Annotated in this window: 55 protein-coding genes (1 of these 55 running past the window's edge); 21 read left to right on the top strand and 34 right to left on the bottom strand. The window is 56.5% G+C overall.

What is annotated here, in order from left to right:
- The 3 genes from AKL27_RS06550 to AKL27_RS06540 all read left to right on the top strand — a co-directional run.
- Positions 1–204, top strand: the 3' portion of a protein-coding gene (locus AKL27_RS06550; RefSeq protein ID WP_050462122.1) for a hypothetical protein. The gene continues 318 nt to the left of window position 1, outside the view; 204 of the gene's 522 nt are visible here — the last part of the coding sequence; its start codon lies off the left edge, out of view; its stop codon occupies positions 202–204.
- A 119-nt stretch (positions 205–323) separates the two neighbouring features.
- Positions 324–3017, top strand: coding sequence for an aconitate hydratase AcnA (gene acnA / locus AKL27_RS06545; protein ID WP_050461996.1), 2694 nt, complete (start codon positions 324–326; stop codon positions 3015–3017).
- Between the two features lie 225 nt (positions 3018–3242).
- Positions 3243–4478 (top strand): DUF2863 family protein, encoded by a 1236-nt coding sequence (locus AKL27_RS06540; protein ID WP_050461995.1) that lies wholly within the window; start codon positions 3243–3245, stop codon positions 4476–4478.
- Between the two features lie 123 nt (positions 4479–4601).
- Here AKL27_RS06540 and AKL27_RS06535 read toward each other — a convergent pair whose 3' ends face one another.
- The 9 genes from AKL27_RS06535 to flhD all read right to left on the bottom strand — a co-directional run bounded on the left by AKL27_RS06535 (position 4602) and on the right by flhD (position 12335).
- A complete protein-coding gene (locus AKL27_RS06535) occupies positions 4602–5108 on the bottom strand; it encodes a chemotaxis protein CheW (protein ID WP_050461994.1) in 507 nt (168 codons plus the stop codon).
- A 21-nt stretch (positions 5109–5129) separates the two neighbouring features.
- Positions 5130–7259 (bottom strand): chemotaxis protein CheA, encoded by a 2130-nt coding sequence (gene cheA, locus AKL27_RS06530; protein WP_050461993.1) that lies wholly within the window; start codon positions 7257–7259, stop codon positions 5130–5132.
- 55 nt (positions 7260–7314) lie between these two features.
- Positions 7315–7680, bottom strand: coding sequence for a response regulator (locus AKL27_RS06525; protein WP_050461992.1), 366 nt, complete (start codon positions 7678–7680; stop codon positions 7315–7317).
- 156 nt (positions 7681–7836) lie between these two features.
- Positions 7837–8391, bottom strand: coding sequence for a hypothetical protein (locus AKL27_RS06520; protein WP_050461991.1), 555 nt, complete (start codon positions 8389–8391; stop codon positions 7837–7839).
- 96 nt (positions 8392–8487) lie between these two features.
- The gene (gene motB / locus AKL27_RS06515) at positions 8488–9414 is read right to left on the bottom strand and encodes a flagellar motor protein MotB (protein WP_050461990.1); all 927 of its coding nucleotides are present in this window, start codon (positions 9412–9414) and stop codon (positions 8488–8490) included.
- 34 nt (positions 9415–9448) lie between these two features.
- Entirely contained in the window at positions 9449–10309 is an 861-nt protein-coding gene (motA, locus tag AKL27_RS06510; protein WP_050461989.1) for a flagellar motor stator protein MotA, read from the bottom strand.
- Between the two features lie 163 nt (positions 10310–10472).
- Entirely contained in the window at positions 10473–11258 is a 786-nt protein-coding gene (locus AKL27_RS06505; RefSeq protein WP_050461988.1) for a class I SAM-dependent methyltransferase, read from the bottom strand.
- A gap of 52 nt (positions 11259–11310) precedes the next feature.
- Positions 11311–11889 (bottom strand): flagellar transcriptional regulator FlhC, encoded by a 579-nt coding sequence (flhC, locus tag AKL27_RS06500; protein WP_050461987.1) that lies wholly within the window; start codon positions 11887–11889, stop codon positions 11311–11313.
- A 128-nt stretch (positions 11890–12017) separates the two neighbouring features.
- Positions 12018–12335: a flagellar transcriptional regulator FlhD gene (gene flhD, locus AKL27_RS06495; protein ID WP_050461986.1), complete on the bottom strand. Its 318-nt coding sequence runs from the start codon at positions 12333–12335 to the stop codon at positions 12018–12020.
- An 810-nt stretch (positions 12336–13145) separates the two neighbouring features.
- On the opposite strand from flhD, the gene AKL27_RS06490 reads away from it, so the two are divergent.
- A complete protein-coding gene (locus AKL27_RS06490) occupies positions 13146–14645 on the top strand; it encodes an amidase (protein ID WP_232310920.1) in 1500 nt (499 codons plus the stop codon).
- 38 nt (positions 14646–14683) lie between these two features.
- Here the strand turns inward: AKL27_RS06490 and AKL27_RS06485 are convergent, their stop codons facing one another.
- The 6 genes from AKL27_RS06485 to phaC form a co-directional block, all read right to left on the bottom strand.
- Positions 14684–15856 (bottom strand): cystathionine beta-lyase, encoded by a 1173-nt coding sequence (locus AKL27_RS06485; RefSeq protein WP_050462121.1) that lies wholly within the window; start codon positions 15854–15856, stop codon positions 14684–14686.
- 47 nt (positions 15857–15903) lie between these two features.
- Positions 15904–16293 carry a hypothetical protein gene (locus tag AKL27_RS06480; RefSeq protein ID WP_157056822.1) on the bottom strand — a complete coding sequence of 130 codons (390 nt, stop codon included), beginning with the start codon at positions 16291–16293 and terminating at the stop codon, positions 15904–15906.
- A gap of 29 nt (positions 16294–16322) precedes the next feature.
- Positions 16323–17699, bottom strand: coding sequence for a 30S ribosomal protein S12 methylthiotransferase RimO (gene rimO, locus AKL27_RS06475; RefSeq protein WP_050461984.1), 1377 nt, complete (start codon positions 17697–17699; stop codon positions 16323–16325).
- Positions 17700–17795: 96 nt separating this feature from the next.
- Complete coding sequence (gene phaR, locus AKL27_RS06470) at positions 17796–18347, bottom strand: polyhydroxyalkanoate synthesis repressor PhaR (RefSeq protein ID WP_050461983.1); 552 nt, start codon at positions 18345–18347, stop codon at positions 17796–17798.
- Positions 18348–18515: 168 nt separating this feature from the next.
- Positions 18516–19256, bottom strand: a complete 741-nt coding sequence (locus AKL27_RS06465) for a 3-ketoacyl-ACP reductase (protein ID WP_050461982.1) — start codon at positions 19254–19256, stop codon at positions 18516–18518.
- Positions 19257–19417: 161 nt separating this feature from the next.
- Positions 19418–21139 carry a class I poly(R)-hydroxyalkanoic acid synthase gene (phaC, locus tag AKL27_RS06460; protein ID WP_050461981.1) on the bottom strand — a complete coding sequence of 574 codons (1722 nt, stop codon included), beginning with the start codon at positions 21137–21139 and terminating at the stop codon, positions 19418–19420.
- A gap of 55 nt (positions 21140–21194) precedes the next feature.
- Between phaC and AKL27_RS06455 the strand changes: the two genes are divergently transcribed.
- Positions 21195–21449, top strand: a complete 255-nt coding sequence (locus tag AKL27_RS06455) for a hypothetical protein (protein WP_050462120.1) — start codon at positions 21195–21197, stop codon at positions 21447–21449.
- Positions 21450–21605: 156 nt separating this feature from the next.
- Here the strand turns inward: AKL27_RS06455 and AKL27_RS06450 are convergent, their stop codons facing one another.
- Positions 21606–21851, bottom strand: coding sequence for a hypothetical protein (locus AKL27_RS06450; RefSeq protein WP_157056821.1), 246 nt, complete (start codon positions 21849–21851; stop codon positions 21606–21608).
- Between the two features lie 20 nt (positions 21852–21871).
- A complete protein-coding gene (locus AKL27_RS06445) occupies positions 21872–22639 on the bottom strand; it encodes a sulfite exporter TauE/SafE family protein (RefSeq protein WP_050461979.1) in 768 nt (255 codons plus the stop codon).
- A 157-nt stretch (positions 22640–22796) separates the two neighbouring features.
- On the opposite strand from AKL27_RS06445, the gene AKL27_RS06440 reads away from it, so the two are divergent.
- On the top strand, positions 22797–23693 hold the full coding sequence (locus AKL27_RS06440; RefSeq protein ID WP_050461978.1) for a LysR substrate-binding domain-containing protein: 897 nt from the start codon (positions 22797–22799) through the stop codon (positions 23691–23693).
- Positions 23694–23732: 39 nt separating this feature from the next.
- On the opposite strand, the gene pgeF is transcribed toward AKL27_RS06440, so the two are convergent.
- Positions 23733–24485 carry a peptidoglycan editing factor PgeF gene (gene pgeF / locus AKL27_RS06435; protein ID WP_050461977.1) on the bottom strand — a complete coding sequence of 251 codons (753 nt, stop codon included), beginning with the start codon at positions 24483–24485 and terminating at the stop codon, positions 23733–23735.
- A 27-nt stretch (positions 24486–24512) separates the two neighbouring features.
- Complete coding sequence (locus AKL27_RS06430; RefSeq protein WP_050461976.1) at positions 24513–25559, bottom strand: RluA family pseudouridine synthase; 1047 nt, start codon at positions 25557–25559, stop codon at positions 24513–24515.
- A 63-nt stretch (positions 25560–25622) separates the two neighbouring features.
- On the opposite strand from AKL27_RS06430, the gene AKL27_RS06425 reads away from it, so the two are divergent.
- A complete protein-coding gene (locus AKL27_RS06425) occupies positions 25623–26423 on the top strand; it encodes an outer membrane protein assembly factor BamD (protein WP_050461975.1) in 801 nt (266 codons plus the stop codon).
- A gap of 119 nt (positions 26424–26542) precedes the next feature.
- Here the strand turns inward: AKL27_RS06425 and yaaA are convergent, their stop codons facing one another.
- Positions 26543–27319 (bottom strand): peroxide stress protein YaaA, encoded by a 777-nt coding sequence (gene yaaA / locus AKL27_RS06420; protein ID WP_050461974.1) that lies wholly within the window; start codon positions 27317–27319, stop codon positions 26543–26545.
- A 307-nt stretch (positions 27320–27626) separates the two neighbouring features.
- Here yaaA and AKL27_RS06415 point away from each other — a divergent pair, with 307 nt between their 5' ends.
- The 8 genes from AKL27_RS06415 to AKL27_RS06385 all read left to right on the top strand — a co-directional run bounded on the left by AKL27_RS06415 (position 27627) and on the right by AKL27_RS06385 (position 34757).
- A complete protein-coding gene (locus AKL27_RS06415) occupies positions 27627–29360 on the top strand; it encodes a methyl-accepting chemotaxis protein (RefSeq protein WP_050461973.1) in 1734 nt (577 codons plus the stop codon).
- A gap of 210 nt (positions 29361–29570) precedes the next feature.
- The gene (locus AKL27_RS06410; protein WP_050461972.1) at positions 29571–29861 is read left to right on the top strand and encodes a hypothetical protein; all 291 of its coding nucleotides are present in this window, start codon (positions 29571–29573) and stop codon (positions 29859–29861) included.
- Entirely contained in the window at positions 29851–30396 is a 546-nt protein-coding gene (locus AKL27_RS06405; protein WP_408609759.1) for a PIN domain-containing protein, read from the top strand. Before AKL27_RS06410 ends, AKL27_RS06405 begins: the two co-directional genes overlap by 11 nt.
- Before the next feature lie 67 nt (positions 30397–30463).
- Entirely contained in the window at positions 30464–31624 is a 1161-nt protein-coding gene (locus AKL27_RS06400) for a pyridoxal phosphate-dependent aminotransferase (protein WP_050461970.1), read from the top strand.
- Positions 31625–31881: 257 nt separating this feature from the next.
- Positions 31882–32424 carry a dihydrofolate reductase family protein gene (locus tag AKL27_RS06395; protein ID WP_050461969.1) on the top strand — a complete coding sequence of 181 codons (543 nt, stop codon included), beginning with the start codon at positions 31882–31884 and terminating at the stop codon, positions 32422–32424.
- Between the two features lie 86 nt (positions 32425–32510).
- Complete coding sequence (locus AKL27_RS27610; RefSeq protein ID WP_157056820.1) at positions 32511–32660, top strand: hypothetical protein; 150 nt, start codon at positions 32511–32513, stop codon at positions 32658–32660.
- 123 nt (positions 32661–32783) lie between these two features.
- The gene (locus AKL27_RS06390) at positions 32784–33935 is read left to right on the top strand and encodes a GNAT family N-acetyltransferase (protein WP_083438903.1); all 1152 of its coding nucleotides are present in this window, start codon (positions 32784–32786) and stop codon (positions 33933–33935) included.
- Between the two features lie 129 nt (positions 33936–34064).
- Positions 34065–34757: a glutathione binding-like protein gene (locus tag AKL27_RS06385; RefSeq protein WP_050461967.1), complete on the top strand. Its 693-nt coding sequence runs from the start codon at positions 34065–34067 to the stop codon at positions 34755–34757.
- 55 nt (positions 34758–34812) lie between these two features.
- Here the strand turns inward: AKL27_RS06385 and AKL27_RS06380 are convergent, their stop codons facing one another.
- The 4 genes from AKL27_RS06380 to mfd form a co-directional block, all read right to left on the bottom strand.
- Complete coding sequence (locus AKL27_RS06380) at positions 34813–35265, bottom strand: MaoC family dehydratase (protein ID WP_050461966.1); 453 nt, start codon at positions 35263–35265, stop codon at positions 34813–34815.
- A gap of 105 nt (positions 35266–35370) precedes the next feature.
- On the bottom strand, positions 35371–35733 hold the full coding sequence (locus tag AKL27_RS06375) for a DUF4870 family protein (RefSeq protein ID WP_050461965.1): 363 nt from the start codon (positions 35731–35733) through the stop codon (positions 35371–35373).
- 24 nt (positions 35734–35757) lie between these two features.
- Positions 35758–36600, bottom strand: a complete 843-nt coding sequence (gene serB, locus AKL27_RS06370) for a phosphoserine phosphatase SerB (protein ID WP_050462119.1) — start codon at positions 36598–36600, stop codon at positions 35758–35760.
- 70 nt (positions 36601–36670) lie between these two features.
- Positions 36671–40111, bottom strand: coding sequence for a transcription-repair coupling factor (mfd, locus tag AKL27_RS06365; protein WP_050461964.1), 3441 nt, complete (start codon positions 40109–40111; stop codon positions 36671–36673).
- 192 nt (positions 40112–40303) lie between these two features.
- Here mfd and ispD point away from each other — a divergent pair, with 192 nt between their 5' ends.
- The 3 genes from ispD to AKL27_RS06350 all read left to right on the top strand — a co-directional run bounded on the left by ispD (position 40304) and on the right by AKL27_RS06350 (position 41880).
- Positions 40304–41014: a 2-C-methyl-D-erythritol 4-phosphate cytidylyltransferase gene (gene ispD / locus AKL27_RS06360; protein ID WP_198155898.1), complete on the top strand. Its 711-nt coding sequence runs from the start codon at positions 40304–40306 to the stop codon at positions 41012–41014.
- Positions 41011–41511: a 2-C-methyl-D-erythritol 2,4-cyclodiphosphate synthase gene (gene ispF, locus AKL27_RS06355; protein WP_050461962.1), complete on the top strand. Its 501-nt coding sequence runs from the start codon at positions 41011–41013 to the stop codon at positions 41509–41511. The genes ispD and ispF overlap by 4 nt, the downstream gene beginning before the upstream one ends.
- A gap of 162 nt (positions 41512–41673) precedes the next feature.
- The gene (locus AKL27_RS06350; protein ID WP_050461961.1) at positions 41674–41880 is read left to right on the top strand and encodes a cold-shock protein; all 207 of its coding nucleotides are present in this window, start codon (positions 41674–41676) and stop codon (positions 41878–41880) included.
- Between the two features lie 289 nt (positions 41881–42169).
- Here the strand turns inward: AKL27_RS06350 and aceB are convergent, their stop codons facing one another.
- Complete coding sequence (gene aceB / locus AKL27_RS06345) at positions 42170–43756, bottom strand: malate synthase A (RefSeq protein WP_050461960.1); 1587 nt, start codon at positions 43754–43756, stop codon at positions 42170–42172.
- Between the two features lie 160 nt (positions 43757–43916).
- Between aceB and AKL27_RS06340 the strand changes: the two genes are divergently transcribed.
- Positions 43917–44834 (top strand): LysR family transcriptional regulator, encoded by a 918-nt coding sequence (locus AKL27_RS06340; RefSeq protein WP_050461959.1) that lies wholly within the window; start codon positions 43917–43919, stop codon positions 44832–44834.
- Between the two features lie 11 nt (positions 44835–44845).
- Here AKL27_RS06340 and AKL27_RS06335 read toward each other — a convergent pair whose 3' ends face one another.
- Together AKL27_RS06335 and AKL27_RS06330 are read right to left on the bottom strand one after the other, a co-directional pair.
- Entirely contained in the window at positions 44846–46327 is a 1482-nt protein-coding gene (locus tag AKL27_RS06335; RefSeq protein WP_050461958.1) for a hypothetical protein, read from the bottom strand.
- Between the two features lie 176 nt (positions 46328–46503).
- The gene (locus AKL27_RS06330) at positions 46504–47919 is read right to left on the bottom strand and encodes an aminotransferase-like domain-containing protein (RefSeq protein ID WP_050461957.1); all 1416 of its coding nucleotides are present in this window, start codon (positions 47917–47919) and stop codon (positions 46504–46506) included.
- Between the two features lie 152 nt (positions 47920–48071).
- Here AKL27_RS06330 and AKL27_RS06325 point away from each other — a divergent pair, with 152 nt between their 5' ends.
- The gene (locus tag AKL27_RS06325) at positions 48072–49370 is read left to right on the top strand and encodes a hydroxymethylglutaryl-CoA reductase, degradative (protein WP_050461956.1); all 1299 of its coding nucleotides are present in this window, start codon (positions 48072–48074) and stop codon (positions 49368–49370) included.
- An 84-nt stretch (positions 49371–49454) separates the two neighbouring features.
- A complete protein-coding gene (locus AKL27_RS06320) occupies positions 49455–50687 on the top strand; it encodes an ABC transporter substrate-binding protein (protein WP_157056819.1) in 1233 nt (410 codons plus the stop codon).
- Between the two features lie 52 nt (positions 50688–50739).
- Here AKL27_RS06320 and AKL27_RS06315 read toward each other — a convergent pair whose 3' ends face one another.
- The 7 genes from AKL27_RS06315 to AKL27_RS06285 all read right to left on the bottom strand — a co-directional run bounded on the left by AKL27_RS06315 (position 50740) and on the right by AKL27_RS06285 (position 57490).
- The gene (locus tag AKL27_RS06315) at positions 50740–51435 is read right to left on the bottom strand and encodes a hypothetical protein (RefSeq protein WP_050461955.1); all 696 of its coding nucleotides are present in this window, start codon (positions 51433–51435) and stop codon (positions 50740–50742) included.
- The gene (locus AKL27_RS06310; RefSeq protein WP_050462117.1) at positions 51432–51794 is read right to left on the bottom strand and encodes a DUF1801 domain-containing protein; all 363 of its coding nucleotides are present in this window, start codon (positions 51792–51794) and stop codon (positions 51432–51434) included. The genes AKL27_RS06315 and AKL27_RS06310 overlap by 4 nt, the downstream gene beginning before the upstream one ends.
- A gap of 139 nt (positions 51795–51933) precedes the next feature.
- On the bottom strand, positions 51934–52662 hold the full coding sequence (locus AKL27_RS06305; RefSeq protein WP_050461954.1) for an ABC transporter ATP-binding protein: 729 nt from the start codon (positions 52660–52662) through the stop codon (positions 51934–51936).
- Between the two features lies 1 nt (position 52663).
- On the bottom strand, positions 52664–54646 hold the full coding sequence (locus AKL27_RS06300) for a branched-chain amino acid ABC transporter ATP-binding protein/permease (RefSeq protein WP_050461953.1): 1983 nt from the start codon (positions 54644–54646) through the stop codon (positions 52664–52666).
- A gap of 4 nt (positions 54647–54650) precedes the next feature.
- Positions 54651–55541, bottom strand: coding sequence for a branched-chain amino acid ABC transporter permease (locus tag AKL27_RS06295; protein WP_050461952.1), 891 nt, complete (start codon positions 55539–55541; stop codon positions 54651–54653).
- A gap of 224 nt (positions 55542–55765) precedes the next feature.
- Positions 55766–56917: an ABC transporter substrate-binding protein gene (locus tag AKL27_RS06290; RefSeq protein WP_050461951.1), complete on the bottom strand. Its 1152-nt coding sequence runs from the start codon at positions 56915–56917 to the stop codon at positions 55766–55768.
- A gap of 165 nt (positions 56918–57082) precedes the next feature.
- Positions 57083–57490 carry an acyl-CoA thioesterase gene (locus AKL27_RS06285; RefSeq protein ID WP_050461950.1) on the bottom strand — a complete coding sequence of 136 codons (408 nt, stop codon included), beginning with the start codon at positions 57488–57490 and terminating at the stop codon, positions 57083–57085.
- Positions 57491–57671: the final 181 nt, after the last annotated feature.

Below are 57671 nucleotides of genomic sequence, written 5' to 3'. Positions count from 1 at the left end.
CGCATCAACCGCCTGACTCGCGTATCCACCACCACCGGCGCCAACCGTTTTGAAAACCGCAAGGTCGGACTGGTCTGGATCGGCATTCCTGCCAAGGGCATTTTGCTGGACTCGAAAAAGGGACAGCAACTGGCCAACGAATGCAAAAATGTTGAACAAACCAATGCCGCCGGAGCTGCTGCAGCCGCTGCCCCAAAAAGCTGAAAACGTCGTCACCGCAATATAAAAAGCATTTGCATCACGCAGTCCCGTATTTGCGACGGATCTACGTTCGTCGCGCTAACAAACTATCAATATCATCTGCAATTTAAGGAGAAGAGGCCATGTCCCGCAATACATTGAACACCCTAAAGGAATTCAAGATTTCCGGATCCAGGAAAGGCAAGTTCTATTCACTGCCTGCACTGGAGAAGAAGCTTGGCATCAACATCTCCCGCCTGCCGGTGTCGATCCGTATCGTGCTGGAATCCGTATTGCGTAACTGCGACGGCCAAAAAGTAACGGAAGAACACGTCAAGCAACTCGCCAGCTGGAGCGCGACTGGCGCCCGCACTGACGAAATTCCTTTCGTCGTGGCACGCGTCGTGTTGCAAGACTTTACCGGTGTGCCACTGCTGGCCGATCTGGCCGCAATGCGCAACGTCGCCAGCAAACTGGGCAAGAACCCGAAGAACATCGAACCGCTGGTACCAGTTGATCTGGTGGTCGACCACTCGGTGCAGATTGATCACTTCCGCGAGAAAAAAGCGCTGGATCTGAACATGAAGCTGGAATTCCAGCGCAACAACGAGCGCTATCAGTTCATGAAATGGGGCATGCAGGCATTCGACACGTTCGGCGTGGTGCCACCAGGCTTCGGTATCGTCCACCAGGTCAATCTGGAATATCTGGCACGCGGCGTCCATAACAAGACCGGCGTGTACTACCCTGACACACTGGTCGGCACTGACTCCCACACCACGATGATCAACGGTATCGGCGTAGTCGGCTGGGGCGTCGGCGGTATCGAAGCCGAAGCCGGCATGCTGGGCCAACCGGTGTACTTCCTGACACCTGACGTGGTCGGTGTCAACCTGACCGGCCAGTTGCGCGAAGGCGTGACGGCAACCGATCTGGTGCTGACCATTACCGAGTTGCTGCGCAAGACCAAGGTCGTCGGCAAGTTTGTTGAATTCTTCGGTGAAGGTACCCGCTCGCTGTCGCTGACAGACCGTGCCACCATCGCCAACATGGCACCGGAATACGGCGCCACCATGGGTTTCTTCCCGGTCGACGAAGCTACCATCAGCTACTTCAAGGGCACCGGCCGCACCAAGGCAGAAATCGACGCGTTCGAATCCTACTTCAAGGCGCAGAACCTGTTCGGCATTCCAAAAGCTGGCGACATCGACTACACCAACGAAGTGTCGCTCGACCTCGGTACCGTGGCACCATCGCTGGCAGGTCCGAAGCGCCCGCAAGACCGTATCGAAATCGGTAACGTCAAGGCCAATTTTGCTGAACTGTTCGTCAAGCCAGTAGCTGAAAACGGCTTCAACAAGAAGATCGAAGATCTGGATGCGACTTACACCAACACCGACGGCGTCAAGGTCAAGAATGGTGACGTGCTGATTGCCGCCATCACTTCCTGCACCAATACATCGAACCCGAACGTATTGCTGGCAGCCGGTTTGCTGGCGAAGAAAGCGGTCGAAGCAGGCCTCAAGGTATCGCCGCACATCAAGACTTCGCTGGCGCCAGGATCGCGTGTCGTGACCAAGTATCTGGAAGCAGCCGGCCTGTTGCCATACCTGGAAAAACTGGGCTTTGGCGTGACCGCTTATGGTTGCACCACTTGCATCGGCAATGCGGGCGATCTGACACCGGCAATGAACGAAGCGATCACCAAGAACGACATCGTGGCGTCGGCCGTGTTGTCGGGTAACCGCAACTTCGAAGCGCGTATTCACCCGAACATCCGCTCCAACTTCCTGGCATCGCCACCGTTGGTTGTGGCTTACGCCATCGCTGGCAACGTCAATGTCGATCTGATGACACAACCGGTCGGCAAGGGCAAGGGCGGCAAGGAAATTTTCCTGGGCGACATCTGGCCTACTTCGCAGGAAATCGAGAAGCTGTTGAAGTTTGCGATGAATGCCAAGACCTTCAAGGAAAACTACGCCGACGTCAAGGGCGCACCAGGCAAGCTGTGGGAACAGATCAAGGGCGTCGCCGCCGGCGAAGTCTACGATTGGCCGAAGTCGACTTACATCGCAGAACCACCGTTCTTCGAAAACTTCACCGAGCAACCGACGGCAGCTGCCACCGGCATTACCGGTGCCCGTGCACTGGGCGTGTTCGGCGACTCGATCACTACCGACCATATCTCCCCGGCCGGTTCGATCAAGGACACCAGCCCGGCAGGCAAATGGCTGCTGGCCAACGGCGTACTCAAGGCTGATTTCAATTCCTACGGCTCGCGCCGCGGCAACCATGAAATCATGATGCGCGGTACCTTCGCCAACGTTCGCATCAAGAACCTGATGGTTCCTGGCGTCGAAGGCGGCGTGACCATTCATCAGCCAAGCGGCGAAGAAAAGTCGATTTACGATGCAGCGATGCAGTACATCGGCGACGGCGTACCAACCATGGTGTTCGGTGGTGAAGAATACGGTACCGGTTCGTCCCGTGACTGGGCCGCCAAAGGCACGCAACTGCTGGGCGTCAAGGCTGTGATTACCCGTTCGTTCGAACGCATTCACCGCTCCAACCTGGTCGGCATGGGCGTATTGCCACTGCAATTCCTTGGCAACGACAGCGTGCAGACGCTGGGCATTACAGGCGAAGAAACATTCGACCTGAAGGGCCTGGAAGGTGAAATCAAGCCACAACAGGAAGCGACGCTGGTGATCCATCGCAAAAATGGCGAAACGCAGGAAGTCAAACTGCTGTTGCGCATCGATACACCAATCGAAGTCGACTACTACAAGCACGGCGGCATTCTGCCATTTGTGTTGCGTCAGTTGTTGGCTGCTTAAGTTTCAGGCAGCAGCAACAACTCCTCTCGCCAGCAGCATGGCGAGAGATAAAAAAACGCCGGCCTCGTCCGGCGTTTTTTTATTGCCGTCCGGTATTGCAGGTGGCCGTCTGGGCCATTGCGCCAGCACTCTTGCAGATGGTCATGGATTCTTTAGCAGATTCTCATCGCACGCGAGTGAATCAACTACAATAGAGGCCTTCATTACCAGACTGTCAATATCATCATGCGCCGCCCTGCCAAACGCCTTTCCCCCAAGCTTTCTGCAGACAGTCAGCGACTGATCTCTTTTTCTCAGGCTATCGCGCAATCTTCCAGCAGGTTGGAAGAACGTGCCTGGGAAAAACCGTTGGACAACCTGCTTCACAAACAATTGAAAAGCAGTCATCAGGATCTCATCGATGCTGCGCTGGACAACTTGTTCAAGAACGATCTGGATGCCTACGATGTGCTGGTCGAAGCAGTCGAGGCCAATAGTGAATCCTGCTCGCTGGAGCATAACGGCGTGCACTACGACGTGCAATTGCTGGCCTTGCCGGTATTGGCATGGACCCGCTTTTCAATCGCCTCCGGCACCATGCCCGGCGACATCACCAACGCCCTGTTCGCGCACATGCACGCACATCTGCTGGCGCCCGGCGTGCAACTGGCAATCTCGCCAACCCTGCATGCGATCGAACAACTGCCGCGTCATCACGCAGAAGTGTTTGCCCTGACCCAGCGCATGGGCCTGGCCGCACTGAACAAAACCGCGCTGTCCGCTACCACCGAACAAACGCCGACGGCACCGTTTCTGGCCGATACGCGTTACCTGATCGCCGCCGTGGCCACACCCGCCGGGCACCCGATGTTTCGCTGGCAGAGCGTGGAGAATCCACAGCAATTCGCGACTGAAAAGAGTGCCGCCATGGAGGCGTGGAATACCCAGGTAACGCCGCTGCTGACACGTTTCCTGCCCGGTTGCAATGTCGAGTTGCTGCTGCCGCAAGCCTACTATTTTGCCTGCCGCGAAGCGGATAAACGGATTCGTCCGGCAGCGATTCGTGCCGCTGATCACTACCTGACGCAAACGCTGGATATCGCTTCCAGCGACCTGCACGCCAGCATCGGCGGATTCGGCGAAGATCTCGGTGGCCCGCTCGATGAGTACCGCATTGGCTTCACCTTGGGCGCAGATGACAATGTGGTCTACGGGATTGTCTGGCCGCTGTATGAACAGGAAGATGGCAATGACATGATGCCGCCGTCAGTGGCCGATGAAACGCTGCCGCGTACACCGATTGAAGAAATTCTTTCGGCTCTGCGTGAATGCGGCATCGTGCACGTCAAGCTGCATGCAGAACGGTTTGCCATGGAGTTTTGTGATGATTGCGGCACGCCGCTGTTCCCGAATCCTGACGGTGATCTGGTGCACGCCGAAATGCCGGAAGACATGCCGGCCAGTACCGAGCACTTTCACTAACGCCGGCACGCTCAGGGCTGCTCAGCCCTGATGCAAAAAAAATGGACACATGCCGCTGAGCCAGGCGGCATATGTCCAGATCATGGCAGAGTGCCGCATGCGGCGACTCTGTCAGCGGCAGTATCAGGCTGCCAGTTTTTCGATCAATCCCATGTCAGTGCTCGACATCAGTTTGTCGATATCCACCAGAATCAGCATGCGCTCATCCAGTGTTCCCAGACCGATCAGGTAATCGGAATCAAAGGTCGTTCCCATTTCAGGAGCCGGCTTGATTTGTTCCGGCGACAGGGTAATCACATCCGATACGCTGTCGACCACCATGCCGACCACGCGACCGGAAATGTTGAGGATGATCACGACCGTGAACTGATCATAGGTCGGTTCGCCCAGATTGAACTTGATGCGCATATCGACGATCGGCACGATGATGCCGCGCAGATTGACCACACCCTTGATGAAATCCGGCGAGTTGGCGATACGGGTAACGGCTTCGTAGCCGCGAATTTCCTGTACCTTCAGGATATCGATACCGTACTCTTCCTTCCCCAGGGTGAAGGCAAGAAATTCATTTCCTGCGCTGTCGGCCTTTTCACCAAAGCCGGAAATGTTTTTCGAGATATTGTCTGACATGATAATGGCCCTTATAAAAAATCAGGAAAATACGGATTCGTCACTCAATTGCCTGCTTGAACGCAGTAATGCGGCAACATCAATAATCAAGGCAACGCCGCCGTCACCCAGAATGGTCGCACCGGAAATGCCGGCAACCTTGCGGTAGTTCGACTCCAGATTCTTGACCACGATCTGTTGCTGCCCGACCAGATCATCCACGAACAATGCAGCTTTCTTGCCATCCGACTCGAGGATTACCACCAGCCCCTGCGACGGATCGGTGAAGGTCGGTTCGATATTGAAAATCTGATACAGCGGAATCAACGGCAGATACTCGCCGCGCACCTTGATCACCTGCCCTTGCCCGCTGATGTCCTTGATGTCCTGGGTCGCCGGTTGCAACGACTCGACCACATAACCGAGCGGCAGAATATAAATCTCGTGGCCGATACGGATCGACATGCCATCGAGAATCGCCAGCGTCAATGGCAGCGAAATCGAGATCGTGGTGCCAAAACCCTTGCTGGAACGAATATCGACCGCACCGCCCATGGCCAGAATATTGCGTTTGACCACATCCATGCCAACCCCGCGCCCGGACACATCGGTGACCTGTTCGGCAGTGGAAAAACCGGGCTCGAAAATCAGTTGCCAGACATCGCCGTCGCTGATGGTGTCGGACACCGGCATTCCCTGTTGCCGCGCCTTGGCCAGAATCTTGTCGCGATTGAGACCGCCACCGTCATCCGTGACTTCGATGATGATGTTGCCGCCCTGATGTTCGGCCGACAGCGACAAGGTACCGTAATCCGTCTTGCCTGCCGCCAGACGCGCTTCCGGCAACTCGATGCCGTGATCGATACTGTTGCGCACCAGATGCGTGAGCGGATCGACAATCCGTTCGATCAGCCCCTTGTCGAGTTCGGTCGCAGCGCCATGCGTGACAAACTCCACGCGCTTGCCGAGCTTGGTCGCGAGATCGCGCACCATGCGCGGGAAACGCGAAAATACATAATCCATCGGCATCATGCGAATCGACATGACCGATTCTTGCAGGTCACGCGTATTGCGGGTCAGCTGACTGACACTGTTGAGCAAATGCTCGTGCAGCATCGGATCCAGCGCACCGGTACGCTGTTCGATCATCGCTTGCGTGATGACCAGCTCGCCGACCAGATTGATCAGCTGATCGACCTTTTCCACGCCGACCCGGATCGATGAAGATTCATGTGCCGCCGGCTTGCCATCGGCCTTGGCGGCTTTTTTCTCGACGGCCTCGGTCAGTGGCAGCGTATGCTCTTCAGTTTCGCGCTCGACTTCGGCCGGCTTCGGCTTGTCGGTATCATGCAAGGGAACGAAGGGCTCGAAAAAGCCATATCCGCGCTCACGGTCAGTCGCATTGAGCGGCACGAACGGCGCGAAGAATCCGTAACCACGCTCTTCATCCGTGGCATCGAGCGGCACGAACGGTGCAAAAAATCCGTAACCTTGCTGCTCTTCCTTCGAGGGCGCAGCCACCGCCTGCGAAATCTTCAGATCATCGGCATTGACGATGAAGGAGCAGATGGCCACGATATCGTCGACGCTTTGTGCCGTATCGAGCACAAACACCCAATGGTCGTCCTCCGACTTGCTTTTCTCCAGCTTGCCCAGCAGCGTCATTTCCTGGGCCAGTGCCTCAGCGTCGCGCTCCGACACGGCCGGCAATTCGATCCGGTAGCGATGCACACCGCCAGGCCCCACCAGCGGCTGCGGCGCTGCACCTTTCGGCTGAACCGTGGCGCCCTTGGATAACGATTGCAACAGCATGCGCACGTCGGCGACGGCTTCCTGATCGACCACCGCGCCATGGCGATGACCGTCCAGCATCGATTTCAGAATATCCTTGGCGGCCAGAAAGGCGTCGACATGCTGCGCCGTCAACGCCATCTCTCCCTGCCGGATACGATCCAGCAGGGACTCCAGCACGTGCGTGATTTCTGCCAGATCGGACAAGCCAAACGTGGCGGCGCCGCCCTTGATCGAGTGGGCAGCGCGGAATACCGCGTTCAAATCTTCTGAATCTGGATCCGACACATTGACGGCCAGCAAAAGCTTTTCCATTTCGGCAAGGCCCTCCTCGGCCTCGTCGAAAAACACCTGGAAAAACTGGCTCATATCAATGGTCATGATTGGGCTCCGTCATAGATGCTTTACGTGTATTTTTATCGTTGATTATTTAACACTAGCCAATGACTTTCTTGACTACTTCCGTCAGCCGCTGCGGATCGAACGGCTTGACCAGCCAACCGTTAGCTCCTGCCGCCTTCCCCTTGGCTTTCATTTCATCGCTGAACTCGGTGGTCAGCATCAAAATCGGTATCCGTTGATAACTGGTCAACGCACGCAGCGAACGTATCAGCGTAAGACCATCCATGCGCGGCATGTTCTGATCGGTCAATACCAGATCGAATGTCTGCATCTTGGCTTTATCCAACGCATCCTGGCCGTCCACGGCTTCCGTCACCTGATAGCCTGCCGCCTTGAGGCTGAACACGACCATCTGGCGCAGCGACCCTGAATCGTCTACCGCAAGAATTGTTTTAGACATTGTTACTCCCTGTTCTTCATTTGCGGGTATAAATTACAGAATTCATTATGCCGCATCCTTCAGCAAAAACCACCAGCGGGCACAGTGTAAATTGGCTTATTCGGCAAATATACCTGAGCATTCGCGAGGAAACGGCAGATCGTGTTGCATCCCGATCTAAAACAGCTCGACATCGCCGCTTTCCATGCGGGTCTGACGCACCGTTTTCCAGATGCCGCTCTCCAGCTCCGCGAACCGCTGCTCCATCGCTTCTACGGTATTTTTCAAAAGATTTTCCAGATCTTCCGCAGGCTGCACGGCATCCGGCATGATCTCGAAACTGTTCGCACTGAGCACGCCCAGTGCATCGCGCAGGCCAATCACCCGTCGCACGATACGCTCAAGCAGCTGACTGGTCATATCCTGAAACTGCAACCCGGTCACCGCGGCATTCACGTGCGAATCGATCTTTACCTGAATCACTTTCAATTGCTCGATATCGTCATCGGTGATGCCCGTACCGGCCCCCATCACCAACTCCACTGCCTGCTGCTGAGTGACCACTGCCTGGTGCAAATCCACAAAACTGGCACCCAGCTTTTCAATCGCTTCGCCCAGCAGAATATTCGTTTGCACCAGATCAGACTCGACTTCAGTCAGTTGCCTGCTGCCGCCGCTTGCCGTATCAAGCAGCAAGCGTTTAAGCTCATGCAGCATTCTCTTTGTCGGCATACGAGCCCTCCTAGTAAACCGGGCCGGCGCAACATCCATGTCCGGTGATCCCGCGCCGCACTAACGGCACCTCCATTACAGCATCCTGTCTGCCACCTAACGTTTTTCCGACGTCGTCAAACCATCTTTGATGTCGGACTCGTTGGTCACTTCCAGCGACCCGCTGTCTTTTTCTACCAGTTCCTCGGCCTTCTTGTTCATCACGATGATGCTGATGCGGCGATTGATCGGGTTGAACGGATCTTCTTTATCCAGCAACACCGCCGATGACAACCCCACTACCCGCAACATCTTGGACTCATCCATGCCGCCGGAAATCAGCTCGCGCCGCGAAGCGTTGGCACGGTCAGCCGATAACTCCCAATTACTGTAGCCCTTTTCACCGCTGGCATAAGGGGTGGCATCAGTATGTCCGGATAAACTGATTTTATTCGGTACGTCATTCAACGTTTTACCAATTTCATGCAGAATATCTTTGGTGTACGGTTGCAAATCCGCCTTCGCCAACGCAAACATCGGCCGGTTCTTTTCATCCACGATCTGGATCCGCAACCCTTCCGTCGTGATATCCAGCAGCAGTTGATTCTTGAACTGTTTCAAGGTCGGGCTGGCTTCAATCGCCTGCTCGATCCGCTTCTTCAGATCATCCAGCCGTGCGCGCTCGGCCTTTTCCAGTTCGGCTTGTGCGGCCCGCAGACTGCGCTTGGTGACGGTGTCATTTTCGCCTTTGCGCAACTGTCCGTCCTGGCGCGTCAAGTCCTTGCCGCCGCCGGGAATCACGGTATTGGCATCACCGCTGCCGGAGCCGCCGGCCATCGCCACTTTGAGCGGTGTTTTGAAATATTCCGCAATCCCGTTCAGATCGCCCTTGGCCGTGGAGCCAAGCAACCACATCAGCAAAAAGAACGCCATCATCGCGGTTACGAAGTCGGCGTAGGCAATTTTCCATGCGCCGCCATGGTGGCCGCCGCCACCCTTTTTGATGCGTTTGACAATAATGGGACGTAGCCCTTCGTCGGCCATGTCTCTACTCCTGCTGGTTATCGGTCATGCTGGATTACTTGCCTTTGGACTGTTTCACGTGCTCTTCCAGCTCAAGGAAGGAAGGACGTTCAGTCGAGAACAATACCTTGCGGCCGAACTCGATCGACAGTGCCGGTGCATACCCGTTCAAACTGGCCAGCAACGTCACTTTGACGCACTGATAAATCTTGGTGGATTCGTGCAGCTTCTGTTCCAGCAAGCTCGACAGCGGACCAACGAAGCCGTATGCCAGCAAAATACCGAGGAAGGTACCGACCAGCGCATGCGCAATCAGCATACCCAGTTCAGATGGCGGAATACCCACCGATTCCATGGTGTGCACCACCCCCATCACCGCTGCCACGATACCGAATGCCGGCATACCGTCACCGAGCTTGGCAATGCAATGCACCGGGATTTCACCTTCGTGATGATGCGTTTCAATTTCGTTGTCCATCAGATTTTCAATCTGAAATGCATCCATGTTCCCCGACACCATCAGGCGCAGGTAATCGGTCATGAATTCAATCAGATGATGATCCGCGAGCACACCGGGATATTTGCTGAAGATGGGACTGGCTTCCGGCTCTTCGATATCGCCTTCGATCGACATCAGACCTTCTTTACGCGATTTGGTCAGAATCTCGAACAGCAACGCCATCAGCTCCATGTACAACGCTTTGGTGTAACGCGATCCTTTGAAAACGGTAGGCAAAGCCTTTAACGTCGCCTTGATGGCCTTCGTATTGTTCCCGACCAGAAAAGCACCGCCTGCGGCACCCCCGATCATCAGCAACTCGATAGGCTGAAACAATGCCCCGAGGTGTCCTCCGGCCATCGCAAATCCGCCGAAGACGGATGCCATGACGATGATATATCCAATTATGACTAGCAAGTGCCTGCTCCCGTCCCAGTGGCGTTCAGTTTTTACATTGATTCAGATTACATGCAATCGGGTGAAGCAAACGATTGAATACATGTCAGAAAGGTGTCTTTCATTTCCAATTACGGCAGAAAACATAAAAACTTGATAAAAGTGCGCGCGAAATGTAACACGACTAACGCTTGCCGCCCATATGCCATCCGAACAAAATCGGACCACGTTCCTGCGGCCGCACCTGAAAATCAGGCGGAACGCCGCGGATCGGGAATTCATAACTCAACAGCAAACTGCCAGGCCGCATTTCAGCCGCAGCTTTTTGCCACAAGGCGGTCATTGCCGCCGGCGACAGATACGCAAAAATCACGTCGTAATCGGCAAATGCCAGGCGCGTATAGTCGCCGCGAATAAAATTGCCGCGACTGTGCAACAAACGCGCGCGCAGACGACTCACCAGCCACGGCAACGGCGCCAGCTCGATACCGGTAAAAGTGCTGTCAGGTCGCTGCGCCGCCAGATGCAATACCGCGCCCCCCAAACCGCTGCCAATATCAATCACGCGCAATGGCCGGCCTGACGGCAGCAAGCCGGCGACGGCATCCCATACCGGACGTCCAGATGGATAAAACGGTACCTGACTGCGAAAGGTCGACCAGAACAACAACAACAAAAACAGAAAGCCGCCCAGAAACAGCGCCGGCGGCAAGTGCAAGGCATTGACCAGCAACACGGCGATCGGAAAAAGGAACAGCATGACCGGCCACCAGCTGGCCATGCGACGCCAGCGCGCAATCAGTGCCGCCAGCGCACCATGCAAGACGGAGAAGATCAAAGGGGAAAGTACGAAGCCGGCGACGCGACCGAAGATTTGACTGGCGACCAGCGCCAGCATGAAACTGATGCACAACACGAATAATGCCTGCACTGCGGGAGCCTGCAACAGCGGCCTGCGTTCCTGCTTCATGCGACTCTCCACGACTCAGATGCGCGCAGAGCCGCAATACATGAAAAAGAAATCAGGCAACGGCTTCCATTGCCATTGCTTCGCGCAACGACAACGCGACTGCATCCTTGGCTTTTTTTGTTTTCCCGGCCCGGGAAGGCATGTGACACAGACCGCACAGATAATCCTGATGAAGATCGAGGCGATGCACGACGAAGTGACCGCTGCATTTGCTGCATGGCGTCGTCGCCAGCATTTTGCTCTCAAAAAACCGTACCAGCGTCCACGCCCGGGTCAGCGACAATACGGCCTCATCGCCCTCTGCTACTTGCCCGGCCTGTTCGAGATAAAGTTTGTACGCTTTCATGACGGCTTCGATGCCGGAGATTTTTGCGTATTCGATGAGATATTTGTGAATATTGATGAACAGCGAGGAGTGAATGTTCGGTTGCCAGGTAATGAACCAGTCGGTTGAAAAAGGCAGCATGCCTTTCGGCGGTGAGACACCCTTCAATTCCTTGTACAGCTTCAGCAAACGCTCCCTTGACAGCGAAGTTTCCGACTCCAGCAATTGCAACCGTGCGCCCAGATTGATCAGCTCGATGGCCAACTGAATCTCTTGCGCCTCTGTTACCACGCTTTTCTTCGCCATGTTTCACCCCGATATTTTTCGTTGCAGCTTATGCTGTTCAAAGACTTGATTCAGAAACGGACAACGCCGCACACCCCCGGCTGGTTGACTGAAGCAGCCCCGACCGCCTGAAAACACAGATATTTAAGCTAGGAAATTTGCTCGACTGGCTGGCAAGCCATCAAAATGGCAGCATGCGATTGGGCGAGATTCTTGTCTTTATTGTAATTGGTGAGCATGCCGAGAATTGAACCGTCGTCAAACCGGAACCGGGTCAGCATCATATTGGTGCCTGCCAGTTTGAGAATTTGCGCATTGCTCAATCCCAGAATCATGTCAGCGATCTCGTCGCTGATGCCAAGGCGAAATATTGCAGTGGCCTTGTCGGATCGGATCATCTGCTGCGCGAGCATCAGATAGCTCAGATTGGCATCGCGGATTTCCGCCATCATGTCATTTGTATTCATTTAGCCCCCAAACTCAAAACTGCTTACTACCGGTTACATTTTCTTACCGGTAAGCCGATTCTGATGGCGCGGAGCATAGCAGGGAATTAGTGCCTGTCGGTATTTTATGTGGGACAACTACCGACAAAATTTGTAGGTGTTAGTCCTACAATAATTGGAAACTAATTTTTTTGAAGAAATTAATCCGGCTGCAAGCCTTGATATATACAACAATTCCACACAAAAACATTTCCCAAAGAAAATAAATTTCCATGTGGAATGACGATTAAAAGTTGCCATTTCACAAACTAAATCTGTTGTGAAAAAATGTAACAGTCAGACCGGATGTTGCCATGGCACGACTGTTTTACCTCTGTGACGGTAACTTTTACATCGAACCTGTTCAATGGAGATAAGGAAAACTCAAAAAATTCCCAACTCTTACAAATTATTACGAATTTTCTTGATGGCAAGTAAACTGCTGACGACAGCCTGACAACACGAGTATTTGCGATGTTGCCGACCGGGAATGCGCCGCGCCCCATGCTTCTGCCTTGAATTCTCTATTCCTGCCCGCCCCGGATAATGCGAAGACGCAAGACTGGCCACAGCCGGACATGGTGCCATTGATTGCGGACCAGGGCAACGCCCCGACAATCCCCGCCCCGTTCAGAATCAGTTCGCCACGCCGTCAAAACACCAGATGCATTCTGTTTTCCGACTGCCATCTCAAAATGTGATTTCCCTATTTGCGCACCCTAAGTTAACCTGCATTTGCGGACAGCTCAAACTGCCACGCACAAAAACTATAAATGCAAGGGGGGAATTTTCATGTCGCATTCTTCAATGCAGCGGGGATTACTCGCGACCGCCGCCGGCGGTTTATGCAGCCTCACCGCAAGCGCTGCCGTGGACTTGCTCAGAAAACGCGAGATATCGCCCGTCGATCTGGTCGAGGCGGCCATCAGTCGCATCGAAGCCATCGATCCGATCATCAATGCCCTGCCAATCCGCCGCTTTGAACAAGCCCGTGTCATTGCCCGCGCGCTCAAGCCGGCAACCGCCGCCGAATTGGAAAAACCGGGCTGGCTGGGAGGCTTGCCGATTGCCATCAAGGACTACAACGATGTCGCTGGCTCACCGACCACCTACGGCTCGCCGATTTATGCCGACAATATCGCCAAGCGCTCGGATCTGACCGTCGCCAATCTGGAACAAAACGGCGCGATTGCCATTGCCAAATCGAATGTGCCCGAGTTCGCCGGCACGAATACATTCAACACCCTGTTCGGTTCTACCTTGAACCCCTGGAATACCGAACTGACTGCCGGCGGCACTTCCGGCGGTTCGGCTGCCGCCCTCGCCTCCGGCATGATCTGGCTGGCAACCGGCAACGATATCGGCGGCAGTGTGCGGATTCCTGCCAGCTATTGCGGCATCGTCGGCATGCGCCCCAGCACCGGACGGGTGCCGCGACCAACCTCACTGGCGCCATTTGATACCTTGTGGGTCGAGGGCCCGATGGGCCGGTGCGTAGCAGACGTGGCCCTGATGCTGGACGCACAATCCTACTTCGACTCCCGCGATCCGCTGTCGTGGCCGCCCCCCGCCATCCCCTATGCGAATGCAGTACGAGCTCCGCGAGCGCCGCAACGGCTTGGCTACACCGGCAATCTGGGCCTCGGAGAAGTCGAACCGGAAGTCGACCGTTTATGCCGAAACGCCGCGCTTATCTTCGCTGATGCCGGGACCGCAGTAGATGACGCTCATCCTGATTTCACCGGTGGCTTCGAAGCCTTTCAAACCTTGAGCGCCAACCTGATCACCATCGTTCGCGGCTCGCTTTACCAGATCGGCCACCAGCGCGTGTGCCCGGAAATTATCGGCGACATCAGAAAAGGCCTGCAGCAAAACGGTGCCGATCTGGCGCATGCCGAACGCTTGCGCGGAGAGTTGTTCATACGTCTGACGCGATACTTCGAGACCCACGACATCCTGGCTTGCCCCACCGCATCGGTGGCCCCCTACCCGGTGACGCAGCGTTTTCCGGACAATCGTGAAGGTACCGCGCAGACTTCCTATCTGGACTGGATGTACCTCACCTTTGTACTTTCACTGACAGGCTGCCCCAGCATTTCGGTACCGATCGGCACCACTTGCGATGGGCGCCCGGTTGGTCTTCAGTTACTGGGAAAACCGCGGGGCGACTTCGAACTGCTCAGCGCAGCCCGAATCCTGGAACAATTGATTGGAGACATTGCGGTCCGCACACCGGCAAGTGCGGCGAACGACCCGATGGAATTGGCAGTGACATGCAGTACTGACATGTGACAACAGAGTCAGCCGTGCTGCCGCCAGCAGAAATTACGTCAAGGCTCCAGCCCGGCGAGCGCCTGCTCAATATCGGCGATCAGATCATCAGGATCTTCCAGTCCGATATTAAAGCGCACCAGATGGCCTGGATCAGACCATGCCGAGCGCATGGTCTGCATCCGGTACGGTACGCACAAACTATGCGCGCCACCCCAGCTGAAGCCGATTTTGAACAAGGCCAGGCTTTCCACAAAACGATCAATTTGCGCTTCGGTATAACGCCCGTCGAAGATCACCGAAAACAAGCCGCCGGCACCGGTGAAATCACGCTGCCAGATGGCATGTCCCGGGCAGTCCGGAAAGGCCGGATGCAAGACCTTGCCAATTTCCTTACGGGTCGTCAGCCATGCGGCCACTTTGCGAGCGGCCGCGTCATGCGCATCGAAACGCAGACGCATGGAAGGCAAACTGCGCAACACCAGATAGACATCATCCATGCCGACGCCCATGCCCAACCGCATATGCGCCAGCTCCAGCTTGTGATTGAGCGCATCGTCACGGGTGATGACCGCACCCATCAGGATATCTGAGCCGCCCGACTGATACTTGGTCAAGGCCTGCATCACGATGTCGATGCCAAGATCAAACGCACGCAGCGCCAGCCCCGCCGACCAGGTGTTATCGAGCGCCACCGTCACACCGGCCGCATGCGCGGCCTTGCAGATGGCCGGCAGATCGGCAACTTCCATCGACACCGAACCCGGTGCTTCAGTCCAGATCAGACGCGTGTCGGGTTGAATCAGATCGGCAATGCCGGCGCCGATCAGCGGATCATAAAATCGCGCTGTAATACCGAAATCACTTTGCAGCCAGCCGCTGAGTTCCTTGCTCGGACCGTAGACATTTTCCGGCAACAAAACGTCATCACCGGTTTTGAGCAAGGCGAAATTGACCAGTGAAATCGCCGCCAGACCGCTGGGCGTCAGGCGGCAATGGCGACCACCTTCAATTTCGGCCAGTCGCGCTTCCAGCGTGAATGTGGTGGGTGTGCCGTGCAAGCCGTAGGTGTAGCCGCTCTTCTCTTTCCAGTTGCGCGCGCGCATTGCCGCGATAGTGGGAAACAGTACCGTGGACGCATGATGAATGCTGGAGGGCAATGCAGAAAACCCCGCTGGCGGCGTGTAATCGCTGTGCACCAGAGAGGTTTGCGGAGAGATCTTTTTTTTCACGAGTGGCCCCGGAATAATGGAAGAAGATGACGACAGCAGATGCCTGCTCAAGGCGATGGCAACTGCAATACAAACGGTTTGCTGTCGCTGCCATCGGGTGCCGTCCAGGTACCGCTGATGACTGAACCTTGCAAGCTGCCTTCCCACTGCCCGGAAACATCCTGGCCATTGCGCGACTCTTCCATCACCAGATCATCATCCTGCACCTCACCGGCGAGCAGAATTTTCTGGGTCTGGCCGAATGCAAAGTAGGTTCCCTGCAAACCGTCTTCATCAGGCTTGGGTTGCAGATTGACTTGAATTTTCTGCGTTCCCAGGGTGCCACGCAACACTAAGGCTTTCGACAGCAACTGCCCCAGATGCCGGCCCGGCTGCACCGCTGCGGCGACCGCTGCATTTTGTGCAACGGCGGCCGATCCGACAGTCGATACAAGCAATACTGAACCCAATACGAAATACGCCAGCCTCATTGTGCAGCAGCCCATAAATCATGTGCATCGGCAGCCGTGATGACGGCATCGACAAACTCGCCGACGACCAGCTTTTTGTGCGGTTCAAAAGGCGGTTTGACATAGACCACGCCATCGATTTCCGGCGCATCGGCATACGAGCGTCCCACACCGCCGCTGCGATCGACTTCATCGATCAGAATGCGCATGGTCTTGCCGACCTTTTCCTGCAGGCGTTTCTTGGAAATTTCTTCCTGCAGTTGCATCACACGTCCACGCCGCTCTTCACGCACTTCTTCCGGTACCGGGTTATCGAGCGCATTGGCAGTCGCACCTTCGACCGGCGAGTAGGCAAAGCATCCCAGACGGTCGATTTGCGCTTCCTTGAGGAAATCCAGCAAATAGGAAAACTCGGCTTCCGTTTCACCGGGGAACCCGGCGATGAATGTCGAGCGGATCGTCAGGTCGGGACACATTGAGCGCCATGCCTGAATGCGCTCAATATTCTTTTCGCCGCTGGCCGGACGCTTCATGCGCTTGAGCACATCCGGATGGGCATGCTGCAACGGCACGTCCAGATACGGCAAAATCTTGCCTTCTGCCATCAATGGAATGATCTGATCAACGTGCGGATATGGATAGACGTAATGCAGGCGCACCCAGGCACCGTACTGCGCCGCCAGCTCGCCGAGCGCGGTCACCAGTTGCGTCATGTGGGTCTTGATTGGCTTGCCGTTCCAGAAACCGGTACGGAATTTGACATCCACGCCATAGGCGCTGGTGTCTTGCGAAATCACCAGCAATTCCTTGACGCCGGCCTTGAACAGGTTTTCCGCCTCCAGCATGATGTCGGCAATCTGACGCGACACCAGATCGCCACGCATCGACGGGATGATGCAAAAACTGCAACGATGGTTACAGCCTTCAGAAATTTTCAGGTAGGCGAAATGCTTGGGCGTCAGTTTGACACCTTGTGCCGGCACCAGATCGAGAAACGGCGCGTGCGGCTTCGGCAAGTGCCGGTGCACCGCCTGCATCACTTCACCGACGGCGTGCGGGCCGGTCACTTCGAGTACTTTGGGATGGATTTTCTGGATGATATCGTCGCCGTCGGCATCCTTTTTGGCACCGAGACAGCCGGTGACGATCACCTTGCCGTTTTCGCTCAGCGCCTCACCGATGGCGTCCAGTGACTCTTGCACTGCGGCATCAATGAAGCCGCAAGTGTTGACGATGACCAGATCCGCGCCAGCATAGGACTTGGCTGTGTCGTACCCTTCGGCACGCAATTGGGTCAAAATCTGTTCGGAATCGACCAGAGCCTTGGGACAGCCGAGTGAAACAAAGCCAACTTTCGGCGTTGCTGGGGGTGCGAGAGGAGAAACGATAGACATGATGGGGAGCCGCCAAAGCGAAGATCAAAACGAAGGCGCTATTGTACCCGTTGCAAGGCAGGCATACCGTAAAACGGTAAATGCCTGCCCGTCATCTTACTTTTGGTCCGGCGGAGCGAAGGGGAATGTGCCAAACATGTTCTTGGTCTGGCTCTGCATCTGCTCTTGCATCTGAATGAACAGGCTCTTGCTCTGCTCGATGTAGTTGCTCATCATGCCTTGCATCATCGGTCCCTGGACATTCATGAACTGGGTCCACATTTCAGGGCTGAACGGCTTGCCTTCGTAGAAACCCTTGGAGTTTTCCGCCAGCTTGTTCTGAATATCGATAAACGCCTGAATGTTCTTTTCCAGATAAGAACCCATCATGCCTTGCATCGCGTGGCCATAGTAGCGAATGATCTGCGACAGCGCGGCGCTGGAAAACATCGGTGCGCCATGCGACTCTTCTTCAAGAATGATCTGCAGCAGAATGCTGCGGGTCAGATCTTCACCACTCTTGGCATCGACGACGGCAAACACTTCGTCGTCGAGCACCAGTTGTTTGACATCCGTCAATGTGATGTAAGAACTGGTTTGCGTATCGTACAGGCGCCGGTTGGGATATTTTTTAATCAAGCGCTCTGCAGCGTTTTTTGCACTAGTCATCTGAAATTCCAGTTTATTTTCAGCTATTGAGCGGGCTGCCACTGTCAGTCTCGTTGCCAGTCGCCTGCCCACCCGCGTATTGCATTATAGAATCGAAACCGGGAATTTAGGCAAATTCCCGGTTTCTCGGTATCAAACCTGCCGGCAGGACATCTGCCTCGCCCGGTCTTATCCCATATGCAAGCCGCCGTTCAGCGAAAAGTCCGAACCGGTCGCATAGCCACCTTCATTCGAGGCAATCCAGGCAATGATCGACGCAATTTCTTCCGGCTCGGCCAGACGCTTGACCGGAATCCCGGCCACGATCTTTTCCAGTACTTCCGGACGGATCGCGCGCACCATGTCGGTACCGACATAGCCCGGCGACACGGTATTGACGGTCACTCCCTTGGTTGCCACTTCTTGCGCCAGCGCCATCGTAAAGCCGTGAATGCCGGCCTTGGCGGTCGAATAGTTGGTCTGGCCGAACTGACCTTTCTGACCATTCACCGACGAGATGTTGATGATGCGTCCCCAGCCACGATCAACCATGCCTTCGATAACCTGCTTGGTGACATTGAACAGCGAGTTCAGGTTGGTGTCGATCACCACGTCCCAGTCAGCCTTGCTCATCTTGCGGAACTGACCGTCGCGGGTAATGCCGGCATTATTGACCAGCACATCCACCTCGCCGATTTCAGCCCGTACCTTTTCAAACGCCGCCTTGGTTGAATCCCAGTCCGCGACATTGCCTTCCGAAGCATGGATATCGAAATCCTGGGCCCGCATGTCAGCCAGCCATTTATCCTTGCGCGCCGAATTCGGGCCGCAGCCGGCAACGACGGTATAACCATCCTTGCACAGTCGCACACAAATTGGGGTGCCGATTCCACCCATGCCACCGGTTACGTATGCGATGCGTTTTGCCATGTCTTGCCTCCTGTATTGTCTGTGGATAGTTACTGCAACCGGCTCACGCTCCAACTGCAAAATCCTGAACTGAGCATGAACCGGAAATGAGGATGGCGTTACTGCCTGATACGCCTGCGATCTTGTTGCGCATATCCTCGTATCTGATTGCTGTTGGCGCGTTAATCTGCTCTGACTTTGACATACCTCCCTGGGGCCGGTTCAATGGGTTGATGCGTCTTGTTGCCGAATACGCGTGGCGCCGCGACCTTCTTGCCGGCATGGCTGGCAAGAAATGCCGACCACTCGGTCCACCAGCTGCCCGGATGTTCGGTAGCGCCATCGAACCACGCCTGGGCATCCGGTCCGATATCGTCGTTGGTCCAGTAGCTGCGTTTGTTTTTCGCCGGCGGATTGATCACGCCGGCAATGTGGCCGGAAGCACCGAGCACGAAGCGGTTGCTGCCAGGCTTTTTCTGATTGAGGATGGCGGTCGAAACATATGCCGACTGCCACGGCACGATGTGATCTTCGCGCGAAGCGAAAATGAAAGTCGGCGCCGCGATTTTATGCAGATCGATTTTTTCGCCTGCCATGGTCAGCTTGCCCGGCGTCTTCAGCGCATTTTCCAGATACATGTTGCGCAGGTAGTAGCAAAACATCGGTCCCGGCAAATTGGTGCTGTCGGCATTCCAGTACAGCAGATCGAATGCAGCCGGCGCTTCACCCTTGAGATAATTCGATTCGACGTAATTCCAGATCAGATCATTGGGTCGAAGACTCGAAAACGCGCTGGAGAAATCGCGCCCGGCCATCAGGCCGTGTTCGCCGATTGCCTGTTCGCGCATCTTGATTTGCATCTCGTCAATATAGACATCGATGGCGCCGGTATCGACAAAATCGAGGAAGGCCGTCAACAATGTCAGACTCGACACCGGCTTCTCGCCACGCGCCGCCAGCAATGCCAGCGCACAAGACAACAAGGTGCCGCCAACGCAGAAGCCGAGGGCATTAATCTGGTCCTGACCGGAAATTTCCTGCACTACGTGAATCGCGCGCACCACTGCGTCATCGACGTATTGCTCCCAGGTCGCATGCTCCAGCGAAGCATCGGCATTGCGCCAGGAAATCAGGAACACGGTATTGCCCTGCTCGACCGCGTAGCGCACCAGCGAATTCTGCGGCTGCAGATCGAGAATATAGAATTTGTTGATGCAAGGCGGCACGATCAGCAGCGGCCGTGCATGCACAGTTTTGGTCAACGGCTTGTACTGGATCAACTGGAAAAATGCATTTTCAAACACCACCGCGCCTTCGCTGGTGGCGACATCCTTGCCGACCTCGAACGCACTTTCATCGGTTTGAGAAATTTTCCCGCGCTGCAAATCAGCAAGCAACTGGGTGATGCCGCGGGTCAGACTTTCGCCCTTGGTATCAATGATTTTTTGCTGCGCTTCGGGATTCGTGACGAGGAAGTTCGCCGGCGACAAGGCATCCACCATTTGCTGGACGGCAAAGCGCAGTTTCTGTTTGATTTTTTCGCTCGCCTTGACTGAGTCCGCGAGCGCCATCAGGAAGCGGCCGTTCAACTGATAGGCGGCGGCCTGGAAGGCATAAAACGGATTGGAGTGCCACGCTTCGGCGGCCATGCGACGGTCAGTGATGGCCGGCGGATTCGCGCTCAGCGCCGACTGCCAGAGCCCGGCGAACTGATCTGCATAATCCTGCTGCAAACGCATCACGTCGGCAGGATCAAGCGTAGCGCCAAGACCGCCAAGCTGCTGCTGAACCACATGCAAATCGAGCTTTCCGGCCGGTAGTGACTGCCAAATCTTGGGATCCGACAACTGCTCCAGCCAGGCTGAAAAAACGGGTGGTACGTTTTGCTTATTCTGCTTATTCATGCTCGCATCTACAATTTTCGCGTATCGTTACGATTTGTCTCAAGCCCAAACTGATATGTATATCGTAGCAATCGCCTGGTTATATGTCGTCTTCATGATGTCTGTCACCGAACAATCCGCCGTCGCAGGAATCGCCACGTTTTTCCTGTACGGTGTATTTCCTTTGACAATTGTTTTATACCTGATGGGCACGCCGCAACGCAAGCGGAATCGTCAAATCAGAGAAAAAGCCGCGCTTGAGGCCAAGCAAGCCCTCGCCACCGCCGATTCCGCCAGCAAACCGGATTCGTTGCCGGACGACAAATCCTGATCAATTCCGGGCATGAACAAAGGGTCATACACCCCGAATCATGCTTCACAGTATTTCACAGGCATGCAAGCATTCCCATCGTTATCGCCCGATTAAGCTTCGACGAATATTCGATGCGTGCCTGAACGGGCAGCAAGGCGGCGGCGACCACCACGACTACTCCGCCGCTGGTGCCAGCCACGCCGGTAAATGGCAACGCGGACAAGCGGACAGGATGGTGATGCCGGGATATTGCTGCTGCAGAAACTGCACCATGGTGGCAGCAATCCCGCGTTGACGCCAGGGCGGCGTCACAAAGACCATGAGCACCGACAGGTGCCCTGCCTCACACCGGTAGTCGAGTGCGCCGACCATGACAGCATCGATGCTGGCCCGCACCCGGTGATGAGGATGTGCGATCAACAGCTCGCATTCGACCCCGCTCACATCAGCACACGCGACGCCAGATGCAAACCCAGCAGCAGCAGACCGCTGAAAAAGCAGCGACGAAATAATTGCGCACTCAGCTTCATGCGTGCCCACTGGCCGATGAACATGCCGGCCAGCGCCGGCACCAACGCCAGAAGCGATACCCCGACCAGATCGCCACCGATGCCGCCGCCGCTGCCCAAGGCAATGGCCAGTGCCACGGTCGACACGGTAAAGGACAGGCCCAGCCCCTGAATCAATTCCTCCTTTTCCAGATTCAGTGCCTGCAGATACGGCACCGCCGGAATCACGAATACGCCAGTGGCAGCAGTGATCAATCCGGTGACCAGACCAATCGGAAACGATAGCCATTTCTCGTTGCGCGGCGCCACCGAAAAACGCACCGCAGTCAGCCCGATCAGCGCATAGATCACCAAGGCCACGCCAAGCCCGATCTCAGCCTTGCCACCAATAGCGGCGGCCAACATGCCGCCACCGCCGACCGTGCCAAGCGCAATGCCGGCCAGCATCGGCCATAGCCGCTTGAACAAACCGATGAAGTTACCGCCCGCCAGCAATTGCCAGAGGTTGGTGACCAGTGATGGCACAATCAGCAACGCCGCCGCTTGCGCTGGCAACATCGCCAGCCCCAGCAAGCCCATGGCGACGGTCGGCAAGCCAAGTCCGATGACGCCTTTGACAAAACCGGCCAACAAAAATGTCGCCAGAATCATCACGATCACGGCCGCATGTGCGGCATCCCAAGTCAATCCATGTGTCATTTTTTCAGCCTGTCATTGTCTGCGATACCTGCAGTGTGCCAGTGCTCGCGCGGCTTCGAAATGTGGAATACACTGAGTCAGCCTTCGGCACTGACGAAGGCTGACTGACGTCAACCGACTTTTATCCGCCACGAATCTGCCACGACATTCTGATCCCATGAGCCAGCGCCTTGACCTGACCGACCTGCGTTTATTCCTGCATACCACCGAAACCGGCAGCATTACGGCCGGCGCCGAACGCACGCATATGGCACTGGCTTCGGCCAGCGCCCGTATCCGCGCCATGGAAGATAACCTTGGCGTACCGCTGCTGTTGCGCGAACGACGCGGAGTGCAGATGACCAGCGCCGGCCGCGCGCTGCAACATCATGCGCGCACCATGCTGCAGCAGATGGAAAAAATGCGTGACGAGCTGGGCCAATATGCGCAAGGATTGAAAGGCCATATCCGATTGCTGGCCAACACGTCTGCCATCAGCGAATTCTTGCCGGATGCACTTGGCATTTTTCTGAGCAATCATCCGAACATCGATATCGATCTGGAGGAGCGCCTCAGTTATGACATTGTGCAAGCCATCACTGACGGCATTGCCGATGTCGGCATCGTGGCCGACTCGACCGATATCGCCAATCTGGAGAGCATGGCATTTCGCGCAGACCGGCTGGTCGTGGTGACCGCACGCCGACATCCGCTGGGACGAAAAAAACAGATGCAGTTCGCGGATGCCCTGCACTGCCACTTCATCGGCCTGAGCGGCGACAGCGCGTTGCAGGAACACATCGCGGGACATGCCATGCGTGCCGGCAAGCGCTTGCAATATCGGGTACGCCTGCGCAGTTTCGATGCGATCTGCCGCATGATAGAAAGTGATGTTGGTATTGGCGTCATCCCGGAAACCGCAGCGCTGCGCTGCCAGCAAACCATGGACATCAAATGCATCCGCCTCAGTGATGCCTGGGCCAGTCGCCGTCTGCTGATTTGCGCGCGCCATTTTGCCAGCCTGCCTGGCGCCACCAGTCAGCTCATCGCGCAACTGCGCCTTGGTCAGACCTGAGTCATACCAAGGCGATGCTGCGAGACAATATGCCAGAGATTATTTGAGCCAGATGAGCGAGGTCATTCTGCCCGTCAACCGATCACGCCGATAAGAATAAAAACTGTGCGCTTCGATCACGGTGCAGTGATCGCCGCCGGATATCTGATCCACACCAACCTGTTGCAGGCGGCGTCGTGCCAGTTGATAGATATCGGCCAGATATTTGCCGTCGCGTCCGGCGATGGCCGCAAATGCCGTTTTACTGTGCGCATCGTATGCCGTGAACGCATCCAGCACATCGCTGCCCACCTCGAAACGCTGCGGGCCGATGGCCGGCCCGAGCCACGCCATGATATCGCCGGCGCCGCGGGCGCGCATCGCCGCCACGGTATTTTCCAGCACCCCGCCGACCAGACCGCGCCAACCGGCATGCGCGGCCCCCACCACACTGCCGGCCGTATCGCAAAACAAGACCGGCAAGCAGTCAGCAGTCATCATCGCGCACACCACGCCGGCGCGATGCGCAATGCTGGCATCGGCCACAACCGCGCCACCGGCATCGGCAGCATCACGCACCACCGTGCCATGCACCTGCGTCAGCCAGACCGGTTCGGCCGGCAAGATGCTGCGCAAACGACGCCGGTTTTCCGCCACGCGGGCCGGATCGTCCTCCACATGATCGCCAAGATTGAGACCGCCGCCGCCCTGACCATCATCACAGGGAGCGACACTGACGCCGCCCTGACGCATGGTGGTAAACGCAGCGACGTTGTCAGGCGCATTGCGCCAGTCCGGAAGCAATAATTGCATGATCAATCCGCCAGTCAGTCTTCAGATTTACTCGTCCAGCGCATCGCTGACAGCCTGATCGATGCCGGCACGCACCAGCAGTTCGGCAAAATCAGGCGGCAAGGCGGCTGACCAGACGCAATACTTGCCGCTGACCGGATGATTCAGACCGAGGCGCGCCGCCTGCAATGCCTGACGCGGGAAAAACGGCATCAGATGCGGCTTGCCATACAAGGCGTCACCTACCAACGCAAATCCCAGCGACTGCATGTGCACCCGGATCTGGTGAGTACGACCTGTTTCCAGGCGACAATGCATCAGACTGACGGCACGGCCATCAAGCGCGCCAACGGCGAGACGCCGGTAGTGCGTCAATGCCGGTTTGGCGATCATGCTTTCCGATACCGCCATCTTGATGCGATCGCGCGGATGACGGGCCATGGCGCCGTCGATTTGCCCGGACAATTGCGGCGTCCCCCATACCAGCGCCAGATACTGACGCTTGACGGTACGGGCCTGCAATTGCCGCACCAGATCGGTCTGTGCCGCCAATGTTTTCGCTACCACCATCAGGCCGCTGGTATCTTTATCCAGCCGATGCACGATGCCGGCCCGCGGCACATTGGCGAGGGATGGCAAATGATGCAACAGTCCGTTGAGCAGCGTACCGGTCCAGTTGCCGGCGGCCGGATGCACCACCAGACCGGCCGGTTTGTTGATGACAATCAAGGCTTTATCTTCATGGACGATGTCCAGATCCATCGCTTCCGGCTGAAATGCCTTCTCTTCCGGCGCGATTTGCGGCGTGACGACCACCAGCTCGTCGCCCAGCACGGTCATCTTGGTTTTGGCCGGCGCGCCGTCGACCGTTACGTAACCGGCCTCGATCCATTGCTGAATGCGGCTGCGGGAATAGGCCGGAATCAATCCGGACAATACTTTGTCGAGACGCACGCCACAGGCATCGTCGGCCATCTTCAGGGTAACAGGTGCTATGGCATCGCTAAATTCGTCGAGTGCTTCATCACCCTCATCGATATCTGCGGTGTCGGCTGGAAATGCTTTTTCAACCGGGGGGGGTGTATTACGTGACATCAGCTATAATCAGTGGGTTGTATTCTTGTTTCTTTGCACCCCGCTCAAAACTGCTCAAACGTCATGCAAAAAATCTTATTGAAATTGTTGGCCGTCTTTTTCATCATTTCCCTGTCAGCGTGCGGTCTGCTGCCGGAACAAAAAGATGAGACGACGGGTTGGTCCGCGTCCAAATTATACTCGGAAGCGAAGGATGAACTAAACGCTGGTGGATATGACAAGGCAATCAAATATTTTGAGAAGCTGGAATCACGCTATCCGTTCGGTACTTATGCGCAGCAGGCACAAATGGATATTGCCTATGCCTACTACCGTCAGAACGATCAGGCACAGGGTCTGGCAGCAGTGGATCGCTTCATCAAGCTGCATCCGAATCACCCGAACGTCGATTACATGTATTACCTGCGCGGGCTGATCAATTTCAATGATCGCACCAGCATTTTCGATACTTTCACCGATCAGGACAACACCGAGCGCGATCCCAAGGCCGTACGCGACGCCTTCGACTCGTTCAAGCTGCTGGCCGAACGCTTCCCGGACAGTTCCTACACACCGGACGCGATTCTGCGCATGAAGTATCTGGTCAACTCGATGGCCCAGTATGACGTCCACGTGGCGAGGTACTACTATCGTCGCGGCGCCTATGTGTCTTCCGCCAATCGCGCCCAGGCTGCGATCAAGGAATATCCAGACGCACCGGCGATCGAAGAAGCACTGTTCATCATGATGCGTTCCTACGAAGCGCTGGGACAGAAACAATTGCGCGACGATACCGAACGGGTCATCAAGGCCACTTACCCGAACAGCAGCTATTGGACCGGCGGCCCGGCCAAGAAGAACGGCCCGTGGTGGAAAATCTGGTAAGTCCCGCATGAAGGTCTGCATACGCTGAACAAGAGCTGCAAAATCAAAAGCCACCGCAAGGTGGCTTTTTTTCGTCTGCCGGATACTGCGACCGCACACTGGACTGCGGCCGCTGAGCGTCAATCCGCAATACGGCGGCGAAACACCCAGGAAGTGTCGCTGGAAACCGACTCATCAAACGCATAGCCATCGAGATCGAAGGCCTTCAGCCGTTCCGGTTGTGCAATCCCCTTCACGGCCGCATAACGGGCCATCAAACCACGGGCGCGCTTGGCATAGAACGAAATGATCTTGTATTGACCACCCTTCCAGTCCTGAAATACCGGCGCCACGATACGGCCATCGAGCAACTTCGGCTTGACCACCTTGAAATACTCTTCGGACGCCAGATTGATCAACACCTTTGATTTGTGTTCCGACAACACCGCGTTCAGGGCCTGCGTCACGGTATCGCCCCAGAATGCATACAAATCCTTGCCACCCGGATTGGGCAAGCGGGTCCCCATCTCCAGACGGTAAGGCTGCATCAGATCCAGCGGACGCAATGCGCCATACAACCCGGACAAGATCCGCACGTGCGACTGCAGGTAATCAAGTTGCTTGGGCGACAAGGACGAGGCATCCAGCCCTTCATATACATCGCCATTGAATGCCAGCACGGCCTGCTTGCTGTTCTTTTTCGTGAATTTGCGGGACCACGATGCATAGCGGTCAACATTCAACGCTGCCAGCTGATCTGAAATTCCCATCAAGGTCGCAATTTGCGCCGGTGCCTTGTGTTTGAGCACCTCGATCAGTTCCGCCGAGCGGGCGATGAAATCAGGCGTGGTATGCAAATCGGTAACCGGGGGCGCGTCGTAATCGAGTGATTTTGCGGGCGATAAAACAATCAGCATGAGCGAGTCCGTTTAAATAATTTCCGCAATGATACCGAAAGCCGGGAAAGTCGTCCGGGCGGCACCGGAAATGCGCTGTTTTCATTCACCGAAAGGCGCTGCAGCTCACAAAACATGGGCCTGTTGCAATTCAACAATAGCGCGAAAGTATTTCTCTCTGGTACTTAACTTCTCCATAGAATGGTCGTTAGCAAGGCAATAGAAAAAATACTGAAAACCGGAAATCCGGCGCAGCGTTATCTGTGACGACAAACAGAGCGGCGACCAGTAATGCGGACACACGACCAATCCACACGAGGAGACAAACATGAAGTGGTTCTACGATTTACGCATCTCAAAAAAACTACTGATCTCCTTTGTCCTGATACTGTCACTGACGTCAGCCTTGGGCATCTTTGCCATCTCCCGGCTGGCCAAAGTCAATCAGGCTTCCACCGATATCGCCACCAACTGGCTGCCCAGCATCCGCACCTCGCTGGAAATGAAAACCGCGTTGTCGCAGATCCGTTCGCTGCAACTGCAACATGTATTGACCAGCGATAGCACTGAAATGACCCGCAATGAAAAACTGCTGGGCGATGCCATCAACACCATGCAGCAAAAAATGGCGACCTACGCGACCTTGATCAGCACACCGGAAGAACGGGAAATCTTTCCGCAACTGAGCAAGACGCTGGAAGCCTTTCTGGCCATTCACAAGAACGTGGTGGCAACCTCGCGCGACGGCAAAAATGACGACGCGCGCCAACTTTTACTGAAAGATGGCACCCCGTTGTATCTGCAAATGTTCGCCGCCATCGACAAGCTGGTGAAGGTCAATCAGGATGGCGGCGTGCAAGCCGACCAGTTCGCCGAATCCACCTTCCAGTCAGCACGCATCATGATCGTGGCACTGATGGCGGCCTGCATCGTGATCGGCCTGATCATGGCGGTGTGGGTGGCGCGCATCGTCTCGCGGCCATTGCAGGCGGCGGTCGATGTCGCCCAGCGCGTTGCCGACGGCGACCTGACCGCTGACATCCGCTCCGACAGCAAGGATGAAACCGGGCAGTTGATGGCCTCGCTCAAGGCCATGAATGACAGCTTGCTGAAAATCGTCACCGAAGTACGTCAGGGGACCGATACCATCGCTACCGCTTCCAATGAAATTGCCACCGGCAATCTGGACCTGTCGAGCCGCACCGAAGAACAAGCCAGTTCGCTCGAAGAAACCGCTTCCTCGATGGAAGAACTGACCTCGACCGTCAAGCAAAATGCCGACAATGCACGACAAGCCAATCAACTGGCAGTATCGGCTTCCGAAGTGGCAATTCAGGGCGGCAACGTGGTCGGCCAGGTGGTCGACACCATGGGTTCCATCAATGACTCGTCCAAAAAGATCGTCGACATCATCAGCGTCATTGACGGCATTGCCTTTCAAACCAATATTCTGGCGCTCAATGCCGCAGTCGAAGCGGCGCGCGCCGGTGAACAGGGGCGCGGCTTTGCGGTAGTGGCGAGCGAAGTGCGCAGCCTGGCGCAACGGTCGGCCAGCGCGGCCAAGGAAATCAAGACCCTGATCGACGATTCAGTCGAAAAAGTCGGCACCGGCAGCAAACTCGTGGCACAAGCCGGTACCACCATGCAAGAAGTTGTCAGCAGCGTCCGTCGCGTCACCGACATCGTTGGCGAGATCAGCGCCGCCAGCCAGGAACAGAGCGCCGGGATTGAACAGGTCAATCAGGCGATCACGCAGATGGATGAAGTGACCCAGCAAAATGCCGCGCTGGTGGAAGAAGCTGCCGCGGCGGCACAATCGTTGCAGGATCAGGCTGGCAATCTGGCGCGCGTCGTCAGCGTCTTCAAACTCGACAATAGCGTCGCCGCACCAACCCGGCCCGCCCTCGCCGCCCGGCCGTCTGCGCCGGCACTGACAGCGCGTCCGACTGCGGCGCCAGGCCGGGCACCGTTGCGTACCCCGGCAAAAATTGCATCGGTCACTCCCGCCGCAGCCGGCAACAAGCCCGGCAGCAGCGACGACGAATCGTGGGAGCAATTCTGACGCCGTCACCGCCCCCTGTGGCGCACATACCGCATGTGCGCCATTGCCATGACGTAATGCCGGCTGGCCGGACGATGACCCGCCAGTCGCGCCTGACGCGCTGTTTCCATTTATGCAAAACGCCCCGACATGGATTAGTATCCAGATATGGAGCACGGTTTTACAGCAATACATCGTCGCTACCTACAACGACGGAAAACTGGAGGCATCATGAAACGCGATAAAGTACTGATGGCGGATATTTTGAAAGCGCTCTCTTCCTTCGGCACCACCTACGGCGATGTCGAAAAGATTCAGGGCGGCCTGCATGCACAAGCCACTGCTCCCGAACTCATTTTGCATCACCTGCGCCTGCTGCATGACCGCGGCCTGGTGGCCGTCGACATTCACCAATTCTGGCGGGTGACGGATCAGGGTTATGACGTGCTGGAAGCCGGCGTCGATCCGACCCAACCGTTGCCCGCAACAAGCCCTACGAAAGCCAGTGGTTTTGACAACTAATATTTCATCAGATACTGCCTCGCCCGCATCTGCGGCATCACCCGCTACCGCAGTCGCATCACCGGCTGCCGCTGCCCCGCGCATCGTTCTCGACACCAATGTCTGTCTCGATCTGTTCGTATTTCGCGATCCGCGCTGGAATGCGTTGCTGACGGCGCTCAACAATGGCGACATCGAGGCCGTCACGCGCGAGGATTGCCGCATGGAATGGCTGATCGTCCTCGACTATCCCCATTTGCCTTTGACCGAAGCCGACAAGCCGGCCATTCGTGCCGAGTTCGACCGCCTGATTACTTGCCTGCCGCCGGCCAGTGTCAATACTTTCGGTCTGCCGCTGTGCAGCGATACCGACGACCAGAAATTTCTTGAGTTGTCATTGCAAGCCGGCGCCATGCAACTGATCACCAAAGACAAGGCGTTGCTGAAGCTGGCCAGGAAAACGGCCCGCAAAGGCATGTTCGCGATCTTGCCGCCACAGGCCTGGAGCCGCCCCGAAGCAGCCGTCACGAACGGCACCGCAATGCCGACAGCCTGATCGCCGGCATTGCGGGCAATTCGGCTAAAATGCTTTCTTTCTTCATTGAACTCACTGATTTTCTGCAATGACTCAACCTGCCAGCATCGTCTCCAAACTGCCGAATGTCGGCACCACCATTTTCACCGTCATGTCGGCGCTCGCGACCGAAAAAGGCGCTGTCAATCTGGGTCAGGGCTTCCCTGATTTCAATTGCGACCCGGCCCTGGTCGATGCCGTCACCAAGGCGATGCAGGATGGCCTGAACCAATACCCCCCAATGACCGGCGTGCCGCTGTTGCGCGAGGCGATTGCGCAGAAGATCCAGGCCTTGCATGGCCATCGCTATGATCCGGCCACCGAAATCACCGTCACTGCCGGTGCCACGCAAGGCATCCTGACCTCGATTCTGTGTGCCGTCCATGCCGGCGACGAAGTGATCGTGATCGAACCCGCTTACGATTGCTATGTGCCGGCCATCGAACTGGCCGGCGGCATTCCGGTATTCGTCCAAATGACCGTCGGGGCTGACGGTTACAGCGTGCCCTGGGATCAGGTGGCTGCCGCCGTCACCGGCAAGACCCGCCTGATCATGGTCAACACGCCCCACAATCCGACCGGCTCGATTCTCAAGCAGGCCGATATCCGGGCGCTGGCCGAGATCGTGCGCGGCACCGACATCCTGATCCTGTCCGATGAAGTCTACGAGCACATGGTGTACGACGGTCAACAGCATGAATCGCTGAGCCGTCATCCTGAACTGGCACAACGCACCTTCATCAATTCCAGCTTCGGCAAGACCTATCACGTGACCGGCTGGAAAGTCGGCTTTGTCGCGGCCCCGGCGGCACTGACGGCAGAATTCCGCAAGGTGCATCAGTTCAATGTATTCACCGTCAATACCCCGGTCCAGTACGGGCTGGCAGCTTACATGCAAAACCCGGCGCCTTATCTTGAGTTGCCGGCGTTTTATCAGCGCAAGCGTGATCTGTTCCGGGACGGCTTGAAGAACACCCGCTTCAAGCTGTTGCCGTCGGACGGCACCTACTTCCAATGCGTCGAATACGGTGCCATTTCCGATTTGTCGGAAGCCGAATTCTCGACCTGGCTGACCACCGAAATCGGTGTCGCCGCGATTCCGGTTTCGGCGTTCTACAACACGCCGAAAGAATCCGGCATCGTGCGTTTCTGCTTCGCCAAGAAAGATGAAACCTTGCGTCTGGCGCTGGACCGGCTGGCCGCACTCTGATCGTCAGCCAGACAACAGGCAACACAGAGGGCCGCTAACTACCGGCCCTCTTTGCATGGTGCGATGAATGCGGCCTGTCCGTTCGACCGGCAACCGGCTCTCGCGCCCGGCATTTTTAGCGCCCATCTTATCGACTTCCTGTCCGGACGCCTGGCCTCCGCCCACGGCAGAATTCACGCATGCGTTCCCGATGTATCCCGCAGCAGTGAAAATACCTTACGATACTGACCGCATCAATTTTCTGTCCGGAGTTCCAGTTGACCATACATTTTTCTGCTTACATCGCCACCAGTCTGGATGGCTTCATTGCGCGCAGCAATGGCGATCTCGACTGGCTGTTCAACGCCACCACCTCCACCGATGACCACGGTTATGCCGAGTACATGAACGGCATCGATACCATCGTCATGGGTCGCAACACTTACCAGACCGTACTGGGTTTTGGCGAATGGCCTTATCCGGAAAAACGTGTGGTCGTCCTCAGCACCACGCTGTCGGCAGATGCCATTCCGTCACATCTGCAAGATAAGCTTTTGCTACATCCGGGGCCGTTGCCGCAGTTGCTCAAGTCCCTCACCGAGCATGGCTGCAACAATGTGTATGTGGATGGCGGCAGCGTGATTCAATCTTTTCTGGCGGCCCGGCTGCTGGATCAGATAACCGTGACCACCATCCCGATTCTGATCGGCAGCGGCATTCCCTTGTTCGGCAATCCCGGACATGACATTCGACTTGCCCACCACAAGACCACCGCATTTGACAGTGGTTTTGTCCAAACCACCTATCAGATCAGCCACTGACCGTCCCGGTACGGCCATCGCCAGGTTGCCGTTGCGAAACTAAAATTTCCTGTGTGCAATCAATTTTCGCAATCACGGCGAAAACCGTGCCAGCAGCCATGCAGCGCGGGTTTTTGCACGTCTTTGCCAGCAACAACAACACGCTGGGTACGTATTGCCAAGCAGCAGGTTTTCGCCGTATTCTTAACTTCATTTTACAAATTGGCCTGAAAGAATTTCCGCAAGAAAACCAATAAGGGGTCGCAGAGCGCAAAGCGTTGCATAACGAAAAGAATAGTATTAAAAAATAAATATAAATTATTGTTTCTTCGTCAACTTCTGAGAAAATGACGCGTTGTCGAAAAAAATAAGAGGCGGGAATGCGACGAGATACGCTACATACGGTTGCCGGGTTGCAACTGCAGGTAATCCATAAATTCGAAGAACTGACTGCCCTGTCCACTGAGTGGGACGCGCTTGAGCAAAAGCTTTATCTGCGCACACCGTTCAGTTCTTCCACATGGAATATCTTGTGGTGGGATCATCATCGCGAAGCCAAGATGATGATTCAGGATGAGTTGTATTCCTTCGCCTTGCGCAATGCCGAAGGTGAACTGGTGGCAATCGCACCGATGATGGTCAGCGTGCGGCCCGGCATCAAAGCATTCGGCATCCGGGTATTGCAGTTCTTCGGTGCCGATCCCAACGTGACCGAAATTCGCGGCCTCATCTGCGATCCGGACTACCGCGAACTGGCTGTGGCAACCCTGCAGAACCATCTGCGCTCCAGCAAACGCAAATGGGACTGGATCGAATGGCAGGGATTGTCGCTGTCACAGGCGCTGATCCTGTCCACCCCGTCCGCCGAACAACCGCAGCCGCGCGTGGTCTGTTATCTGACGCTGCCACCGACCTGGGAAGAACTCAAGACCAGCCTCTCGCGCAACATGAAGGAGGCAATCCGCAAGTGTTTCAACTCACTCAAACGCGATGAGCATCATCATGAATTGCATGTGATCAGCAAGCCTGAAGAAGTAGAAGCTGCCATGCAAACCTTCTTCAATCTGCATACGCTGCGCGCCGAAGTCGGCGACACGGTCGAACACGCCAATGTATTCAAGCGCGAAAAAAGTCGTCGCTTCTTGACTGCCTTCACGCACAAAATGGCAGAGCAAAATCGTCTGCGCCTGTTCCAGGTCAAGATCAATGGCAAAGTCGTGGCCACCCGCATCGGCTTTGTCTGCGACCGCCACCTGTATCTGTACTACTCGGGTTATGACGTCGAATGGGGCAAGTACAGCATCATGACCACGGTGGTGGTGCATGCAGTGCAATGGGCGATTGAAAACGGCTTTGAATATCTGAACCTGTCGACCGGCCGTGATTACTCCAAAATGCGCTGGCAGCCGACCGAATATCTGCTGCACAACGCGATCCAGATTTCCACCCGACTGCGTTCCGAACATTTGTTTCATGGCTATAACAAGCTTCGCTCGGGCGCCCTCTCGCGCTTTCTCACGCGCCGCAAATAGGCCGTTCGCAAACCGCGCCACCGTCTGCAGAGTCAGAAACGATCGGCTACACTGTCGTGCCAGGAATACCTGCGCGTGCGGCATGCGCGCCGCCCGGAACCATCTCGACATCTACAGACAAGGAATACCATGATTGACGTATACAGCTGGCCTACGCCCAATGGCCACAAGGTCCACATCATGCTGGAAGAATGCGGCTTGCCGTATCGTGCCCACGCCATCGACATCGGCGCCGGCGACCAGTTCGGTGCCGACTTTCTGGCCATCTCTCCCAACAACAAGATTCCGGCCATCACCGATCCCGACGGTCCTGACGGCAAACCGATTTCGCTGTTCGAGTCGGGCGCCATCCTGATTTATCTGGCAGGCAAAACCGGCAAATTCCTCGGCACCACCGACCGCGAAAAATTCACCACCTTGCAGTGGCTGATGTTCCAGATGGGCGGCTTCGGCCCGATGCTCGGCCAGGCGCATCATTTCCGCCTGTACGCCCCGGAGCAGATCGAATATGCCGTCAACCGCTACACCAACGAAGCCAAACGCTTGTATGGCGTGCTGGATGTGCAACTGGAAAAAACCGCGTATCTGGCCGGCGACAACTACACCATCGCCGATATCGCCACCTTCCCGTGGGCCCGTTCATGGAAAAACCAAGGTGTCGAGCTTGAGGACTTCCCCCACGTCAAACGCTGGTTCGATGCCATCAGCGCGCGCCCTGCCGTGGTGCGCGGTGTCACGGTGCTGGCAGATCGCCGCAAACCGCTGACCGACAGCAAAGCCAAGGACGTTCTGTTCGGCAATCAGCAATATCAGAAACGCTGATCAATCCTGAGTGAGGGATTGCGGGAGTGCGCTGACACCACTCCCGCGCAGGACCTCAATATCTGCGGATGATGAATTCAGCGACACACACCGGTTTGTCATTGTTTTCACATTCGATCGTCACTTCCCACACCACCTGCGCACCGCCCGCAATATCTTCCACCGACAGCAGATTGATCACGCCACGGACGCGGCGTCCGACCGGCAACGGCGTCGGAAAACGGACCCGGTTCAAACCGTAATTGACCAGCATCCGTACCTCGCCCATGGCGATGGTTTGCTGCAACAGCAACGGCAGCAAGGACAAGGTCAGAAAGCCGTGGGCAATGGTGCCGCCGTAGGGCAACTCGCGCTTGCTGCGTTCGACATCGACGTGAATCCATTGATGATCGCCGGTGGCATCGGCAAACCGGTTGACCTGATCCTGTGAAATTTCAATCCAGTCGCTGACTGCGACTTCCTGCCCGACCAATTCCTTCAATGCCGCCAGTGTTGCTATTTCGCGCATGTCGCCCCCAATGGTTTGCTGCCGTTGATAAATACAACATGAAAACGGCGCGAAACATATCGTCCGCGCCGTCGTTAAGCCAATGCCGTCGTGCCGCCCGTCCGGTCAAACCGGCATGGCCTTGCTCTGACTCAGATCGAGCGCGCCCTTGATCAGGCGATACGCCTTCCAGATCCACGCCAGGCTCCAGATCAAGACCGCCAGCGGAATGCCGATGATGGTGATCCAGGCCACGAAACCGACTGCGCCCCACAGCAGGAACCACCAGAACGAGCGGATCTGCCAGCGATGATGGCTATAGACAAAGGTATCGGCGGCGTCGTCACGCTTGAGGTAGTTGATGATCAGCGGCAGCCATGACAACAGGCCGAGTGAAAACACCAGACTCAGGCCATGCCCGATATACAGCCACAGTGCCCAGTCTTTGGCCGATTGCGTACGTGCGTCAAATACCAGTTGTTCTGTCATCTGCATCTCCTTCTTGATGTCGGGTTACCCCAGTATATTCAAGATGCCGTCCAACCCGACAAAATTCAAGGCCACGTCAGCTTGTGCCCGCACCACCGGTTTGGCGCGGAACGCCACCGACAGTCCGGATACCGCCATCATCTTGAGATCGTTGGCGCCGTCGCCCATGACAATCGCCTGCGATGCCGGCACATTCAGTTCGCGGCAAACGCGCTCTACCGTCAGCCGCTTCTCTTCCGCATCAACCACACCGCCAAGTACTTTGCCGCTCAGTTTGCCATCCACCACTTCCAGCACGTTGGCGTGTGCGTAGTCGAGACCCAGACGCTGTTTCATGCGTTCCGTGAAAAAAGTGAAGCCGCCCGATACCAGCAAGGTTTTCAAACCCACCGCCTGCACCGCCTGCAACATCCTCTCGGCACCCGGCGACAAACGCAGCCGCTCGTCATACACGCGTTGCAAGGCGCTGGCATCGAGCCCTTTGAGCAAGGCCACGCGGCGCGCCAGACTTTCGCTGAATTCGAGTTCACCGCGCATCGCGGCTTCGGTGATTTCTGCCACTTGCGGCTTCAGGCCCTGCATGTCGGCGATTTCATCAATGCACTCAATCGTGATCAGGGTCGAATCCATATCCATGGCCACCAGCTTGAAATCAGCCAGGGAACGCCCCGCCGCGATAAACGCATAATCGACGCCGGCGGCCAGACAGGCGCTGTCCATCTGTGCCTTGAAGGCATCCGTCACCTGCACACCTTCATAGCGTCGCGCCTGTTCGCCGAGCGTGACTGTGCGTTGCGGTGCCGCCGCGTTGACGAGGGTGTCGATGGCATTGAGTGCCGCTGTTGGTCCTTGCAGAATCAGATTCATCTTTTTGCTGACGGTGTATGCCGTCTTATCAGTAATCAATAAGGGTAATGTTCACAGGCGCTGCCGGCGCTCAACCGGTCAGCGAACGCATGGTGGCCTTGAGCTGCGTCACGCGGGCGGTCAGGTCCGGCATGTTGACGGTGATGCGCAACTTGTCCTGACCGTTGAGTTTGACGTGGCGATTCTTTTGGATCAACTCGATGATGCGCATGGCGTCAATCGGCGGGTTCGGCATGAATTGCAGCAAGGCCGATTCGGAATGGGCATCGATCTTGACGATGCCCAGCGGTTTCGCCGCCACCCGCAAGCGGTGGGTTTCCACCAGCGCACGCGCCACTTCCGGCAATTTGCCGAAACGGTCAATCAATTCTTCCTGCAAATCGTCGATGGCTTCCTGCGTCTTGCAATTGGCCAGACGTTTGTACAGCGACAAACGCTCATGCACATCGCCGCAATAATCATTGGGCAGCAAGGCCGGCACATGCAGATTGATTTCGGTGGTGCTCGCCAGCGGCGCGGCCAGATCCGGCTCCTTGCCGTTCTTGAGCGAGCGCACCGCTTCGTTGAGCATGTCGGAATACATCTGGAAACCGATCTCATGCATTTCACCGGATTGATTGTCACCCAACACTTCACCGGCACCGCGAATTTCCAGATCATGCATCGCCAGATAAAAGCCGCTGCCCAGTTCTTCCATTTGCTGAATCGCTTCCAGCCGGCGCTGCGCCAGCTTGGTCAAACCCTTCACGTCATTGACCAGCAGATAAGCGTAGGCCTGATGATGTGAACGTCCGACCCGGCCGCGCAACTGATGCAACTGCGCCAGGCCGAATTTGTCGGCGCGATGCATGATGATGGTGTTGGCGGTCGGCACGTCGATACCGGTTTCAATGATGGTGGTGCACAACAGGATATTGAAGCGCTGCGCCACGAAATCGCGCATCACTTTTTCCAGATCGCGTTCATGCATCTGACCATGCGCCACGCCCACGCGGGCTTCCGGCAACAAGGCTTCGAGCATCGCCTTGCGGTTTTCAATGGTATCCACTTCATTGTGCAGGAAATACACCTGACCGCCGCGCTTGAGTTCGCGCAGACAGGCTTCGCGAATCGTGGACTCGCCCTCGCTGCGGACAAAAGTCTTGATCGCCAGGCGCTTTTGCGGCGCCGTGGCGATGATCGAGAAATCGCGCAAGCCTTCCAGCGCCATGCCCAGCGTGCGCGGGATCGGCGTTGCCGTCAGCGTCAAGACATCGACCTCGGCGCGCAACGCTTTGAGCGCTTCTTTCTGGCGTACGCCGAAACGGTGTTCTTCATCAATGATGACCAGACCCAGCCGCGAAAACTTGATGTCATCCGACAATAATTTATGGGTACCGATCACGATATCCAGCGTGCCGTCGGCCATGCCCTTGATGGCCTGGGTAATTTCCTTGCCGCTGCGAAAGCGCGACAGTTCGGCAATCCGTACCGGCCAGTTGGCAAAGCGGTCGGCAAAGGTTTGTGCATGCTGCTCGGCCAGCAAGGTAGTCGGCGCCAGAATCGCCACCTGCTTGCCGCCCATGACCGCGACAAACGCGGCACGCAAGGCCACCTCGGTCTTGCCGAATCCGACATCGCCGCAAATCAGCCGGTCCATCGGCTTGCCGCTGGTCATGTCGCCGATCACGGCATTGATGGCGGCGGCCTGATCAGGGGTTTCATCAAACCCGAAACTCTCGGCAAACGCTTCGTAGTCGCGCGCCGAATACTGGAATGCATGCCCTTGTCGCAACGCGCGCCGCGCATACAGATTCAGCAATTCGGCAGCGGTATCGCGAATCTGCTGGGCCGCCTTGCGTTTGGCTTTTTCCCATTGGCCGGAACCGAGCGAATGCAGCGGCGCATCTTCCGGCGCGGCACCGGAATACCGGGAAATCACGTGCAATTGCGAAACCGGCACATACAACTTGGTTTCCTTGGCGTATTCCAGATGCAGGAATTCGGTCTCGCCCTCGCCCAGGTCCATGCTGATCAAACCCATGTAGCGGCCGATGCCGTGATTGGCATGCACCACCGGATCGCCGATCTTGAGTTCCGACAAGTCGCGCACCATATGCTCGACCTGCGTCACCGCCTCTTGTTTCTTGCGCCCGGCACGGCGACCGGACCCGGCATACAGCTCGGTTTCGGTAATGAACACGACTTGTTCCGACGGCAATTCGAAACCGGCATGCAATGGTGCCACGCCCAGCATCAGCGGTTGTTCCGATGCGAGGAAGCCGGCATAGTCATCGCACAGCACCGGAAACAGATCGTATTCCTTGAAATACTGTTGCAGCGTTTCGCGCCGGCCATTCGATTCGGCACACAGCATCACGCGCTTGCTGGTCTGCAGCAAGTAGGAACGCAGATTGGTCAACGGATCGTCGAGCCGGCGATTGACGGCAATGTTCGGTATTGCCGCCGACCATTCGGAAGCGGCATCCTCGTTTTGCAAGGTCCAGCGGCCGTAAGGTTTCAGTGCCGAGAAAAAATCTTCATCGGTCAGAAAAATGTTTTCCGGCGGCAGCACCGGCCGTTCCCGGTCCGACTTCAAAAACTGATAGCGCGAACGGGTATCGCTCCAGAAACGCTGGATGGCCTGATCAATGTCACCGGCGGTGGCAAACATGGTATCGGCCGGCAGGTACTCGAACAACGTTGCCGTCTGTTCGAAAAACAAGGGCAGGTAATATTCGATACCGGCGGCGGCAATGCCGTTGCCCATGTCCTTGTAGAGTGCCGAACGCGACGGATCGCCCTCGAACAATTCGCGCCAGCGGCTGCGGAACGATGTGCGCGCCGCATCATCCATCGGAAATTCGCGGCCCGGCAGCAAACGCACTTCGCGCACCGGATACAGCGAGCGCTGGGTGTCGGCATCAAAGGTACGGATGGTTTCGATCACATCACCGAACAGATCCAGCCGGTACGGCAGTGGCGAACCCATCGGAAAGATATCGATCAACCCGCCGCGCACCGAATATTCGCCGGGCGACATGACTTGCGTGACATGGGTATAGCCGGCCAGCGTCAACTGCGACTTCAGCCGCGCTTCATCGAGTTTCTCGCCCTGCTTGAAGAAAAAAGTATAGCCCGCCAGAAACCCCGGCGGCGCCATGCGCAACAACGCGGTCGTGGCCGGTACGATCAGCACGTCACAATGGCCGTTCTGGACTTCGTACAGTGTCGCCAGACGTTCCGACACCAGATCCTGATGCGGCGAAAATGCATCATAAGGCAGGGTTTCCCAATCCGGCAGCAAATGGCAGCGCAGCGCTTCCTGATCTTCTTGCTGAAACCATGGAATTTCGGCGCGCAGCCGTTGCGCCTCGGTCGCCCCGGCCACCACAATGGTCAGCATGCGCCGTTCGGCCTTCAGCACCTGCGCCGCCTGCGCCAGCAAACAGGCGTCGGACGAGCCATGCACGGCAGGAGGAACGAAACGGACGCCGGGTTTTGGAAGAGTTTTTTTCAGTTCAAAGGACATCGAAGGCGAAGATAATATCGGGCACGGGTAAGCAGCACGGCACAAACACTGTACAAATGCTGCAACCTGCGCCGGATTTGGCTTTAGAATTCAGCCTGACATTATAAACTGCCAGCGCCACCCTGCACGCCGTCCCCTCACCGTTCGGCAATAGCGGTCGCAATGGCATGCCAGACCCATGATTGGCCCGATATGAGCACCATCTCTCTGCCCCGCCGCTTTGCCCTGATTCCCGCTGCCGGTGTCGGCACGCGCATGAGCGCCAGATTGCCGAAACAATACATGATGCTGGCCGGCAAACCGATGTTGCAATATGCACTGGATACCTTTGCCGCCAGTGACCTGATTGCCCATACCTTCGTGGTGGTCAGCCCGGACGATGGTTATATCGACGATATGCTGTCGGCCTTGCCGCATCTGCAAGGCACAGTGACGGTACTGCGACATGGTGGCGACAGCCGCCAGCAAAGCGTGCTCAATGGCTTGCATGAGATCCGCACGCAACTTGCCGATCACGACTGGGTCCTGGTGCACGATGCGGCCCGGCCATTGCTGGACAACATCATGCTGGAACAATTGATCACGGCCATCGATGGCGACAAGGTCGGCGGTCTGCTGGCGTTGCCGATTGTCGACACCCTCAAGCGCAGCCACACCGGCCGCGTCCAGACCACCGTGTCACGCGACGAATTATGGGCGGCGCAAACGCCGCAGATGTTTCGCTACGGCCTGCTTACCCATGCGCTGGAACGCGCCATGATCCGCAGCGAAGCCGTGACCGACGACGCCAGTGCGATTGAAATGCTGGGCATGCAGCCCAAGCTGGTGGCCGGCAATCCGCGCAATTTCAAGGTCACGCTGGAGCACGATATCGCGCTCGCGGAAATTTTCTTAAAAGGATGACAATGTCTTTTCCATTTCGCATCGGTCAGGGTTATGACTGTCACGCCCTGGTGCCGGACCGCAAGCTGATCATCGGCGGCGTCACCATTCCGCATAAAACCGGGCTGCTCGGTCATTCCGATGCCGACGTGTTGTTGCATGCCATCACCGATGCCTTGTTCGGCGCTGCCGGCCTCGGCGATATCGGCCGTCATTTTCCGGATACCGATGCCCGCTTCAAAGGCGCCGACTCGCGCGTATTGCTGCGCGCCGCCGCCGAACGCCTGACGGCAGCCGGTTATGCCATTGGCAATATCGACGCCACCATCATTGCGCAAGCCCCGAAAATGGCGCCGCATATCGGGCAAATGGTGCAACACCTGGCGGCCGATCTCGGGATTACCGCAGAACAAGTGAACATCAAAGCGAAAACCAACGAGAAACTGGGCTATCTGGGGCGCGAAGAAGGCATTGCCGCCGAGGCAATTGCCCTGCTCTATAAGCCGACTGCAAATTAAATTGCACATCGAACATTAAAACCGCTTGCGCAAGCAATTTAATCGGTATAATTCAACGGTCGTTAAGATTCGAGCTGGTAGTGCGGTATTAGTCTGTCATTCCTCTCTAGGTTTAAACGATATAACGGGTTCACGCCCACATTAACTTAATTAGGAAACATCATGGCAACTGGTATCGTAAAGTGGTTCAACGACTCGAAGGGCTTCGGCTTCATTACTCCTGACGAAGGCGGCGAAGATCTGTTCGCTCACTTCTCGGCTATCCAATCGAGCGGCTTCAAGTCCCTGAAAGAAAACCAACGCGTTACTTTCGAAGTAACTACTGGTCCTAAGGGCAAGCAAGCATCGAACATCCAAGACGCTTCGTAATATCAAGCGACTGAAGATGTAAAAAGAATCCCCGACATGTCGGGGATTTTTTTCGTCTGTCGCTTTGCAGTTCCTGCGACAGGCCTTCCCGATCCGGCATCCCGCCAGACCGCGCACAACGCGCCCTGTGCCACGCCAGCACATATCAGCACCCCGAATGCAAACAGGGCCTGTCATGAGGACAGGCCCTGCTCATATGCCTTGCCAGGTATTACGCCGGCATGGCACTGATACCGCGATACGTCGCGTCATGCATCGCCGCCACCGGAGATGCAATCCGCCATCGCCATCAGATTTCTTCGTACAACGGCAAGGTCAGGAATTCCGCGAAGGTGTCAGCGGTCGACATTTCTTCAAAGATCTTGGCCGCGCGATCATAGGTCGGGCCGTCACCGGCGATCGACTTCACCTTGACCAGCTCTTCCGGAATCATGGCGCGTACCATATCGGCAGTCACCTTGCGGCCATCTTCCAGCTTGCCCTTGCTGCTGCGAATCCACTGCCAGACCTGCGCGCGGCTGATTTCGGCAGTCGCGGCATCTTCCATCAGGTTGTGAATCGGCACACAGCCGTTACCGGCCAGCCAGGCACCCAGGTAGTGGATACCGACGTTGATGTTGTAACGCAGGCCGGCTTCGGTGATCGGGGTTTCCGGTTGGAAATCGAGCAAGTCGGCAGCCTTGACATTCACATCAGGACGCTGCTTTTCAAACTGGTTAGGCTTGTCGCCCAACACATCCACAAATTCCTTCATCGACGCCTCGACCAGACCCGGGTGGGCAACCCAGCCGCCGTCGTAGCCGTCAGTCGCATCGCGGCGCTTGTCGTTGATGATGCCTTGCATGGCGATGGCATTCTTTTCCGGATCGTTCTTGATCGGGATCAGTGCGCTCATGCCGCCGATGGCCGGAGCGCCACGCTTGTGACAGGTCTTCAGCAACAGCAATGCGTATGCACGCATGAACGGCGCCGTCATGGTGACCTTGGCGCGGTCGGCCAGACAGAAGTCCTTGTCGTTCTTGAATTTCTTGATGCAGGAGAAAATGTAATCCCAGCGGCCGGCATTCAGGCCCGCGCTGTGTTCGCGCAGTTCATACAGGATTTCATCCATTTCAAAAGCGGCAGTGATCGTTTCGATCAGCACGGTCGCCTTGATGGTGCCTTGTGGCAGGCCGATTTCATTTTGCGCCATGACGAAAATGTCGTTCCACAGACGCGCTTCCAGATGCGATTCCATCTTTGGCAGATAGAAGTAAGGACCGGCGCCGCGTGCCAGTTGTTCTTTGGCGTTGTGGAACAGGAACAGCGCGAAATCGAAAATGCCGCCGGAAATGCGCTTGCCATCGATCGTCACGTGCTTTTCATCGAGATGCCAGCCACGCGGGCGCACCACCAGTGTTGCCACCTTGTCATTGAGCTTGTAGCTTTTGCCGTTCTGTTCCAGCGAAATGGTCTTGCGGATTGCATCGCGCAGATTGATCTGACCGGAAATCTGATTGTCCCAGACCGGCGAATTCGAATCTTCGAAGTCGGTCATGTAGCTGTCAGCGCCGGAATTGAAGGCGTTGATCACCATCTTGCGTTCCACCGGACCGGTGATTTCGACGCGACGGCATTCGAGGGCTTTCGGAATCGGTGCAATCTTCCAGTCGCCACTGCGGATGGCGGCCGTTTCCGCCAGGAAATCAGGACGCTCACCGGCATCCAGACGCAAGGCGCGCGCGGTACGCGCTGCCAGCAATTCCTGACGACGTGCCGCGAAGGCGCGATCCAGTTTGGCGACCAGCGCCAGTGCTTCCGGGGTCAGAATCTGTTCGTAACCGGGCTTGATTTCACCGGTGATTTCCATGCCTGCTGGCAGTGTCAATTGCGTCATGCTGTTCTCCGAGATAGAAACAATGAGGGTGTGGTTGTTTTATTTGGTACCTAAGTATATTTAAACTAAATCACCATGAGTGAAATGTTTTATCACTTTATCTTTGCGTTTTAGTCACAAGTGAGAAGATAATGCCAAAGCTCCTGTTGAGGTTACCGTCATGGACCAGTTCAAGCAAATTTCCACCTTCGTTGACGTCGCCGCCAAAGGCAGCCTGTCGGCCGCTGCACGTGCCGAAGGGATCGCCCCGGCCATGATCGGACGGCGGCTGGATGCGCTGGAAGAACGACTCGGCGTCAAGTTGTTGCAAAGAACCACACGCAAGATTGTACTGACCAATGAAGGCGCGGCCTTTCTGGAAGATTGCCAGCGCATTTTGACCGATCTGGAAGATGCCGAATCATCGGTCTCAGAACGCAGCGCCCGCGCCAGCGGCAATCTGCTGATTTCGGCCCCGGCCGGATTCGGACGTCAGCACGTGGCGCCGCTGGTGCCGTCATTTCTGAGCGAACACCGCGATGTCACCCTGACCCTGAACCTGAATGACCGCATCGTCGACCTGATCGGCGAAGGTGTCGACGTGGCGATCCGCATCGCCGCCCTCACCGACTCCAACCTGATCAGCGTCAAACTGGCCGACAATCACCGAGTCGTCGTGGCGGCCCCATCCTATCTGCGCCGGTACGGCACACCCGAGACACCGGACGACCTGAGCCGCCACAATTGCCTGGCGATCAGCAGCGAAGGCAGCCAGCGCGGCTGGACCTTTCGTCATCAGGGGAAAAACAGCATCTTCAAGATTACCGGCAACATGGTCTGCAATGATGGCGAAGTGCTGCATAACTGGGCGCTCAACGGCAAGGGACTGGCGTGGCGCTCGATGTGGGAAGTCGGTTCGGCGATTGAATCAGGACAACTGGTGACCGTGCTCGACAAATTCGCGGCGCCCGGCAACGACATCTATGCCGTATTTGCACAACGACGTCACTTGCCGTTGCGCATCCGGGCCTTTGTCGACTTTTTACGGCATGCCTACGCACAGCCCGACTATTGGCGCTACAGCGCCGGCAGCCCCTGAAACGTTGCGCTTCAGCGAGCCGGTTTCAGCTGCGTCAGCAAATCCTGGATGGTCGCGGTCTGGTTCGGCTCGGTGCGATCTTGCTCCAGCTTGCCCATGAAATACTTCATTACCCGCTTCGACTGGCTCAGTGACTCACTGAGCGTGGCATTGACCCGCAAACCGTCTTTGTACTTGATATTGGCGGTCGTGCTTTGGCTATCCTCTATCTGCGTGTAGAAATAATTTTGCGATTTTTTGTCGTCCGTCAGTTGCAGCGGTCCGCCATTGAGCGAGGAATGGTAACTGGCGCTCAAGCCCGATTTGCGCTGCTGTTCGACCACATAATTCTTTTGGTTGCGGCCCTTGATGCTGCTGCGCTGCGAGGCGTCATAGGAAAACGTATCGGTTTCATTCGGCCGCATCGGATTGACCGACTGCACACTTTGCCGGACCCCTGCCGTGAAGTCGGCCAGGCCGCTCAAGGCTTTGCGATCGGCGGCATCGAGCGAGACCGGATTGCCGGCTTCGGCATCGGCCTTGGGAGTGACGGCATCGTAGCTTTTGTTCAATGAGGCAAATGCATCCTTGAACATCGCAATCAGCGAGGCATCGGCGTTACCGCGCGTTTTTGCCTCATCGAACTGTTGCAGATAGTCGCGCATTGCCGCCGCCTGTTGCGTCGCGCTGCCAAGGATTTGCAGATTCTTCGTGTCCACCTTGAGATCGATGGCACCGGCGGCACCGCTGGTGCTGATGGTGCGCTGCGCATCATCCACATGAAAACTGAGCGACTGGTTATCGCCGGTTTCGGTTTTGACGTTGGCCTTCAAGTCGAGCGCTGACAATACATTGGAATCGAATTCCATCAATCCGCTCAGATCAAGCGTGGGCGGCTGCGCAGCCAGGCCATCGATGGCTTTCTGGAAACCGCCGGACAATTTACCGAGTGCTTCCATTTCGCGCTCGCTCAGCTTGCCGTTGGTGACCCGCGCCTCGATGCCCAAGCCATTGGCCTGACTGCTCAAGGTCAACTCGACCATGGTGCCGTTGGCCGTCTTGATGCTCAGTGAAATCCGGTTATCTGCGGCAGCATGCAATTGCTTTTGCATCAGGCTTTCGACTTCTGCGCCCGGTTTCGTGTCTGCATCAAATTGCAGCGCCGATTGCGCGAAGTCGCTGCCACTGCTGCTGAGCTGCTGCATCAAGGCTGCGCCCAAACCGTTGAAACGCACTCCGAGCATGGATGACGAAGAATTTCCCAGCAGCGCGAAGGTCAGCGCATCGTTCGATTTGCGCTCCAGCAGCGGCGGCGACGATTCCGGCTTGCCGGTATAGATCAGCGGATCGAAGCCATAGTTGGCCGGTGTTTGCCCCAGTTTGACGGTGGTCGATGACGATGCGGTCGCTTGCGCCCTGGTGGCCGGTGTCGCATTGACGGCCGGGATGGCCGATGCGGATGCCGACGCGATGGCAGGCAAACTCAGTGAATCCAGAGGCGATAAGGTAGTCATGGACACAGCACCATCCGTAAAAATGCAAGAATTAGAATGACTACGACAATTTCCTCAAAAACTTAAGCGCGCGCTCCCGATCAATTGTAGTGAAAGTGTAATTTCCTGAATAATCGACCGATCAATGCAAAAAAAACACATCGTCGAATACCCCGTCAATCCCGCACATTTTCGGATCAACCGCTGCGCCTGGCCGACGACTCCCGCATCGCTGCCGCAAATCGCGGATCGCTGAGCAAGCCGACGTTATAGCGCGACCATGACACCGGTGCTTCGGTATCGATATGGAAAATGCTGCCCGGCGCCGTGACGATATGCTTCCCCATCAATTCCCGCGCCAGCGCCTTGGCATCGGTATAGCCGGGCATTGCCGCCCACACATATAAGGACTGCGTCGGCGCGCCAAACAAGTCGGCGCCCCACTGCTCCAGCAACCGGCGCGCCTGCTCGGTGGCCTGCGTCAGACGGTCACGCAAACGCGCGGTATGGCGATTGAAATGGCCTTCGCTCAAAATGACATCCAGCGTGCGCTCGCAGTATTCGGAACTGCTGACGTGCACCAGCATCTTGATATCGGCCAGATCGCTGGCCAGATCGCGGTGGCAGGCAATGAAGCCGACCCGCAGCGCGGCCGATACCGATTTCGAAAAACTGCCGATATAAATCGTGCGCCGCAATTGATCCAGCGTCGAGATGCGTGGCGCCGATACCGGTTTGAAATCCGCCAGCGGATCGTTTTCAACAATGATGGCGTTGTAGCGATCCGCCAGTTGCAACAATTGATGCGCCTTGTGCGGCACGGTATCGGAACCGGTCGGATTGTGGGCCAGCGTCTGGGTGAAGAACAGGCACGGCTTGCCGCCTTGCAGCTCGCGCTCCAGCACCGCCAGATCGGGACCATCGGCCAAGCGGGGAATACCGATGATGCGGGCGCCGCTCAATTTCAGTTTGCCGAACAACATGTAATAGCCGGGCTCATCGACCAACACCCGATCCCCCGGCTTGACGAAATTGCGGATCACGATATCGAGTGCCTGATTGGCGCCGTGCGTCAGCACAATCTGGCTGGTGGCCGCTTCGATGCCGTAACTGGCCAGCTTGTGCATCAGATGCTGGCGCAATGGCAGATAGCCGAACCGGCTGCCGTAACCGAACAAGGCACCGAGGCCGGTGCGCACCACCTTTTGATGAAACTTGTCGAGCCGCACTTCGGCCAGCCACTCCAGCGGCGGAAAGCCGTCGCCGATGCGCAAGTGACCGGGATCGCTTTTCAATTGTTCACGCATCAGCCACACCACATCCATGGCGCGGCTGAGTGAACTGGGCTCGTCTTCTTCCTTGCGTTCCGGCAGCGCCGCACACACGAAAAAGCCGGCACCGCGGCGCGGCTCCAGCACTCCCAAGGCGGCCAGATGATCGAAGGCATTGACCACCGTGTTCTTGGCACAGCCATGCGTGCGCGCCATCTCGCGTATCGACGGCAAGCGCCCGCCCGGCTGATATACCCCCTCCTTGATCTGCCGCTGTACCAGCGCCACCAATTGCTGGGTCAGGCCGCGGTGGCTGTCGTTATGATCAGGTTCGAGTGCCATGTTTATTCTCCGATGTTGCAACGCAGGACGACTGTCTTGGGTACAGTTGAATGACTGTTGGCCGAAAGTGTACCAATATTTATAGGTACAGCCTGCTATTCTTGCATCCATTCCCTCCTCACTCACCAACAAGACATACGAGACGCCCCGCCATGACCATCGATTCCCGCCTTCCCAACTTCCGCTCGCTGACGCCCGAAGCGCGTCTGCAAGAAATCGTCAGCCGCGCCAACCTGAACGCCGAAGACCTGGCCTTGCTGAACAATCCGGCGGCGCTGCCACTGAAGTTGGCAAATGGCATGATCGAAAATGTGATCGGCACCTTCCAGTTGCCGCTCGGCGTCGCCGGTTACTTTCAGCTCAACGGCAAAGATGTGCTGGTGCCAATGGCAGTGGAAGAACCTTCGGTAGTAGCTGCTGCATCATTCATGGCGAAACTGATCCGCGATTGCGGCGGCTTCCAGACCTCCAGCAGCGAACCGCTGATGCGCGCGCAGGTGCAGGTGATCGGCATCACCGACCCGCATGGTGCGCGTCTGGCGATTTTGAAAGATCGCAAGGCCATCATCGATATCGCCAACAGCCGCGACAAATTGCTGGTCAGTCTGGGCGGCGGCTGCAAGGACATTGAAGTCCATGTATTTCCAAGCACACCGCGCGGCGCGATGGTGATCGTGCATCTGATCGTCGACGTGCGCGACGCGATGGGCGCCAACACCGTCAACACCATGGCCGAAGCAGTCGCGCCGCATATCGAACAAATCACCGGCGGCAAAGTACGGCTGCGCATTCTGTCGAATCTGGCCGACTTGCGACTGGCACGCGCGCACGTGCGGGTATCGCCACAGGCCTTGACTACCGCCGACTACGACGGCGTGGATGTGATCAACCGCATTGTCGATGCCTATGCTTTCGCCGCCATCGACCCCTATCGCGCCGCCACCCACAACAAGGGCATCATGAACGGCATCGATCCGGTCATCGTCGCCACCGGCAATGACTGGCGCGCGGTGGAAGCCGGCGCCCATGCGTATGCCTGCAAGAACGGCAGCTACACCTCACTGAGCACATGGGAAATTGCCAGCGACGGTTATCTGGTCGGCACCCTCGAAATCCCGATGCCGGTCGGCCTGGTCGGCGGTGCCACCAAGACCCATCCGATGGCGCGTCTGGCCCTGAAGATCCTGAACATTCAATCGGCACAGGAACTGGCAGAAGTTGCGGTAGCCGTCGGCCTCGCGCAAAACATGGCGGCGCTGCGGGCGCTGGCGACGGAAGGTATTCAACGTGGCCATATGGCACTGCATGCGCGCAATATCGCGCTGGCAGCCGGCGCCGCCGACAACGAGATCGATTGGGTCGTACAACAAATGGTCGCCGCCAAAGACGTGCGCGTCGATTTTGCGGTCAAGCTGTTGCAAGACAAGCAGTCACTGAAACAGGCAAGCTGAAACGATAAGCTGACAATTATTGCAGCTTCACATGCGCGAGCAGCGCACGATGGCATGCACCATCGCTATAACAAGGAGACATGAATGAAATTGAACACCGGAAAATTGCAACTGAACACGCTCGCGGCGCTGATCGCCGGCTCCACCCTGCTGTGCGCCGCCGGCGTCACGCAGGCGCAAGTATCGGACAACGCGATCCGTATCGGTTTCATCACCGACATGTCCGGCCCCTACGCCGACACCGATGGCCTCGGCGGCCTGGAAGCGATCCGCATGGCGGTCGCCGACGCCGGCGGCAAAGTGCTGGGCATGCCGATCGAAGTCATGTCGGCCGACCATCAAAACAAGGCCGACATCGCCGCCACCCGCGCCCGTGAATGGTCTGATCAGCGCGGCATGGACATGCTGATCGGCGGCGTCAATTCCGCAGCGGCACTGGCCATGAATAAAGTGATGGCGGAAAAGAAACGGGTCTACATCAATATCGGCGCCGGCTCGGCCCGCCTCACCAATGAAGAATGCACGCCTTACACCGTGCATTACGAGTACGACACCGTGGCGCTGGCCAAGGGCACCGGTGCAGCAGTGGTCAAGCAAGGCGGCAAGTCGTGGTTCTTCCTGGTCGCCGATTACGCCTTTGGTCACTCGCTGGCCAACGACACTTCAGCCGTGGTCAAGGCCAATGGCGGCACCGTAGTCGGCTCGGTCAAGCATCCGCCATCGTCGTCCGATCTGTCGTCCTTCATGTTGCAGGCGCAGGCATCGAAAGCACAAATCCTCGGCCTGGCCAATGCCGGTGAAGACACCATCAACTCGATCAAGGCTGCCAAGGAGTTCGGCATCACCAAGACCATGAAGCTGGCCGGCCTGCTGATGGTGATCAACGACATTCATGCGCTGGGACTGGCCAATGCCGAAGGCTTGCTGATGACGGATAGCTGGTACTGGGACAAGGACGAAGCCTCGCGTCAGTTTGCCAATCGCTTTTTCCTGAAAATGAAAAAGATGCCAAGCACCCATCAGGCTGCCGCCTACTCCGCGACCGCGACTTACCTCAAGGCCGTAGCCGCCGCCAAGACCGATGACCCGACCAGGGTCATGGCGCAATTGAAGAACATGAAGATCGATGACTTCTACAACAAGGGCTACATCCGCGCCGATGGCCGCAACATCCACGACATGTACCTGTATCAGGTCAAGTCGCCGGCCGAATCGAAGAAGCCTTGGGATTATCTGAAGCTGGTGACGACGATTCCCGGTGAGCAGGCATTTACTACCGTGGCGGAATCGAAGTGTAGTTTGTTGAAGCAGCAATAAGATGCTGACGTGCCGCCATCCCCGGAAATGTTTCCGGGTGGCGGCACCGCTGTCACGGCAGCGAAAACGGCAAGCCCATCACCGAGGTCTCATACAAACGAAACTGAACCTTTGCCGGATCGATCTCCGGATACTGCTGTTTGATACTGTCCAGGTAAATGTCGAAATCTTCCCGCGTTTCCGGGTAATAACGCCATGGCATCGGCGCCGTCGCACAGTCCAGCCAGAAATGGCCGACATAGACAATGTCGCCGGCGGCCACGGTGAATTTTCCGGCTTTGGATTTTCCATCCTGCACAAGATTATCTTTGTTGCCCACAAAATAGCCGACATTCGATACCGATTTTCCGAGCTTGATACTGAAGCCGGTGAGCGAATACTCGCCGGGCTCAATGAGATAGACATAATTGGCAAACCGGTTTTTTGCCGGCAAGAACGTATCGTCTTTCACCAGTAAATCCGGTGCCGCATTGGCAGCCGTCTTCGGCAGACCGAGGTTATCAAATGCCAGGTACTGCAATTGCGCATTCTCATATGCGCCGCACCCCCATTTGCGGCTCCAGTTGGCCGACATGATGACCACTGCTTTGGTCGCGCCCTGTTCAGCATAGCGTCCCGGCGACAATGCCTCGGCAACCCCACCGGCGTGACTGGCAACCGATAGCACCGCTGCTGCCGCGAACAGCAACGCCGAGAGCATATAAGCGCGTGTGAACTGCGCTGTCACTGGTCGTGTCTTGTTTTTCATGTTCCACCTCCCGCTTTTTCAAATGCTTGCCGCACATGTTCCCGCACATGCTTGCGCCCGATATCATCAACGCTCAGCAACTTGATATGCCGCCGCAGCTTACCGTTGCCTTCGAGTACGCCATGGGGATCATCCAGATCACAGCCGCGGCTGAACTCCAGCGACACGTGCGCGGCATACGCAAAAATGCCGCAGAACGGCGTGGCGACGGAAAACAGCAGACCGCCGTATTTGACTTCTTCACCGGCACCGGCGGCGGCCTGATGCACCGCGTGGCGCAGTGCCGTCACCAAGGCATGGATGTCGTGATTGGCCAGATGCAGATCGGATAACAGTGCTTGTATTTTCTTGTCGTTCATATGTATATCGAGAGTCAATCCGAGGCCAGGCGGCGCGCCATAAAAAAAGGTGCGCATTGCGCACCTTAATCAAATTTCAAGAGGTATGTCTCCTCCTTAATATACTCCGCGTGCACCCCTCTCACGCGGACGTATCCTGTCAGTGATGCTGCCCGCCGCCCAGATATGCTGCCTGTACCGCCGGATCATTTTGCAGTTTGTCGGCCGGACCGTGTACCGAGATCTTACCGTTTTCGAGTACGTAACCGTAATCGGCAACATTGAGGGCGGCCGCTGCAAACTGTTCTACGAGCAACATCGTAACGCCTTGCTCCTTCAGACGCAAAATAATTCTGAAGACTTCATCCACCAGAATCGGCGCCAGCCCCATCGATGGTTCGTCCAGCAGAATCACTTCCGGATTGAGCATGACGGCGCGCGCCATGGCCAGCATTTGCTGTTCGCCGCCCGACAAGGTGCCGGCCAGTTGCGTTTGCCGTTCCTTGAGACGCGGAAACAGTTCCAGTGCGCGTTCCAGATCGTGTTGAATGTCGCCCTTGGGACGCGCCCGGGTAAAGCGCGGGAAAGCCCCCAGCAACAAATTGTCAGTCACGCTCATGGTGGCAAACACGCGCCGTCCTTCCGGCGAATGCGCCAGACCGGCACGCGCAATCTTGTGGGAATCAAGACCGGTGACATCTTTACCGTCCAGTACCACGCTGCCGCCTTTCGGCTTGATCATGCCGGAAATGGCGCGCATGGTGGTGGTCTTGCCAGCGCCGTTGGAGCCGATCAGTGTCACCACTTTACCCTTGGGCACCTCCATCGAGATGCCGTGCAATACTTCCACCTTGCCATACGCGGCATGCAAATTCGAAATCTTCAACATGTCATGCCCCCGCTTGATTGGATGCCGTTGCGTCCGGCGCCGTGACGTCCGGACCTGCAAGATCTGCAACACTGCCACCCAGATATGCCTCGATCACTTTCGGATCGGCCTGTACCGCTGCCGGTTTTCCTTCGGCGATCTTTTGACCGAAGTCGAGCACGGTCACGGTATCGGAAATCGACATGACGACATCCATGTGATGTTCAATCAGAATGATGGTGATACCGCTTTGACGAATCTTGCGGATGATCGCCACCAGTTCCTTGATGTCCGGCGCGGTCAGACCGGCCGCCGGTTCATCCAGCAGCAACAGGTTCGGATTGAGACCCAGTGCACGGCCGATTTCCAGCAGGCGCTGTTTGCCGTATGGCAGATTGCGCGCTTCTTCGTTGGCCAGATCGGCCAGACCGACGAATTGCAGAATCGCCGCCGCCCGCACCCGTGCTTCGCGTTCTTCACGCTTGTAGCGCGGGGTCTGCACCATGACATCGAACACGTTGCTCTTGAAGGTGTGATGCAAACCGACCAGCACGTTTTCGGTTGCCGTCATTTCACCGAACAACTGTACGTTCTGGAAAGTGCGCGCCACGCCGCCGAGCGCAATCGCCGATGGCGTCGCACCGGAAATCACCACGCCATTGAATTCCACTGCGCCATCAGTCGGTTTATAGATGCCGGTCAGCACGTTCATCATGGTGCTCTTGCCGGAACCGTTAGGTCCGATCAAGCCGTGCACCGAGCCCTTGACGATGTTCAGGTCAACGCGGTTCAAGGCTTTGAGACCACCGAACTGCATCAACACCTGTTTCGCTTCCAGCAGATTGCCGGTACCTTCAGGCAGGGCTTCGCTGCTGGCCCATGCCTGATCGTCGGCCACCACCACCGGTGCCGCCGCGACCGGTTTGGCGCGGCTGAACAGATTGCGCACAAAGCCGACAATCCCGTCTTGCAGGTAATACACCACGAACAAGGTCATCAAGCCGAAAATCGTCAGGCGCCAGTCGGTGATGTTTTCCAGCCGGTAAGAAAACAGGGCCATGATCACGGTCGCCACCACCGGCACTGCAATCTCACGCACCGTCTTGCGTTTGCGCAGCACCATCGCCACCCCGCCCACTACCACCACGATGGATGCTACGGTAGCAATCCGCCGGAACAGTTCAATGTCCGACAACAGGCTCGGCAGCATGACCACGATGAAGGCGCCGATCAGCGAACCGCTACGCGTCTTGCGGCCGCCCATGATGACCGCCAGCAAGAACAGGATGGTCAGTTCGAAGTTGTAGGTATTGGGCGAGATGTACTCTTCCGAATAGGCATACAAGCTACCGGCCAGACCCGCCAGTGCGGCGCTGATGATGAAGGCGTACACCTTGTAGCGATACACCGATACACCCATGCAATCAGAGGCAATCGGACTGTCGCGCAAAGCTTGAAACGCGCGTCCCAGATTCGATTTCAGGATCCGGTGGACGACAATCAGCGACACCACCATCAAGGCCGCGACCAGATAAAAATATTCCACCTCATCGAGTTTGGTGCCGCCAAAACTTGGTTTGGCCACCTTGATGCCCATCGGACCTTCGGTCAGGAAGGTCATCTCATTGATCAGGATCTGGATGATGGTGCCGAACGCCAGCGTCACCATCGCCAGATACGGGCCGGTAACCCGCAATGCCGGCAACGCCAGAATCGCGCCGAAGATTGCCGTCACCGCAATACTGGCCGGCGCCGCAATCAGGAACGGCAGGCCGAGCTTGAAATACAGCACGCCGGTAGTATAGGAACCGATACCGAACAGGCCGGCATGACCGAGCGACACTTGTCCGGTATAGCCCACCACGATATCCAGCCCGAACAACAGGATGGCGTAAATCAGGATGGTTTCGGCCAGATGGATGTAATACGGATTGGGCACCAGTTGCGGAAACGCCACCAGCGCTGCCAGACCGATAATGGCCAGCAATAGAGTTTTCTTGTTCATGGTGTCAGACCTTCTTGATCGCAGTTTTGCCGAACAGGCCTGCCGGTTTGATCGCCAGCACCAGCAGCAACAGCACCAGTCCCGGAACTTCCTTGTAGCCGGTCGACACATAAAAACCGGTCAGCGTCTCGGCAATGCCCAGGATCAGGCCGCCGACAATCGCGCCCATGCCCGACGTCAGACCACCGATAATTGCCACCGCAAATGCCTTCAGACCAAGCGAGGTGCCCATGGTGGCACCGGTCAGCGTCAGCGGCGCTACCAGCACGCCGGCAAATGCTGCCGTGGCCGAAGACAACGCATAGGAAAACGTGATCACCATGCTGGTATTGATCCCCATCAAACCAGCTGCATCGCGGTCATTGGAGGTCGCCACCACGGCCTTGCCGTAAATCGATTTGCGATTGAACAGTTCCACCGCCAGCATCATCGCCAGCGCGCCGACCACCACCAGCACCTGCATCGGCTGCACATTGGCGCCGAAGATCTGAAATGGCGCTGCCGACAGCGGGCTCGGGAATGGCAAGTCATCCTTGCCCCAGATGTTTTCGGCGACGTTCTTGAAGATGATCGCCAGTGCAATGGTCGACATGATCCAGCCGAATTCAGACTTGATCTTGATCGCCGGCCGCACGCCGATCCATTCCACGAACATCCCTTGCAAGGCGCCAAATACCAGTACGATCGGTATCATCAGCCAGTAATTGACATACGGTCCGCCATGAATCGAGCCGACCAGACTCAGGCCCACCAGCGCGCCCAGCATCAGCGACTCGCCCTGCCCGAAATTGAGTGTGCCGGAAGTGGCGAAGGTGAGCTGATAACCGAATGCGATCACCGCGTAGATCATGCCTAGCGCGATGCCGCTAAATACAAGTTGTAGCAAAATTTCCATTGTTGTACCCAAGAAGCGATTGCCATGTTGCGGTAGAAATCCGTGGCGCTTGCGCCTGCCAGCGAGATCGGATTGCGGCCATGCCGGCGATGCAGCAGATGTGCGCAATATCAATTCGCCACAGCCAGACGACCGCGGATTTTACGAAAAAGGCCAGCCCCCGGATCTCAAGGACTGACCTTCTGTCACTGACGATTCACGTGTTCGGTGAATGTCGTTGATGCTTACTTGCCGAGAACGACGCGGCCGTTCTTGACCTCACCGATCACGACCATGTTAGGTTTGATCGCTTCATGGTCAGCATGGGTAAATGGTTTGTCATAGGTAGTCACGACGCCGTCGACCTTGGTATTCAGGCTTTCCAGTGCAGCGCGCACCTTGTCGCCGTCAGTGCTGCCGGCTTGCTTGATGGCGGCAGCCAGCAACTGGACCGAGTCGTAACCTTGAGCAGCAGACACGGCCGACGGGATACGGTCAACCTTGTAGGCTTTTTGGTAGGCTTCAATGAAGGCTTTACGCTTTGGCGTATTGCCATCCTGAATGAAGGTTTGCGGCATGCGGGCACCGTTGCCGTTCTTGCCGGCGTTATCGATGAAGTTACCCATCGCCAACGGCCAGCTGCCGATGATAGGCACGTGCCAGCTCAGCTTTTCCATCCCATTGGCGATCTGCGCCAGTTCCGGGCCGATACCGTAGGTCAGCACCACTTGCGCGCCGCCTTGCTTGGCCTTGAGCAATTGCGCCGTCATGTCGACGTCTTTGATGTTGTACTTCTCGACCGCTACCGGGGTGATCTTCTTCGATGCCAGGACTTTTTCCAGATCTTCACGACCGAGCTGGCCGTAGTTGGTGGAGTCGGCCAGAATCGCGACCTTGGTGTACTTTTGCTTGTCGACTGCTTCATCGGCAATCATCTTCGACTGAATCACGTCGCTGGCTGCAGTACGGAAGATGTAATTGTCTTTGTCTTTTTCGAATTGCTTGGTGATCACGCTGCCGGTCGCCACGTTGTTGATCACGGGGATCTTGGCTTCCTGATAGAAACGCTGCGATGCCAGCGCCACGCCGGTGTTGATGAAACCGACCGTAGCGACAACCTTTTCCTTGTTGATCAGTTCTTGTGCGACTTGCACGCCGCGTTCGTTCTTGGCTTCATCGTCGCGTTCAACCAGTTGCAACTGACGTCCCAGCACGCCACCGTTGGCATTGATGTCGGCCACGGCCAGCTTGACGCCGTCGCGCATAGACACGCCCATCGGGGCAGAGCCTCCGGTGAATGGACCGGATACGCCGATCTTGATCGGATCAGCGGCAACCGCGGCGAGCGAAAGGCTCATCAGCGCAGCAGCAACCAAGGCTTGTGTCTTGTATGTCATTGTCATCCTCCTGGGGGTTTAATAATTATGTTGGTCAGACCATCTGGCAGCAGACTGACTCGCGAACGGCCCGGATACATTGCCGGCAATGCAATTGCTTTACGTGGCTAAAGTGTCAAGGCGCATTCTTGAGGCTGATTCTGTCGTATCTACCTTTCTCGAAACTTACAACGGAGTCAGGATCTTGCGTATCGCCTCTGGCAACGGAACCGATTTTTCTTGTTTGTAGTTGACCCAGACGATCTTTGCAGCACCTTCAGCATAAAGTATTTCGGGCTGATCAATGCGCCGTATCTGATACGTAGTTTCCACACTCGAACGCCCCGGTTCGCCGGCATGCATATGAATTTCGAGGTCGCCCGGATACTTCAGCTGGCGCAGAAAAGTGCAATGGGCATTGACGATCACCGGCCCGTGCCCATCGTCTGCGATGCCTTCGGCGGTATCGAGCCAATCGATACGGGTCTGTTCCATATAACGGAAGTACACGGTATTGTTCACGTGGCCAAAGGCATCCATGTCGCCCCAGCGTATTTTTATGCGTGAAATATAAATCAGTTTCTTGTCCGTCATTTACCCGGCCTCTCTCTTTCCATTAATAGTTGTTGAATATTTTTCATCTTTAGACTGCAAGAATTTTCTTGCGAACGACCACTCGCCATTCGAAACAATTCCGCCGCGCATCCATTTGTGAATGAGTGAACACTGAAAATCAAATAAAATACGCAGCATTACTTGAGAATGCTAGCTTTCT

Source organism: Herbaspirillum autotrophicum (assembly GCF_001189915.1).
In the GTDB taxonomy this organism is placed as follows: Bacteria; Pseudomonadota; Gammaproteobacteria; order Burkholderiales; family Burkholderiaceae_D; genus Herbaspirillum; species Herbaspirillum autotrophicum.
The sequence above is the reverse complement of the archived record's forward strand: the minus strand, read 5'-3'. Positions and strand labels throughout refer to the sequence as shown.

Bases quoted from the DNA above. Each gene is read 5' to 3' on its own strand.
- acnA (WP_050461996.1), top strand. From the start codon at position 324: ATGTCCCGCAATACATTGAACACCCTAAAGGAATTCAAGATTTCCGGA.
- AKL27_RS06540 (WP_050461995.1), top strand. From the start codon at position 3,243: ATGCGCCGCCCTGCCAAACGCCTTTCCCCCAAGCTTTCTGCAGACAGT.
- AKL27_RS06535 (WP_050461994.1), bottom strand. From the start codon at position 5,108: ATGTCAGACAATATCTCGAAAAACATTTCCGGCTTTGGTGAAAAGGCC.
- cheA (WP_050461993.1), bottom strand. From the start codon at position 7,259: ATGACCATTGATATGAGCCAGTTTTTCCAGGTGTTTTTCGACGAGGCC.
- AKL27_RS06525 (WP_050461992.1), bottom strand. From the start codon at position 7,680: ATGTCTAAAACAATTCTTGCGGTAGACGATTCAGGGTCGCTGCGCCAG.
- AKL27_RS06520 (WP_050461991.1), bottom strand. From the start codon at position 8,391: ATGCCGACAAAGAGAATGCTGCATGAGCTTAAACGCTTGCTGCTTGAT.
- motB (WP_050461990.1), bottom strand. From the start codon at position 9,414: ATGGCCGACGAAGGGCTACGTCCCATTATTGTCAAACGCATCAAAAAG.
- AKL27_RS06505 (WP_050461988.1), bottom strand. From the start codon at position 11,258: ATGAAGCAGGAACGCAGGCCGCTGTTGCAGGCTCCCGCAGTGCAGGCA.
- flhC (WP_050461987.1), bottom strand. From the start codon at position 11,889: ATGGCGAAGAAAAGCGTGGTAACAGAGGCGCAAGAGATTCAGTTGGCC.
- flhD (WP_050461986.1), bottom strand. From the start codon at position 12,335: ATGAATACAAATGACATGATGGCGGAAATCCGCGATGCCAATCTGAGC.
- AKL27_RS06490 (WP_232310920.1), top strand. From the start codon at position 13,146: ATGTCGCATTCTTCAATGCAGCGGGGATTACTCGCGACCGCCGCCGGC.
- rimO (WP_050461984.1), bottom strand. From the start codon at position 17,699: ATGTCTATCGTTTCTCCTCTCGCACCCCCAGCAACGCCGAAAGTTGGC.
- phaR (WP_050461983.1), bottom strand. From the start codon at position 18,347: ATGACTAGTGCAAAAAACGCTGCAGAGCGCTTGATTAAAAAATATCCC.
- AKL27_RS06465 (WP_050461982.1), bottom strand. From the start codon at position 19,256: ATGGCAAAACGCATCGCATACGTAACCGGTGGCATGGGTGGAATCGGC.
- phaC (WP_050461981.1), bottom strand. From the start codon at position 21,139: ATGAATAAGCAGAATAAGCAAAACGTACCACCCGTTTTTTCAGCCTGG.
- AKL27_RS06455 (WP_050462120.1), top strand. From the start codon at position 21,195: ATGTATATCGTAGCAATCGCCTGGTTATATGTCGTCTTCATGATGTCT.
- AKL27_RS06445 (WP_050461979.1), bottom strand. From the start codon at position 22,639: ATGACACATGGATTGACTTGGGATGCCGCACATGCGGCCGTGATCGTG.
- AKL27_RS06440 (WP_050461978.1), top strand. From the start codon at position 22,797: ATGAGCCAGCGCCTTGACCTGACCGACCTGCGTTTATTCCTGCATACC.
- pgeF (WP_050461977.1), bottom strand. From the start codon at position 24,485: ATGCAATTATTGCTTCCGGACTGGCGCAATGCGCCTGACAACGTCGCT.
- AKL27_RS06430 (WP_050461976.1), bottom strand. From the start codon at position 25,559: ATGTCACGTAATACACCCCCCCCGGTTGAAAAAGCATTTCCAGCCGAC.
- AKL27_RS06425 (WP_050461975.1), top strand. From the start codon at position 25,623: ATGCAAAAAATCTTATTGAAATTGTTGGCCGTCTTTTTCATCATTTCC.
- yaaA (WP_050461974.1), bottom strand. From the start codon at position 27,319: ATGCTGATTGTTTTATCGCCCGCAAAATCACTCGATTACGACGCGCCC.
- AKL27_RS06415 (WP_050461973.1), top strand. From the start codon at position 27,627: ATGAAGTGGTTCTACGATTTACGCATCTCAAAAAAACTACTGATCTCC.
- AKL27_RS06410 (WP_050461972.1), top strand. From the start codon at position 29,571: ATGAAACGCGATAAAGTACTGATGGCGGATATTTTGAAAGCGCTCTCT.
- AKL27_RS06400 (WP_050461970.1), top strand. From the start codon at position 30,464: ATGACTCAACCTGCCAGCATCGTCTCCAAACTGCCGAATGTCGGCACC.
- AKL27_RS06390 (WP_083438903.1), top strand. From the start codon at position 32,784: ATGCGACGAGATACGCTACATACGGTTGCCGGGTTGCAACTGCAGGTA.
- AKL27_RS06385 (WP_050461967.1), top strand. From the start codon at position 34,065: ATGATTGACGTATACAGCTGGCCTACGCCCAATGGCCACAAGGTCCAC.
- AKL27_RS06380 (WP_050461966.1), bottom strand. From the start codon at position 35,265: ATGCGCGAAATAGCAACACTGGCGGCATTGAAGGAATTGGTCGGGCAG.
- AKL27_RS06375 (WP_050461965.1), bottom strand. From the start codon at position 35,733: ATGACAGAACAACTGGTATTTGACGCACGTACGCAATCGGCCAAAGAC.
- serB (WP_050462119.1), bottom strand. From the start codon at position 36,600: ATGAATCTGATTCTGCAAGGACCAACAGCGGCACTCAATGCCATCGAC.
- mfd (WP_050461964.1), bottom strand. From the start codon at position 40,111: ATGTCCTTTGAACTGAAAAAAACTCTTCCAAAACCCGGCGTCCGTTTC.
- ispD (WP_198155898.1), top strand. From the start codon at position 40,304: ATGAGCACCATCTCTCTGCCCCGCCGCTTTGCCCTGATTCCCGCTGCC.
- ispF (WP_050461962.1), top strand. From the start codon at position 41,011: ATGACAATGTCTTTTCCATTTCGCATCGGTCAGGGTTATGACTGTCAC.
- AKL27_RS06350 (WP_050461961.1), top strand. From the start codon at position 41,674: ATGGCAACTGGTATCGTAAAGTGGTTCAACGACTCGAAGGGCTTCGGC.
- aceB (WP_050461960.1), bottom strand. From the start codon at position 43,756: ATGACGCAATTGACACTGCCAGCAGGCATGGAAATCACCGGTGAAATC.
- AKL27_RS06340 (WP_050461959.1), top strand. From the start codon at position 43,917: ATGGACCAGTTCAAGCAAATTTCCACCTTCGTTGACGTCGCCGCCAAA.
- AKL27_RS06335 (WP_050461958.1), bottom strand. From the start codon at position 46,327: ATGACTACCTTATCGCCTCTGGATTCACTGAGTTTGCCTGCCATCGCG.
- AKL27_RS06330 (WP_050461957.1), bottom strand. From the start codon at position 47,919: ATGGCACTCGAACCTGATCATAACGACAGCCACCGCGGCCTGACCCAG.
- AKL27_RS06325 (WP_050461956.1), top strand. From the start codon at position 48,072: ATGACCATCGATTCCCGCCTTCCCAACTTCCGCTCGCTGACGCCCGAA.
- AKL27_RS06320 (WP_157056819.1), top strand. From the start codon at position 49,455: ATGAAATTGAACACCGGAAAATTGCAACTGAACACGCTCGCGGCGCTG.
- AKL27_RS06315 (WP_050461955.1), bottom strand. From the start codon at position 51,435: ATGAAAAACAAGACACGACCAGTGACAGCGCAGTTCACACGCGCTTAT.
- AKL27_RS06310 (WP_050462117.1), bottom strand. From the start codon at position 51,794: ATGAACGACAAGAAAATACAAGCACTGTTATCCGATCTGCATCTGGCC.
- AKL27_RS06305 (WP_050461954.1), bottom strand. From the start codon at position 52,662: ATGTTGAAGATTTCGAATTTGCATGCCGCGTATGGCAAGGTGGAAGTA.
- AKL27_RS06300 (WP_050461953.1), bottom strand. From the start codon at position 54,646: ATGAACAAGAAAACTCTATTGCTGGCCATTATCGGTCTGGCAGCGCTG.
- AKL27_RS06295 (WP_050461952.1), bottom strand. From the start codon at position 55,541: ATGGAAATTTTGCTACAACTTGTATTTAGCGGCATCGCGCTAGGCATG.
- AKL27_RS06290 (WP_050461951.1), bottom strand. From the start codon at position 56,917: ATGACATACAAGACACAAGCCTTGGTTGCTGCTGCGCTGATGAGCCTT.
- AKL27_RS06285 (WP_050461950.1), bottom strand. From the start codon at position 57,490: ATGACGGACAAGAAACTGATTTATATTTCACGCATAAAAATACGCTGG.